This is a genomic window from Aeromonas sp. sif2433, from assembly GCF_019218705.1.
GTDB classification, from domain to species: Bacteria; Pseudomonadota; Gammaproteobacteria; order Enterobacterales; family Aeromonadaceae; genus Aeromonas; species Aeromonas encheleia.
This window is the reverse complement of the sequence record NZ_JAHUXD010000012.1, coordinates 56,537-111,480: the sequence shown is the minus strand read 5'-3', so window position 1 is coordinate 111,480 and position 54,944 is coordinate 56,537. Positions and strand designations below refer to the sequence as shown.

56 protein-coding genes (2 of these 56 running past the window's edge) are annotated in these 54,944 nt (G+C 61.4%); 20 read left to right on the top strand and 36 right to left on the bottom strand.

Going from position 1 to position 54,944, the window contains the following annotated elements:
* The 8 genes in view from rpsC to rpsJ are tightly spaced (at most 22 nt apart) and all read right to left on the bottom strand, a layout consistent with a single transcriptional unit that may run on beyond the window.
* Window positions 1–75: the start of a 30S ribosomal protein S3 gene (gene rpsC / locus KW825_RS17435; protein WP_033130008.1), read on the bottom strand. 639 nt of this gene lie to the left of the window's left edge; the window shows 75 of its 714 coding nt (coding positions 1–75); its start codon is at window positions 73–75; the stop codon falls past the left edge of the window.
* 3 nt (window positions 76–78) lie between these two features.
* Complete coding sequence (gene rplV, locus KW825_RS17430; RefSeq protein ID WP_005890899.1) at window positions 79–423, bottom strand: 50S ribosomal protein L22; 345 nt, start codon at window positions 421–423, stop codon at window positions 79–81.
* 10 nt (window positions 424–433) lie between these two features.
* Window positions 434–712 (bottom strand): 30S ribosomal protein S19, encoded by a 279-nt coding sequence (gene rpsS / locus KW825_RS17425; RefSeq protein ID WP_005307960.1) that lies wholly within the window; start codon window positions 710–712, stop codon window positions 434–436.
* A gap of 22 nt (window positions 713–734) precedes the next feature.
* Window positions 735–1,556, bottom strand: coding sequence for a 50S ribosomal protein L2 (gene rplB, locus KW825_RS17420; RefSeq protein ID WP_042652873.1), 822 nt, complete (start codon window positions 1,554–1,556; stop codon window positions 735–737).
* Window positions 1,557–1,571: 15 nt separating this feature from the next.
* Window positions 1,572–1,874: a 50S ribosomal protein L23 gene (rplW, locus tag KW825_RS17415; protein WP_005319747.1), complete on the bottom strand. Its 303-nt coding sequence runs from the start codon at window positions 1,872–1,874 to the stop codon at window positions 1,572–1,574.
* Window positions 1,871–2,476 carry a 50S ribosomal protein L4 gene (gene rplD / locus KW825_RS17410; protein WP_025325386.1) on the bottom strand — a complete coding sequence of 202 codons (606 nt, stop codon included), beginning with the start codon at window positions 2,474–2,476 and terminating at the stop codon, window positions 1,871–1,873. Before rplD ends, rplW begins: the two co-directional genes overlap by 4 nt.
* 17 nt (window positions 2,477–2,493) lie before the next feature.
* On the bottom strand, window positions 2,494–3,126 hold the full coding sequence (rplC, locus tag KW825_RS17405; protein ID WP_005319753.1) for a 50S ribosomal protein L3: 633 nt from the start codon (window positions 3,124–3,126) through the stop codon (window positions 2,494–2,496).
* A 22-nt stretch (window positions 3,127–3,148) separates the two neighbouring features.
* Complete coding sequence (gene rpsJ, locus KW825_RS17400; RefSeq protein ID WP_005307944.1) at window positions 3,149–3,460, bottom strand: 30S ribosomal protein S10; 312 nt, start codon at window positions 3,458–3,460, stop codon at window positions 3,149–3,151.
* A gap of 355 nt (window positions 3,461–3,815) precedes the next feature.
* Between rpsJ and KW825_RS17395 the strand changes: the two genes are divergently transcribed.
* A complete protein-coding gene (locus KW825_RS17395; protein WP_042652874.1) occupies window positions 3,816–4,730 on the top strand; it encodes a DMT family transporter in 915 nt (304 codons plus the stop codon).
* Between the two features lie 37 nt (window positions 4,731–4,767).
* On the opposite strand, the gene envZ is transcribed toward KW825_RS17395, so the two are convergent.
* Together envZ and ompR are read right to left on the bottom strand one after the other, a co-directional pair.
* Window positions 4,768–6,078, bottom strand: coding sequence for a two-component system sensor histidine kinase EnvZ (gene envZ / locus KW825_RS17390; protein WP_042652875.1), 1,311 nt, complete (start codon window positions 6,076–6,078; stop codon window positions 4,768–4,770).
* On the bottom strand, window positions 6,075–6,794 hold the full coding sequence (ompR, locus tag KW825_RS17385; RefSeq protein ID WP_042652876.1) for a two-component system response regulator OmpR: 720 nt from the start codon (window positions 6,792–6,794) through the stop codon (window positions 6,075–6,077). The genes envZ and ompR overlap by 4 nt, the downstream gene beginning before the upstream one ends.
* A 226-nt stretch (window positions 6,795–7,020) precedes the next feature.
* Here ompR and greB point away from each other — a divergent pair, with 226 nt between their 5' ends.
* On the top strand, window positions 7,021–7,494 hold the full coding sequence (gene greB, locus KW825_RS17380) for a transcription elongation factor GreB (protein ID WP_218329920.1): 474 nt from the start codon (window positions 7,021–7,023) through the stop codon (window positions 7,492–7,494).
* A 215-nt stretch (window positions 7,495–7,709) separates the two neighbouring features.
* Entirely contained in the window at window positions 7,710–10,031 is a 2,322-nt protein-coding gene (locus KW825_RS17375; protein ID WP_218329919.1) for a Tex family protein, read from the top strand.
* A 106-nt stretch (window positions 10,032–10,137) separates the two neighbouring features.
* Here the strand turns inward: KW825_RS17375 and KW825_RS17370 are convergent, their stop codons facing one another.
* From KW825_RS17370 to bioH, 3 genes are all read right to left on the bottom strand, one after another.
* Window positions 10,138–10,728, bottom strand: coding sequence for a hypothetical protein (locus tag KW825_RS17370; protein ID WP_218329918.1), 591 nt, complete (start codon window positions 10,726–10,728; stop codon window positions 10,138–10,140).
* Between the two features lies 1 nt (window position 10,729).
* Window positions 10,730–10,963: a flagellar biosynthesis protein FlgE gene (locus tag KW825_RS17365; protein WP_218329917.1), complete on the bottom strand. Its 234-nt coding sequence runs from the start codon at window positions 10,961–10,963 to the stop codon at window positions 10,730–10,732.
* Between the two features lie 71 nt (window positions 10,964–11,034).
* A complete protein-coding gene (bioH, locus tag KW825_RS17360; RefSeq protein ID WP_218329916.1) occupies window positions 11,035–11,799 on the bottom strand; it encodes a pimeloyl-ACP methyl ester esterase BioH in 765 nt (254 codons plus the stop codon).
* Window positions 11,800–11,837: 38 nt separating this feature from the next.
* On the opposite strand from bioH, the gene KW825_RS17355 reads away from it, so the two are divergent.
* Entirely contained in the window at window positions 11,838–12,554 is a 717-nt protein-coding gene (locus KW825_RS17355; RefSeq protein ID WP_218329915.1) for a ComF family protein, read from the top strand.
* Between the two features lie 193 nt (window positions 12,555–12,747).
* Window positions 12,748–13,326: a Fe-S biogenesis protein NfuA gene (nfuA, locus tag KW825_RS17350; RefSeq protein ID WP_042652881.1), complete on the top strand. Its 579-nt coding sequence runs from the start codon at window positions 12,748–12,750 to the stop codon at window positions 13,324–13,326.
* A 76-nt stretch (window positions 13,327–13,402) separates the two neighbouring features.
* Here nfuA and gpsA read toward each other — a convergent pair whose 3' ends face one another.
* The 3 genes from gpsA to KW825_RS17335 are packed head-to-tail and all read right to left on the bottom strand — an operon-like array spanning window position 13,403 to window position 15,359.
* A complete protein-coding gene (gene gpsA, locus KW825_RS17345; RefSeq protein ID WP_218292529.1) occupies window positions 13,403–14,407 on the bottom strand; it encodes an NAD(P)H-dependent glycerol-3-phosphate dehydrogenase in 1,005 nt (334 codons plus the stop codon).
* A 2-nt stretch (window positions 14,408–14,409) separates the two neighbouring features.
* Window positions 14,410–14,880: a protein-export chaperone SecB gene (secB, locus tag KW825_RS17340; RefSeq protein WP_005890810.1), complete on the bottom strand. Its 471-nt coding sequence runs from the start codon at window positions 14,878–14,880 to the stop codon at window positions 14,410–14,412.
* Between the two features lie 47 nt (window positions 14,881–14,927).
* On the bottom strand, window positions 14,928–15,359 hold the full coding sequence (locus KW825_RS17335) for a rhodanese-like domain-containing protein (RefSeq protein ID WP_042652883.1): 432 nt from the start codon (window positions 15,357–15,359) through the stop codon (window positions 14,928–14,930).
* Between the two features lie 347 nt (window positions 15,360–15,706).
* Here KW825_RS17335 and gpmM point away from each other — a divergent pair, with 347 nt between their 5' ends.
* Both gpmM and KW825_RS17325 read left to right on the top strand, forming a co-directional pair.
* Window positions 15,707–17,236: a 2,3-bisphosphoglycerate-independent phosphoglycerate mutase gene (gpmM, locus tag KW825_RS17330; RefSeq protein ID WP_218329914.1), complete on the top strand. Its 1,530-nt coding sequence runs from the start codon at window positions 15,707–15,709 to the stop codon at window positions 17,234–17,236.
* A gap of 9 nt (window positions 17,237–17,245) precedes the next feature.
* Window positions 17,246–18,649 carry a peptidoglycan DD-metalloendopeptidase family protein gene (locus KW825_RS17325; protein WP_218329913.1) on the top strand — a complete coding sequence of 468 codons (1,404 nt, stop codon included), beginning with the start codon at window positions 17,246–17,248 and terminating at the stop codon, window positions 18,647–18,649.
* Window positions 18,650–18,790: 141 nt separating this feature from the next.
* Here KW825_RS17325 and KW825_RS17320 read toward each other — a convergent pair whose 3' ends face one another.
* Window positions 18,791–19,441, bottom strand: coding sequence for a Qnr family pentapeptide repeat protein (locus KW825_RS17320; protein WP_218329912.1), 651 nt, complete (start codon window positions 19,439–19,441; stop codon window positions 18,791–18,793).
* Between the two features lie 89 nt (window positions 19,442–19,530).
* Here KW825_RS17320 and KW825_RS17315 point away from each other — a divergent pair, with 89 nt between their 5' ends.
* A complete protein-coding gene (locus KW825_RS17315; protein ID WP_218292537.1) occupies window positions 19,531–20,538 on the top strand; it encodes a substrate-binding domain-containing protein in 1,008 nt (335 codons plus the stop codon).
* 105 nt (window positions 20,539–20,643) lie between these two features.
* Here the strand turns inward: KW825_RS17315 and KW825_RS17310 are convergent, their stop codons facing one another.
* The 3 genes from KW825_RS17310 to KW825_RS17300 are packed head-to-tail and all read right to left on the bottom strand — an operon-like array spanning window position 20,644 to window position 23,597.
* On the bottom strand, window positions 20,644–21,285 hold the full coding sequence (locus KW825_RS17310; protein ID WP_218292525.1) for a bifunctional 4-hydroxy-2-oxoglutarate aldolase/2-dehydro-3-deoxy-phosphogluconate aldolase: 642 nt from the start codon (window positions 21,283–21,285) through the stop codon (window positions 20,644–20,646).
* A 9-nt stretch (window positions 21,286–21,294) separates the two neighbouring features.
* Window positions 21,295–23,091, bottom strand: coding sequence for a phosphogluconate dehydratase (gene edd / locus KW825_RS17305; RefSeq protein WP_218292524.1), 1,797 nt, complete (start codon window positions 23,089–23,091; stop codon window positions 21,295–21,297).
* Window positions 23,088–23,597, bottom strand: a complete 510-nt coding sequence (locus tag KW825_RS17300) for a gluconokinase (RefSeq protein ID WP_042652889.1) — start codon at window positions 23,595–23,597, stop codon at window positions 23,088–23,090. Before KW825_RS17300 ends, edd begins: the two co-directional genes overlap by 4 nt.
* A gap of 155 nt (window positions 23,598–23,752) precedes the next feature.
* Between KW825_RS17300 and KW825_RS17295 the strand changes: the two genes are divergently transcribed.
* The 4 genes from KW825_RS17295 (at window position 23,753) to KW825_RS17280 (ending at window position 31,113) form a co-directional block, all read left to right on the top strand.
* Window positions 23,753–25,126, top strand: a complete 1,374-nt coding sequence (locus KW825_RS17295) for a GntP family permease (RefSeq protein ID WP_042652890.1) — start codon at window positions 23,753–23,755, stop codon at window positions 25,124–25,126.
* A 159-nt stretch (window positions 25,127–25,285) separates the two neighbouring features.
* Complete coding sequence (pssA, locus tag KW825_RS17290; RefSeq protein WP_218329911.1) at window positions 25,286–26,635, top strand: CDP-diacylglycerol--serine O-phosphatidyltransferase; 1,350 nt, start codon at window positions 25,286–25,288, stop codon at window positions 26,633–26,635.
* 167 nt (window positions 26,636–26,802) lie between these two features.
* Window positions 26,803–28,872 (top strand): ATP-dependent DNA helicase RecG, encoded by a 2,070-nt coding sequence (gene recG, locus KW825_RS17285; protein ID WP_218329910.1) that lies wholly within the window; start codon window positions 26,803–26,805, stop codon window positions 28,870–28,872.
* A 162-nt stretch (window positions 28,873–29,034) separates the two neighbouring features.
* Entirely contained in the window at window positions 29,035–31,113 is a 2,079-nt protein-coding gene (locus tag KW825_RS17280; protein WP_218329909.1) for an AsmA-like C-terminal region-containing protein, read from the top strand.
* A 38-nt stretch (window positions 31,114–31,151) separates the two neighbouring features.
* Here KW825_RS17280 and KW825_RS17275 read toward each other — a convergent pair whose 3' ends face one another.
* Window positions 31,152–32,057, bottom strand: coding sequence for a bifunctional GNAT family N-acetyltransferase/hotdog fold thioesterase (locus KW825_RS17275; RefSeq protein ID WP_042652894.1), 906 nt, complete (start codon window positions 32,055–32,057; stop codon window positions 31,152–31,154).
* Between the two features lie 51 nt (window positions 32,058–32,108).
* Here KW825_RS17275 and KW825_RS17270 point away from each other — a divergent pair, with 51 nt between their 5' ends.
* A complete protein-coding gene (locus tag KW825_RS17270; RefSeq protein WP_218329922.1) occupies window positions 32,109–32,777 on the top strand; it encodes a spermidine synthase in 669 nt (222 codons plus the stop codon).
* On the opposite strand, the gene dtd is transcribed toward KW825_RS17270, so the two are convergent.
* The 3 genes from dtd to typA all read right to left on the bottom strand — a co-directional run bounded on the left by dtd (window position 32,774) and on the right by typA (window position 36,122).
* Window positions 32,774–33,211, bottom strand: a complete 438-nt coding sequence (gene dtd / locus KW825_RS17265; RefSeq protein ID WP_218329908.1) for a D-aminoacyl-tRNA deacylase — start codon at window positions 33,209–33,211, stop codon at window positions 32,774–32,776. The two genes, KW825_RS17270 and dtd, sit on opposite strands and share 4 nt — an antisense overlap.
* Window positions 33,212–33,286: 75 nt before the next feature.
* A complete protein-coding gene (locus KW825_RS17260) occupies window positions 33,287–34,159 on the bottom strand; it encodes a virulence factor BrkB family protein (RefSeq protein ID WP_042652896.1) in 873 nt (290 codons plus the stop codon).
* Window positions 34,160–34,310: 151 nt separating this feature from the next.
* Window positions 34,311–36,122 (bottom strand): translational GTPase TypA, encoded by a 1,812-nt coding sequence (gene typA / locus KW825_RS17255; protein WP_042652897.1) that lies wholly within the window; start codon window positions 36,120–36,122, stop codon window positions 34,311–34,313.
* Between the two features lie 351 nt (window positions 36,123–36,473).
* Here typA and glnA point away from each other — a divergent pair, with 351 nt between their 5' ends.
* The 5 genes from glnA to add all read left to right on the top strand — a co-directional run bounded on the left by glnA (window position 36,474) and on the right by add (window position 42,376).
* On the top strand, window positions 36,474–37,883 hold the full coding sequence (glnA, locus tag KW825_RS17250) for a glutamate--ammonia ligase (protein ID WP_042652898.1): 1,410 nt from the start codon (window positions 36,474–36,476) through the stop codon (window positions 37,881–37,883).
* 204 nt (window positions 37,884–38,087) lie between these two features.
* On the top strand, window positions 38,088–38,663 hold the full coding sequence (locus KW825_RS17245) for a DUF4124 domain-containing protein (RefSeq protein ID WP_218329907.1): 576 nt from the start codon (window positions 38,088–38,090) through the stop codon (window positions 38,661–38,663).
* A gap of 86 nt (window positions 38,664–38,749) precedes the next feature.
* Window positions 38,750–39,805 (top strand): nitrogen regulation protein NR(II), encoded by a 1,056-nt coding sequence (glnL, locus tag KW825_RS17240; protein ID WP_218292519.1) that lies wholly within the window; start codon window positions 38,750–38,752, stop codon window positions 39,803–39,805.
* 9 nt (window positions 39,806–39,814) lie between these two features.
* Entirely contained in the window at window positions 39,815–41,233 is a 1,419-nt protein-coding gene (gene glnG, locus KW825_RS17235) for a nitrogen regulation protein NR(I) (protein WP_042652901.1), read from the top strand.
* 141 nt (window positions 41,234–41,374) lie between these two features.
* The gene (gene add / locus KW825_RS17230) at window positions 41,375–42,376 is read left to right on the top strand and encodes an adenosine deaminase (protein ID WP_218292518.1); all 1,002 of its coding nucleotides are present in this window, start codon (window positions 41,375–41,377) and stop codon (window positions 42,374–42,376) included.
* Window positions 42,377–42,448: 72 nt separating this feature from the next.
* On the opposite strand, the gene hemN is transcribed toward add, so the two are convergent.
* The 4 genes from hemN to KW825_RS17210 all read right to left on the bottom strand — a co-directional run bounded on the left by hemN (window position 42,449) and on the right by KW825_RS17210 (window position 46,295).
* Window positions 42,449–43,822, bottom strand: coding sequence for an oxygen-independent coproporphyrinogen III oxidase (gene hemN, locus KW825_RS17225; RefSeq protein WP_042652903.1), 1,374 nt, complete (start codon window positions 43,820–43,822; stop codon window positions 42,449–42,451).
* Window positions 43,823–43,847: 25 nt separating this feature from the next.
* Window positions 43,848–44,288, bottom strand: coding sequence for a DUF2489 domain-containing protein (locus KW825_RS17220; RefSeq protein ID WP_218329921.1), 441 nt, complete (start codon window positions 44,286–44,288; stop codon window positions 43,848–43,850).
* An 11-nt stretch (window positions 44,289–44,299) separates the two neighbouring features.
* Window positions 44,300–44,878: a Der GTPase-activating protein YihI gene (gene yihI, locus KW825_RS17215; RefSeq protein WP_218329906.1), complete on the bottom strand. Its 579-nt coding sequence runs from the start codon at window positions 44,876–44,878 to the stop codon at window positions 44,300–44,302.
* 799 nt (window positions 44,879–45,677) lie between these two features.
* The gene (locus KW825_RS17210) at window positions 45,678–46,295 is read right to left on the bottom strand and encodes a cytochrome c (protein WP_218329905.1); all 618 of its coding nucleotides are present in this window, start codon (window positions 46,293–46,295) and stop codon (window positions 45,678–45,680) included.
* A gap of 142 nt (window positions 46,296–46,437) precedes the next feature.
* Here KW825_RS17210 and yihA point away from each other — a divergent pair, with 142 nt between their 5' ends.
* On the top strand, window positions 46,438–47,094 hold the full coding sequence (yihA, locus tag KW825_RS17205) for a ribosome biogenesis GTP-binding protein YihA/YsxC (RefSeq protein ID WP_042652907.1): 657 nt from the start codon (window positions 46,438–46,440) through the stop codon (window positions 47,092–47,094).
* A 1,015-nt stretch (window positions 47,095–48,109) separates the two neighbouring features.
* Here yihA and aroE read toward each other — a convergent pair.
* From aroE to KW825_RS17165, 8 genes are all read right to left on the bottom strand, one after another.
* Entirely contained in the window at window positions 48,110–48,931 is an 822-nt protein-coding gene (gene aroE / locus KW825_RS17200; RefSeq protein WP_218329904.1) for a shikimate dehydrogenase, read from the bottom strand.
* Window positions 48,932–49,032: 101 nt separating this feature from the next.
* A complete protein-coding gene (hemF, locus tag KW825_RS17195) occupies window positions 49,033–49,941 on the bottom strand; it encodes an oxygen-dependent coproporphyrinogen oxidase (protein WP_218329903.1) in 909 nt (302 codons plus the stop codon).
* Between the two features lie 111 nt (window positions 49,942–50,052).
* Window positions 50,053–50,613, bottom strand: a complete 561-nt coding sequence (locus tag KW825_RS17190; RefSeq protein ID WP_218329902.1) for a Sua5/YciO/YrdC/YwlC family protein — start codon at window positions 50,611–50,613, stop codon at window positions 50,053–50,055.
* Window positions 50,614–50,752: 139 nt separating this feature from the next.
* Window positions 50,753–51,259, bottom strand: coding sequence for a 5-(carboxyamino)imidazole ribonucleotide mutase (gene purE / locus KW825_RS17185; protein WP_042652911.1), 507 nt, complete (start codon window positions 51,257–51,259; stop codon window positions 50,753–50,755).
* A 74-nt stretch (window positions 51,260–51,333) separates the two neighbouring features.
* Window positions 51,334–51,891 (bottom strand): type I DNA topoisomerase, encoded by a 558-nt coding sequence (locus KW825_RS17180; RefSeq protein ID WP_042652912.1) that lies wholly within the window; start codon window positions 51,889–51,891, stop codon window positions 51,334–51,336.
* A 55-nt stretch (window positions 51,892–51,946) separates the two neighbouring features.
* Window positions 51,947–52,420 (bottom strand): DUF494 family protein, encoded by a 474-nt coding sequence (locus tag KW825_RS17175; protein WP_042652913.1) that lies wholly within the window; start codon window positions 52,418–52,420, stop codon window positions 51,947–51,949.
* Window positions 52,413–53,528 carry a DNA-processing protein DprA gene (gene dprA / locus KW825_RS17170; protein ID WP_218329901.1) on the bottom strand — a complete coding sequence of 372 codons (1,116 nt, stop codon included), beginning with the start codon at window positions 53,526–53,528 and terminating at the stop codon, window positions 52,413–52,415. The genes KW825_RS17175 and dprA overlap by 8 nt, the downstream gene beginning before the upstream one ends.
* 1 nt (window position 53,529) lies before the next feature.
* Complete coding sequence (locus KW825_RS17165; protein WP_218329900.1) at window positions 53,530–54,618, bottom strand: LysM peptidoglycan-binding domain-containing protein; 1,089 nt, start codon at window positions 54,616–54,618, stop codon at window positions 53,530–53,532.
* Window positions 54,619–54,726: 108 nt separating this feature from the next.
* On the opposite strand from KW825_RS17165, the gene def reads away from it, so the two are divergent.
* Window positions 54,727–54,944 carry the beginning of a peptide deformylase gene (def, locus tag KW825_RS17160; protein WP_218292507.1) on the top strand. It continues 295 nt past the right edge of the window, so 218 of the gene's 513 nt are visible here — the first part of the coding sequence; it begins with the start codon at window positions 54,727–54,729; its stop codon lies beyond the right edge, outside the window.

Here is a 54,944-nt window from a genome sequence, read left to right as displayed (position 1 = left end):
GTTCGCGAACCAGGTAGAATTCCAAGGCTTGGTAATACCCAGGCGAATGCCATTAGGATGTACTTTCTGACCCATTGCTTATCTCCCAGCCTTAGCGTCGGATACCACTACAGTGATGTGAGCGGTACGCTTGAGGATACGATCCGCGCGACCTTTGGCACGAGGACGGATGCGCTTCATGGAGGGACCTTCGTCGACCATGATAGTAGCAACACGCAGGGCGTCGATGTCGGCGCCTTCGTTGTGCTCAGCGTTTGCAATGGCAGATTCCAGCACTTTCTTCACCAGAACAGCAGCCTTTTTCGGGCTGAAGGTCAGGAGAGTCAGAGCCTTGTCTACGGACAGACCACGTACTTGATCGGCTACCAGACGAGCTTTCTGGGCAGAAGTACGGGCATAACGGTGTTTAGCGATAGCTTCCATCATTTATCCCTTAGCGCTTCTTAGCCTTCTTATCAGCAGCATGGCCGCGATAAGTACGAGTCGGTGCGAATTCACCCAGTTTGTGACCGATCATTTCTTCGGTAACGAAAACCGGAACGTGCTGACGACCATTATGGACAGCGATGGTCAAACCGATCATATTCGGGATGATCATTGAACGACGGGACCAGGTCTTAACCGGCTTTTTATCCCCGCTTTCCACCGCTTTCTCTACCTTCTTCAGCAAGTGCAGGTCAATAAAAGGACCCTTCTTGAGAGAACGTGGCATGGTGATTCCTCTATGTTAACAATTACTTGTTACGACGACGTACGATGTACTTGTCGGTACGCTTGTTCTTACGGGTCTTGAAGCCTTTAGCCTTCTGGCCCCATGGGGACACAGGCTGCATGCCTTTGTTACGACCCTCACCACCACCGTGCGGGTGATCAACCGGGTTCATCGCCATACCGCGAACGGTCGGACGAATACCACGCCAGCGGTTTGCACCGGCTTTACCCAGTTGACGCAGCATGTGCTCGGAGTTACCGACTTCACCGATGGTAGCGCGGCACTCGGCCAGAACTTTACGTACTTCGCCGGAACGCAGACGCAGAGTTACATAGTTACCATCACGCGCCAGGATCTGGATGAAAGTACCAGCGGAACGAGCCAGCTGGGCACCTTTACCAGGTTTCATCTCTACGGCGTGAACGGTAGAACCGACCGGGATGTTGCGCATCGGCAGGGTGTTACCCACCTTGATTGCAGCATCAACACCAGAAGCGATAGCGTCACCAGCTTTCAGGCCTTTCGGCGCCAGGATGTAACGACGCTCACCGTCTGCATACAACACCAGAGCGATGTTAGCGGTACGGTTAGGATCGTATTCCAGGCGTTCTACTTTAGCCGGGATACCGTCTTTGTCGCGCTTGAAGTCGACGATACGGTAGTGTTGCTTGTGACCACCACCGATATGACGGGTAGTGATACGGCCGTTGTTGTTACGACCACCGGACTTGCTTTTGCTGTCCAGCAGAGCGGCGAAGGGCTTACCCTTGTACAGCTCTTGATTGACGATCTTAACGACGTGGCGGCGGCCCGGAGAAGTAGGCTTGCACTTAACGATTGCCATTTTTCAGAACTCCTCTTACTCGGCTGCGCCCATGAAGTCGATGTCCTGACCAGCTTTCAGGGTCACATAAGCCTTTTTCCAATCGGAACGACGGCCTACACGCGCACCTGAGCGCTTGGTTTTACCCTTCATGTTCAGGGTACGGACGGTCTCAACTTCGACCTCGAACAGTTTCGCAACTGCAGCTTTGACTTCCGCCTTGGTGGCATCAACAGCAATCTTGAACACGATAGTGTTCTGCTTTTCTGCGACCATGGTGCTCTTTTCAGAGATATGCGGAGCCTTCAGAACTTTCAACAAACGCTCTTCGCGGATCATGCCAGCATCTCCTCGATTTGCTTAACTGCATCAGCAGTCATCAGAATCTTGTCGAAAGCGATCAGGCTGACCGGGTCGATACCGGCAACGTCACGCACGTCAACTTTGTACAGGTTGCGAGCAGCCAGGAACAGGTTCTCATCGACTTCAGCAGTCACGATCAGAACGTCAGTCAGTTCCATCTCTTTCAGCTTGGCGATCAGTTCTTTGGTCTTCGGCGCTTCGATGCCGAATTTCTCAACAACGATCAGGCGCTCTTGACGTACCAGCTCGGACAGGATGCTACGGATAGCGCCGCGGTACATCTTCTTGTTAACTTTTTGGCTGTGATCTTGCGGCTTAGCAGCAAAAGTCACACCACCGGAACGCCAAATGGGCGAACGGATGGAGCCAGCACGGGCACGACCAGTACCCTTCTGACGCCACGGCTTTTTGCCGCCACCAGACACTTCAGAGCGAGTCAGCTGCGCACGAGTACCCTGACGGGCACCTGCGGCATATGCAACGACGACCTGGTGAACCAGAGCTTCGTTGAATTCGCGCCCGAAGGTAGTCTCGGAAACTTCAAGAGCGCTCTTGGCGTCTTTCATTACCAATTCCATTACTATCTCCTCAGACGTTACGCTTTGACGGCAGGTTTGACGATCACGTTGCCGTTGGTTGCACCCGGTACTGCACCTTTGATGAGCAGCAGGTTACGTTCAGCGTCAACACGAACCAGTTCCAGGTTCTGAGTCGTTACACGCTCAGCACCCATGTGACCAGCCATCTTTTTGCCCTTGAATACACGACCCGGAGTCTGGTTCTGACCGATAGAACCCGGAGCGCGGTGAGACAAGGAGTTACCGTGGGTCATATCCTGGGTGCGGAAGTTGTGGCGCTTTACAGTGCCCGCAAAACCTTTACCCTTGGATGTGCCAGTAACGTCTACCATCTTAACGTCAGCGAGAAGATCTACTTTCAGCTCGCTACCAACAGTGAAAGTTTCACCGTTGTTCAGGCGGAATTCCCACAGACCGCGGCCGGCTTCGACACCAGCTTTGGCGAAGTGGCCAGCTTCCGGCTTGGTTACACGGCTGGCTTTTTTGGCGCCAGTGGTAACTTGAATAGCGTTGTAGCCGTCGGTTTCTACAGATTTGACCTGAGTTACACGGTTAGCTTCAACTTCGATAACAGTCACCGGGATAGAAACGCCATCTTCAGTGAAGATGCGAGTCATACCCACTTTGCGACCTACAAGACCGATTGTCATTGTTATCAACCTCTTTCCGTAATTAACCCAGGCTGATCTGGACGTCTACACCGGCTGCCAGATCCAGACGCATCAGGGCGTCTACGGTCTTGTCAGTCGGCTCAACGATGTCTACCAGACGCTTGTGAGTGCGGATCTCGTACTGATCACGCGCATCTTTGTTGACGTGCGGGGAGATCAGGACGGTGAAGCGCTCTTTGCGAGTCGGCAGCGGGATAGGACCGCGAACCTGCGCGCCAGTGCGCTTTGCAGTTTCAACGATTTCCGCTGTGGATTGATCGATCAGGCGATGATCAAAAGCCTTCAGGCGAATACGGATTCTTTGGTTCTGCATTGACAGAGCTCCAATAGATAAAAGAACATAAATCAACACCGCCCGACCGAGATTACTCCCGCCAGAGGTGCGATTTTTCACGTTTCCTCCCATATCGGGAGGACTGTATGGCTGGCGACTCGTAAACGGGAAGCTCAGCAGCAGACCAATCGTCTGGCTTACCTCATGGGTAAGCGGAGGGGATTATACGGATTTTTTCAATTCGCGCAAGGGAGCGCGGACAGATAGTGCGCAACTTTGTGTGGAGGATGGATCTCGCTGACGATCCCCTGCCCGCCTACCGCAAACCGGTAACGACAATGTTGCAAACAGGCTGATAGACTGCGCCCTTGCCTCTGTCAGCGGAACGACCCCGATGCTCAAAGATCAGAAAAAAGCCTATCAATATGGACTCTGCGCCGTCGCCCTCTGGTCGACGGTGGCCACCGCCTTCAAGATCTCCCTCGCCTACTTCGAGCCGGTGCAGCTGCTGCTCGTGGCGGCCCTGACCTCGACCCTGACTCTCGGCGCTATCGTTGCCAAACAGGGCAAACTGTCGCTGCTGCGGAGCTATATCAAGGAGCGTCCCTTCTACTATCTGGCGCTGGGGGTGTTGAATCCCTTCCTCTATTACCTGCTGCTGTTCAAGGCCTATGATCTGCTGCCCGCCCAGCAGGCGCAGACCCTCAACTACACCTGGGCCATCACCCTCAGTCTGCTGGCCGTCCCCTTCCTCGGCCAGAAGCTGCGCCGCCGCGACGGGGTCGCCATAGTGCTGGGTTACTTCGGCGCCCTGGTGATCGCCACCAAGGGGGATGTGTTCGGCCTGCAGTTCGACAGCCCGCTCGGGGTGACGCTGGCACTGGTGTCGACCCTGATCTGGGCCGGCTACTGGATCCTCAATACCCGCAACCAGGGCGATCCCGTGGTCAGCCTGCTGCTCGGCTTCCTCATCAGCCTGCCGTTTATCGTCGTGGCGACCTGGCTGCTCTCCGACTTTGCCATGACCGCCTGGCAGGGTTGGGCCGGCGCCATCTATGTCGGCCTGTTCGAGATGGGGTTCGGCTTCGTGCTCTGGTTGATGGCCCTGCGCCACGCCACCAACACGGCGCCCATCAGCAACCTCATCTTCATCTCGCCCTTCGCCTCCCTGGTGCTGCTCAACCTGCTGATAGGCGAGACCATACACCCGGCGACCCCCATAGGGCTGGCCCTGATAGTGGCGGCCCTGCTCATTCAGCAGCTGAAATACGGCAAGCGCTACCGCAAGACGAGCGAACCCCAGGCCTGACAATGCAAAAGGGGCGCATCCATCGATGCGCCCCTTCTCAATCCATCCACTCCAGCGGCTGGTGCTTGGGCAACCGGATCTCTACCAGCAGGCCCCCCAGCTCCGAGTCTCCCAGCCGTATGGTGCCGTGGTGCTGGGACACTATCTTGGCGACGATCGCCAGCCCCAACCCGCTGCCACCCCCGGTGCGCGCCACATTGCCCTGGGTAAAGGGCTTGAGGACCCGGGAGTGATCCTGGGCCGGAATGCCGGGGCCGTCGTCCGACAGCCGCAGCCGCACCCAATGACCGTCGTCTTTCAGCTCCACCTGCAGCCGGCTCGCCCCATAGCGCCGCGAGTTGCCCGACAGGTTGTTGAGGATGCGGCGAAGGCTGATGGGGTTGCAGGCCACCCGCACCGCCTGCTCCGGCAAGACCAGCTCCAGCTCCAGCCCCTGATCGGTCTGCATCAGCAGGGCATCGTGGATCAGCTGGGTCAGATCGATCTGCTGGGTGTCCAGCCCCTCGTCCGGGCGTATGTAGTCGATGAACTGATCGATGATGCCGTTGGATTCGTCGATGTCCGCGTTGATGCTCTCCCTGAGGTACTCATCCCCTGATGACATCATCTCGGTCGCCAGCCGGATGCGGGTCAAGGGGGTGCGCAGATCGTGGGAGACCCCGGCCATCATCAGGTTGCGCTCCTCGATCAGCCGCTTGATGGAGCTCGACATGTGGTTGAAGGTGCGGGTCAGCCGGCGCACCTCCCGCGAGCCTCGTTCCCCCAGCGCATCGGGGAAGTTGCCGCGCGCCACCGCCACAGCGCCCGCCTCCAGATCCTCCAGCGGACGCACCAGCTGGCGGGCGAAGCGCCAGGCGGCAAACAGGGTCACCACCAGCAGCACGCTCATGTAGATGATCAGCGGCTCGATGTCATCATCCTCGATCTCGGTCAGCGGGATCCGCACCCATATCTGGCTGGCATGGGGCGGCTGGATCCAGATGATGTAGTGATCCTGGATCTCGACCCGCACCTTGGTCGGCCCCTTCAGCTCGCGGCTGATGTTCTCTTCCAGATAGGCGTAGGGTTTGGAGTCGTTGAGCCCGTGCTGCTCCGCTTCGCTCTGGGTATAGATGTCGCTGCCGGTGGCCACATAGACCAGCGCCTCGGCATCTTCGCTCAGCGCCAGCTGCTTGCTGTCGATGGGGAAGATCAACTTGACCTGATTGGCCAGCAGATGACTGATCTGCTTGACGGTGGGCGACAGCAGGTAGTTATAGAAGGTGACATAGGAGACAAACTGATAGACCACCAACACGGCGGCCAGGAACCAGAGCATGCGGGAGAACATGCTGCTCACTTTCTTCATGCGCCATCACCGTCCGGCACGAACACATAACCCAGACCCCAGACGGTCTGCAGGTAGCGAGGCTGGGCCGGGTCCTGCTCCAGCAGGCGGCGCAGGCGGGACACCTGCACGTCTATGCTGCGCTCGGTCGCGGTGTACTCGCGGCCCCGGGCCAGGTTCATCAGCTTGTCGCGGGAGAGCGGCTCGCGGGGGTGGCTCACCAGCACCTTGAGCACCGCAAACTCGCCGCTGGTCAGGGCGACGGGGTCGCCGTCGCGGCTCAGCTCGCGGGTCGCCAGGTTGAGTTGATGGGCGCCAAAGCTCACCACCTTCTCGGCGGAAGAGGGGGCACCGGGCAGCTCGACGGTGTGGCGCCGCAACACGGCGCGGATCCGGGCCAGCAGCTCGCGAGGGTTGAACGGCTTGGGCAGGTAGTCATCGGCCCCCATCTCGAGCCCGACGATGCGATCCACCTCGTCCCCCTTGGCGGTGAGCATCAACACAGGTATCTGGTTGCCCGCCTCGCGCAGGCGACGGCAGATGGAGAGTCCATCCTCCCCCGGCAGCATCAGATCCAGCACCATCAGGCTGAAGTTCTCACGGGTGAGCAGCCGATCGGCCTGCTCACCGTTGGCGACGCCCCGCACCATGAACCCCTGCTCGGTGAGGTAACGCTCCAGCAGGGAGCGTAATTTCAGGTCGTCGTCGACCACCAGGACCTTGTATTGCTGACTCATCGCTGCCTCTCCTCTCTCTCTTCTGCCTCAATACTAGGGCGCCCCCCGGCAACGACAAAGCATAAATATGTTACCGGTTATTACCCTCATCCCGGGAACCACGGGGGATGGCACTCGCGCTGGACGAGCTTGTGGCACCTTTTTGCTCGACAGCCAGACGGCAATGGCTAAGATCCCGGGCAGCACAATGCAACCCGCCATGCTGGCGCAAGGGATTGATAAGCTCATGAAAACCAAACTCATCACCCGCGAAGGCTACAACAGACTCCGGCAGGAGCACGACACCCTGTGGCGCGAAGAGCGGCCCGAGGTCACCAAGAAGGTGGCCTGGGCGGCGAGCCTGGGGGATCGCAGCGAGAACGCCGACTACCAGTACAACAAGAAGCGGCTGCGGGAGATCGATCGGCGGGTGCGTTACCTGCGCAAGTGCCTGGAGGAGCTGACCATAGTCGATTATGCCCCGTCCCAGGAGGGCAAGGTGTTCTTCGGCGCCTGGGTCGAGGTGGAGAGCGAAGAGGGAGAGACCAAGCGCTTTCGCATCGTCGGCTATGACGAGATCTTCCGTCGCAAGGATTACATCTCTATCGACTCCCCCATGGCCCGCGCCCTGCTCAAGAAGGAGGTGGGGGATGAGGCCATAGTGCGCACCCCCGTCGGTGACGCCTGCTGGTATGTCAACGAGATCAGCTATCCCAAGTAAGCACCCGCCAGGGGCCAACCCCCACAGGGCCCGAGTGCGCCGCCTGGCTCGGGTCATTCCGTTCACGAACGCTATTCGATATAACTGGCCCCGTCCCACCCCGCGGGTCAACTCCTGACCAGCTCGTATGGTCCGGGGTGGCATCCCCCGCGCCGACCCCATATAGTGCTCACATTTGGCGCCTCGACGCCCAGACCCGACCACAGGGACCCCAGATGCACAGCCATGCAATAGAGAGACAGATCGCCACCGAGCTGAATGCTCGCCCGGAACAGGTGCAGGCCGCCGTGCGCCTGCTGGACGAAGGTTCCACCGTGCCCTTCATCGCCCGTTATCGCAAGGAGGTGACCGGCGGCCTGGACGACAGTCAGCTGCGTACCCTGGAGAGCCGCCTCGGCTATCTGCGTGAACTGGAAGATCGCCGCCAGGTGATCATTCGCTCCATCGAGGAGCAGGGCAAGCTGACCCCCGAGCTGGCGCGCGAGCTGAACGGTGCCGACAGCAAGACCCGGCTCGAAGATCTCTATCTCCCCTACAAGCCCAAACGTCGCACCAAGGGGCAGATGGCCATCGAAGCAGGGCTGGAGCCGCTGGCCAATCTGTTGCTCACCGACCCCATGCAGGATCCGGAGCAGGAGGCGGCCCGCTTCCTCAATGCCGAGCAGGGAATAAACGACAGCAAGGCCGCCCTCGACGGCGCCCGCTACATACTGATGGAGCGCTTCGCCGAGCAGGCCGATCTGCTGGAGAAGCTACGGGACTACCTGTGGCAAAACGCCACCCTGCGCGCACGGGTGGTGGCGGGCAAGGAGCAGGAAGGGGCCAAGTTCAAGGACTACTTCGAGCACGATGAGCCGCTGCACAAGGCCCCCTCCCACCGGGTGCTGGCCATGCTGCGTGGTCGTAACGAAGGGGTGCTCAACCTGGCGCTGGTGACCGGCGACGACGAGGGCGCCAGCCCCTGCGAGGGCATTATCACCCATCACCTCAGGCTGAACCTGCAGGGCCGGCCGGCCGACAAGTGGCTGCAGGGGGTAGTGAGCTGGACCTGGAAGATCAAACTCTCGCTGCAGATTGAGACCGAGCTTATCGGCCGCATCCGCGAGAGTGCCGAGGAAGAGGCGATCAAGGTGTTCGCCATGAACCTGCAGGATCTGCTGATGGCGGCGCCGGCTGGCATGCGCTGCACCATGGGGCTGGATCCGGGCATCCGTACCGGGGTCAAGGTGGCCGTGGTCGATGCCACCGGCAAGCTGGTCGATCACGCGACCATCTACCCGTTCGAACCCAAGAAGCAAGTCGATCAGAGCCTCAGGACCCTGAGCGAGCTGTGCCAGAAGCACAAGGTCGAGCTCATCAGCATCGGCAACGGCACCGCCTCGCGGGAGACCGACCGGCTGGTGAGCGATCTGTTCGAGCGCTATCCCGCCGCCAAGGCGCAGAAAATCGTGGTGAGCGAAGCCGGCGCCTCCGTCTACTCCGCCTCCGAGCTCGCTTCCCAGGAGTTCCCGGATCTCGACGTCTCCATCCGCGGTGCCGTCTCCATCGCCCGCCGGCTGCAGGATCCCCTGGCCGAGCTGGTCAAGATCGATCCCAAGAGCATAGGCGTGGGCCAATACCAGCACGATGTGGGTCAGAGCCAGCTGGCGCGCCGGCTGGACGCCGTGGTCGAGGATTGCGTGAACGCGGTGGGGGTGGATGTGAACACCGCCTCGGTCGCCCTGCTCAACCGGGTCTCCGGCCTCTCCCAGACCCTGGCCCAGAACATAGTCGCCTACAGAGACGACAACGGCGCCTTCCACAATCGCCAGCAGTTGCTCAAGGTGAGTCGGCTCGGCCCCAAGGCGTTCGAGCAGTGCGCCGGCTTCCTGCGCATTCGCGGCGGCAGCAACCCGCTGGACGGCTCGGCGGTGCACCCGGAGTCCTATCCTGTGGTGGAGCGGATCCTGGCGCAACTCCAGCAGCAAGTGGAGAGCCTGCTCGGCAACGGCAGCCTGCTGCGCGGCCTGAGGGCCGCCGACTACACAGATGAGCGATTCGGGGTCCCCACGGTCACCGACATCATAGGTGAACTGGACAAGCCGGGCCGTGACCCGCGCCCCGAGTTCAAGACCGCCACCTTCAAGGACGGGGTGGAGAAGATCAGCGACCTGGTGCCCGAGATGGTGCTGGAGGGCGTGGTCACCAACGTCACCAACTTCGGCGCCTTCGTCGACATCGGCGTGCATCAGGACGGGCTGGTGCACATCTCCTCCCTGACCGATCGCTTCATCAAGGATCCCCGCGAGGTGGTCAAGGCGGGCGACATAGTGCGGGTCAAGGTGCTGGAGGTGGATGCCCCGCGCAAGCGGATCAGCCTCACCATGCGCCTCAATGAGAAAGCCGGCGAGAAGAGTGGGCAGCAGGCCCGCAAACCAGCCGAGCCGCGTCAAACGATGGGCGCGCCTAAGGCGAGAAGCGAGCCGAGGCCGGCCAATCCCATCGGGGGGGCCATGGGCAACGCCTTCGCCGCCGCCCTCTCCAAGAACAAGAAATAGCCGACCAGCACGATGAAAAAGCCCCGAAAGGGGCTTTTTCATGGGTCTTCGCCAAGGCTGAGGAGTCACAGGCCATCAAGGTTGCCCTGCACTGACAGTAGGCGACTTAGATATCCAGGCTGAAGCTCTGACGGGGGGTGGGCCTGACCGCCTGCCGATAGTGCTGGGCGATGATCTGATTGCGTCTGTCCATATAGGCACCGAGCGGGCCGGATGCACCGCTGGCAGGCTCGACCTCCATCAGCTCCCTGCGGGCCTGCGCCTGCTTGAGCGTGGCGGTGCGGGCCACGCTCAGATCCTGGGAGGAGGGCTCGGCCGGTGCCAGGGCGGCGGCGCGCACCTGCTCATGCTGGCGCATCTCACGACCCCGCTCCACCCGCTGCTGTTGCTTCTGTTGCTCCTGCTGGCCTGACTCCTGCTGCCTGCGCTTCCCGTCTTCATCGGTGGCGTCGACAAAGCGCTGGGGCGCCGCCGTCGGGCTGGCTGGCGTACTCTCACGGGAGGATTGGGCAGCGGGGTTGGCCTGGGCGGCCCTGGACTGGTCTTTCTGGGAGGCCACGCCGGACTCGGCAGCGGAGGCCTCGCCCTGGCGCGCCTGGGGTACGAGTTCGGTGCGGCGATTGTCAGTCTGTGCCGATTCCGTCTGCGGGTGCAGCTGATTGGGAATCATCGGCGGCAGACCGACGTTGATGTTCATCTCACACCCTGATGTCGATCAGGGTACCCAGCATGTCGCTGGCGGTCTGGATCACCTTGCCGGAGGCGCCGGCCTGCAGCTCGGCCACCTTGAGGGTGACCAGCTCGTCCGGCAGCTCCACCCGATCGCCGACCGGCGTATTGAGGCGGGCGATCTGGCCGGATGCCTGCTCGGCGAGCAGTTCCGCCCGCTGGAATCCCTGTACTCCCGTCGTCATGGCGGAATCGATACGCATCATCTTGCTCCTCTGACTGTTGACTGATTATTCACCACCCAGAGGAATTATTGAAGCCTGCCGCTCGCTTTTCAGCCGATGAACTCCCGCACCATGGCGATGAACTGCGCCGGATGAGAGATGAAGGGGGCATGGGAGGCCTTGTCCAGCACCAGGCTGCGGCTATGGGGATAGCGCTCGTTCAGCAGCGGGATGGCCGCCTTGGGCACCAGCGAATCCAGCCTGCCGTAGATGCGCAGCCAAGGCAGGCTGAGCGTGGTCAACTCATCCCGCAGATCGACGTCGGCCAGCAGGCCGAGGCCGGCCTCCAGCGCGGCAAGCTGGGGCGCTGGGCGCTCCGCCAGCCAGTGGCGCAGCTGGCGGATGTCATCCCTGGCGTGCTCGCTGCCCATGGCCTGGATCGCCAGGAAGCGCTCTATGGTCTGCTTGAAGTCCCCCGCCAGCATCTGGTTGAAGCCGGCCAGCACTTTGGGCGCGATGCCGGGCCACTCATCCCGCGCCATGAAGCAGGGCGAACTGGCAACCGTGATCAGGGATTGCACCCGCTCAGGATGAGTCAGCGCCAACTGGCTCGCCACCAGGCCGCCGAGGGACCAGCCGAGCAGATGGCAACGCTCCGGCAATACGCTGGCCACCTGCTCTGCCAGCCAGGGCAGGGAATAGTCACTCCCGTCGTTCAGAGGACTGTTGCCGAAGCCGGGCAGATCCACCAGATGCACCCGATAATGGTCCGCCAGCTGCTGGGCTATGCCGTGCCAGACAGCACCATTCATGCCCCAACCATGCAACAACACCAGATCCGGCCCCTGGCCAAACCGCTCAACCGATATGCTCATCTAGACTCAAGATCCCTGTTTATCCGCTTGGTGCCTGCATGTTAAAGCGGCTGCTCGCCAAAGCAAGTCCGATCCTCGGCAGTCGGGCCGACTGGCTGGGGCTCTGTCTGCTCTGCCGCCAGCCCTGTGACGACAAGCCCCTGCTGTGCGACTGGTGCCAGCGGGCCCTGCGACAACAGGAGCCTCGCTGCCAACTGTGCGCCGCCCCGCTGCCGGCCGAAGGGATCCTCTGCGGCCGCTGCCAGCGCCGGCCACCACCCTGGCAGCGATTGCAGGTGATCGGCGACTATCTGCCGCCCTACCCCCTGCTCATCCCCCGCCTCAAGTACTCGGGCCAGATCCTGCTGGCGTCCCCCCTGGCACGGCTGCTGGCAGACCATCTGGATCTCGCGCAGCCGCCCGAGGTCATCATTCCGGTGCCGTTGCACTGGTGGCGACACTGGTGGCGCGGCTTCAATCAGGCGCAGGAGATCGCCGACGCCCTCGCCGAGATCAGCGGCATCCCCTGCGACAGCGGGCTGCTGCGCCGAGCCAAGGCCACCCCGCAGCAGACCAGGCTGAGTGCCGGCCAACGCCGGCGCAACCTGCGCGGCGCCTTTCAGATCCGAGCCCACCACTATCGCCACGTGGCGCTGCTCGACGATGTGGTCACCACGGGTGCCACCGCGGGCCAGCTCACCCGCTTGCTCCATGAGAGCGGCGTCCAGCGGGTAGAAGTCTGGGCAATCTGCCGCACCCTGAAGCACCTGAAATGACGCCCCCACTGAGCAGGCTCCACTCGGCTGCTCATTTTTATAACCACGTAATGAAGGAGTAACGGAGTGGGCACTTTGCCGCTCTCTGTCACATCATGAAGCACACCAAGCAACTACTGCCATGCTACCCAAGCCCTGCCAAGAGAGTTATCATGAATACCCTAGTCGTACACTCAGGTTTATGAGGATAGTGATGATCAGCATTTCCGACACCGCCCAGGCGCATTTCCGCAAGCTGCTGGAAAATCAGCCTGATGGCACCAATATCCGGGTGTTTGTGGTCAATCCGGGAACCCAGAACGCCGAGTGCGGCGTCTCTTATTGCCCACCGGATGCGGTGGACCCGGAAGATCAACACCTGCCTTTCAGCGGCTTCGACTGCCTGGTCGATCCCCTGAGCTCCCCTTATCTGGTGGATGCCACCATAGATTTCGTCACCGATCAGATGGGCTCCCAGCTCACCCTCAAGGCGCCGAATGCCAAGATGCGCAAGGTCGCCGACGATGCCCCCCTGGCCGATCGCATCGAATACGTGCTGATGTCAGAGGTGAACCCCATGCTGGCCGGTCACGGTGGCAAGGTGACCTTGATTGACATCACCGACGACAAGCTGGCGATTTTGCAGTTCGGTGGTGGTTGCAACGGCTGCTCACAGGTGGATTACACCCTGAAAGAGGGGATCGAGAAGCAACTGCTGGAGAAATTCCCGGGCGAGCTCAACGGCGTGAAAGATGCCACCGAGCACCAGCGTGGTGATCACTCCTACTATTGATCGGCCCTGCCCGCTCATGAAAAAGGCCCCGCCAGATCCTGGCGGGGCCTTTTGCTATCCGGCGAGCCGAACAGGATCACTCGTCGCGCTTGTCCCGGCTGAGCAGGGCGATGGCGGCCTCTTTCGGGTTCTTGCCCTGATAGAGCACCTGGAAGATCTGCTCGCAGATGGGCATCTCGACGCCGCAGCGGGCCGCCAGCAGATGCACCTCCTTGGTGTTGCGATAGCCTTCCACCACCTGGCCGATCTCGGCCATGGCGGTCTCCACCGTCTTGCCAGCCCCGAGCGCCAGCCCGAAGCGACGGTTGCGGGACTGGTTATCGGTGCAGGTCAGCACCAGATCCCCGAGCCCCGCCATCCCCATGAAGGTCTTGGCATCGGCACCGAGGGCGGCGCCGAGGCGCTGCATCTCCACCAGACCCCGGGTGATGAGCGCTGTCCTGGCGTTGGCGCCAAAACCCAGTCCGTCGGAGAGACCGGCACCGATGGCGATGACGTTCTTGACCGCCCCGCCCAGCTGCAGGCCGATGAAGTCCGGGTTGGTATAGACCCGGAACGAACGGCCACAGTGCAGCAGCAGCGAGAGATCGTCGGCGAAGTCGTCATGGGTCGACGCCACCGAGATGGCGGTCGGCAACCCGGCGGCCAGCTCCCTGGCGAAGGTGGGGCCTGAGATCACCGCCAGCGGGATATCCTCACCCAGCACCTCACGGGCCACGTCCTGCAGCAGGCGGCCACTGTCCGGCTCCAGCCCCTTGGTAGCCCAGGCGATACGGGTATCGGGGCGCAGGAAGGGCTTGACCCGGGCCAGCACCTGACCGAACACATGGCTCGGTACCACCAGCAGCAGCACGGGGGCGGCTTGCACCGCCTGCTGCAAGTCGGCAGTCAGCTGCAGATCGGCGGGGAAAGGGACATCCGGCAGGAAAGCCTTGTTGCAGCGATCTTGTTCCAACACGGCGACATGAGCGGGGTCGTGACCCCACAGCAGGGTCGGATGACCGTTGCGCGCCAGAGAAATGGCAAGGGCGGAGCCGTAAGACCCCGCCCCCAAGACCGAGATAGCGATCTGGTCGGCCATTATCAGGCTTCCGCAGTCGCCTGCTGGGCCTGTGCCTGCGCCATGTGCTGGGCAAACAGGGCATCGAAGTTAACCGGTGCCAGGTTCAGCTGCGGGAAGGAGCCCTTGCTCACCAGGTTAGCCACGGCTTCGCGGGCATAGGGGAACAGGATGTTGGGGCAGAAGGCGGCCAGGCAGTGAGCCAGCTGCGGCTCCGGCAGGTTGCCGATGGAGAAGATACCGGCCTGCTGCACTTCACACAGGAAGGCGGTCTCGGTTTCCAGCTTGCAGGTCACGGTCAGGGTCAGCACGACCTCGTACACGCCGTCGGCCAGCACGCTGGTCTTGGTGTCCATGTCCAGCTTGACGTCCGGCTGCCACTCTTTCTGGAAGATGTGCGGAGTGTTCGGCGCTTCGAAGGAGACATCCTTGGTGTAGACACGCTGGATGTGGAATTCCGGTTGCACTTCCTGGTTGTTGATTTCGTCAGCCATTTCGTTTGATTCCTTTTTAAGAAAATGAGTGGGCGCAGGCCCTTAAATCAGCGTTTTTTGGTTACCGGCAGATTCTCTGCACGCCATTGGGCCATGCCACCGCTGAGCGTATACACCTGCTTGAAACCGGCCTTGCTCAGTAGGCGACCCGCGCCACCAGCGGTCATCCCCGACTCGCACACCACTATGATGGGGGCATCTTTATGCTTTTCAACCGGACCCAGATTATTGGCCTGGATCTGGGTGAGGGGCAGGTGATGAGCGCCGGCCAGGTGGCCCTTGGCAAACTCTTCCTGACTGCGAATGTCCACCACTGTGGCACTTTCACGGTTGATCAGCAGGGTGGCGGTGTGGTTGTTCACCGCCTTCACCGGAGAAAAACGAGCACGCACCGTGGTGTACACCAGGGTGCCTGCCAGGCCGAACCAGGCTGCTGCCAGCAGCGGGTTGCGGGCCGCAAAATCCAAATACTCTTGCATCTTCTACTATCCAGGGACCAAGACAAGGGCCCGAGTATACATGGGGCCCCCGATAAGATCAGCCATCTTGGCGGCAAAGCGAGAGCAAGCTCCCATCAGGGGTTGAGCGCGGGTTGCCCCCATGAAGAGCGGCCATAGATGCGGGTCTGGCGGGCATGCAAAAGCGGTTGTAAAGACGATGACGAGGTTGGCAGACAAGCCGGCAACATGCCGAAAACGGGCCGATAACAGCAAAAAAACCAGGCCACAGAGGGGCTTGGCTATCAGGTGACTATTTCGGCAGATGTAGTAATATTACGCTAGTTTCACTTCCTGCAATTCATTCCTATCCGAGAGGACATAGCCTTATGTCAACAGCTAAGAAACCTTTGGTTCTGGTCATCATGGACGGTTGGGGCTACAGCACCAAGCAAGAGCACAACGCCGTCGCTGCCGCCAAGACCCCCAACCTCGACCGTCTCGCCCATGATTACACCAGCACCCTGATCTCCGGCTCCGGCCTGGATGTGGGTCTGCCGGATGGTCAGATGGGTAACTCCGAAGTGGGCCACGTCAACATAGGTGCCGGTCGCATCGTGTATCAGGAGCTGACCCGCATCTCCAAGGAGATCAAGGACGGCGACTTCTTCCAGAACGTCGAGCTGGCCAAGGCTGTTGACGGCGCCGTGACCAACGGCAAGGCCGTGCACATCATGGGTCTGATGTCACCGGGTGGCGTACACAGCCATGAAGAGCACATCATGGGCATGATCGAGATGGCCGCCAAGCGTGGCGCCGAGCAGATCTACTTCCACGCCTTCCTGGATGGCCGCGACGTGCCGCCGCGCTCCGCCCAGTCCTCCATCGAGCAGTTCGATGCCCTGTTTGCCCGTCTGGGCAAGGGTCGCTTCGCCTCCATGATCGGCCGCTACTTCGCCATGGACCGTGACAACCGTTGGGACCGCGTGCAGCAAGCCTATGACCTGATGACTCAGGGCAAGGGCGAGTTCACCGCCGACAGCGCCAGCGAAGCCCTGGCCGCCGCCTATGCCCGCGACGAGAACGATGAATTCGTCAAGGCCACCCGCATCGGTGCCGCCGCCCCCATGCAAGATGGCGATGCGTTGATCTTCATGAACTTCCGTGCCGACCGTGCCCGCGAGATCACCCGCGCCTTCGTCGACAGCGACTTCACCGGCTTCGCCCGTGCCGTCACCCCGGCGCTGAACTTCGTGATGCTGACCGAATACGCCGCCGACATCAAAACCACCTGCGCCTACCCGCCCACTGCCCTGGTGAACACCCTGGGCGAGTGGCTGGCCAAGCAGGGCAAGACCCAGCTGCGCATCTCCGAGACCGAGAAGTACGCCCACGTCACCTTCTTCTTCAACGGTGGCGAAGAGTCCTGCTTCAGCGGTGAGGATCGCGAGATCGTCGCCAGCCCGAAAGTGGCCACCTATGATCTGCAGCCGGAGATGAGCTCCGAAGAGCTGACCGACAAGCTGGTCGGCGCCATCAAGAGCGGCAAGTACGACGTCATCATCTGCAACTACCCGAACGGCGACATGGTCGGTCACACCGGCGTGTTCGATGCCGCGGTCAAGGCCTGTGAGGCCGTCGATCACTGCATAGGTCGTGTCACCGAGGCCCTGGCCGAGGTGGGTGGCGAATGCCTGATCACCGCCGACCACGGCAACGCCGAGAAGATGCTGGACGAAGAGACCGGTCAGGCGCACACCGCCCACACCAATCTGCCGGTTCCCCTCATCTACTTCGGTCGCAAGGCCGAGGTGCTGGAAGGTGGCAAACTGTCCGATCTGGCCCCGACCATGTTGACCCTGATGGGTCTGCCTGTGCCGCCGGAAATGACTGGCAAGCCCCTGATGATTCTGAAATAATCCTGCCCCATGCGGGGATGCGAAGTTATTTCAACCAAAACCAGTCGCGTCGGCCTGTTGGCCGGCGCGCTGTTTTTTTGCCTGATCGGCGCTGCCGGCACGGCCCAGGCTGCCAACCAGCAGCTCGGCACCATGCAGTCCCAGATCAAGGAACAGCAGAAGACCATCAAGCTCAGCAAGCAGGAGCTGGCCAAACTCAATACCCAGCTCAAGGCCGATGAGCAGGCTATCTCGGCCGCCGCCGCCAAGCTCGATCAGACCAAACGGCAGCTGAAGCAGAACCAGCAAAAGCTGGTGAACCTGCAGCAGGACAAGCTGGATCTGGAGCAACAGGCCAAACATCAGAAACAGTTGCTGGCCAAGCAGGCGGAAAGCGCCTTCCAGGCGGGCAACCACGACTACCTCAAACTGCTGCTCAATCAGCAGGATCCGGCCAAACTGAGCCGCGCCCTCGACTATTTCGACTATCTCAACAAGGCCCGCATCGAGGCCATCGACGCCCTGCGCGCGACCCGCGCCAAGCTGGCCAAGAACCAGCAGGCGACCCAGGAGACCGAAAGCAAACTGCAAGCCCTGCTGAGCGAACAGCAAGCGTCCCACCAGAGCCTGCTGGCCAGCCAGCAGAGCCGCGCCAAGGTGCGTAACCAGCTGCAGCTGTCGGTGCAGGATGACGAACAGAAGCTGACCAAGCTGGTCAAGGCGGAAAAGGCCCTGAAGGCCCGGCTGGAAGAGCTGCGCCGCCAGCGGGAAGAGCAGGAACGCCGTGAGCGGGCCGAGCGGGAGCGGCTGGCCAAGATCAAGGCCGAGCAGGAGCGCCAGCGCCGTCTGGAGGCACAACGCCTGGCCGCCGAACAGAAGCGGCTTGCGGAACAACAGCGGATCGCGGCGCAGCAGCAGAAGGCCGGCGAGCAGCAACGGCTCGCCGCCGAGCAGCAGAGAGTGACCGCACAACAAAACAAGGTGACTCAACAGCAAGCCGCCGCGCGCAGCAGCGCCAAGGCAAGCTCAGGCGGCTACGGTGGCCTCAGCACCAATGGCAGCCTGCGCTGGCCGGTACAGGGCCCGATCCTCATCTCCTACGGCTCGGCTCGTACCGCCGAGCTCAAGTGGAAAGGCACCCTGATCGGCGCCAGCGAAGGCACCCAGGTCAAGGCGGTGGCGCCAGGACAGGTGGTCTACGCCGACTGGCTTGACGGCTTCGGCATGCTGCTGGTGATAGACCATGGTAAAGGCTATATGAGCCTCTATGGCCACAACCAGTCACTGCTGCGCCAGGTTGGCCAGAGCGTGGAGCAGGGCGAACCCGTGGCGCTGGTCGGCGACAGCGGCGGCCAGGACAGACCCGGCCTCTACTTCGAGATCCGCTATCAGGGTGAGGCCATCAACCCGACCAAGTGGTTGGCCAAGCGCTAACTGGTATTCAAGAGCACATGCCATCGAGCGCCTCATAAAAAAAGCCTGCATCCGCAGGCTTTTTTCATTCTGGCCCTGGCCCATCTCGCTGGCCGATGACGAAAACTTACGAAGTTTCCCGCACCATCCTGGTTGGCGCCATCAGGGGAAGACGACCATGCCGATCTGCTCCAGCAGCCCCTGCTGCTGATCCTCGCTTATCTGCACACCGTCCAGCTTGACCAGACGCAGATCCAGCCCGGGCAGGTCGCACTGGCGCAGATCGCAGCCCTGCAGGTTGAAGCTGGCCCAGTCTATCTGGCCAAACTCGGAGCCGCTGAGATCGGATCCCGCCAGCGAGGCGCCCAGCAGGCTGGCCCCCTGCCAACGGTTGCCGCTCAGCTCGCACCGCTCCAGCAGACAGCCGTCGAAGTTGGCGTAGCTGAAGTTGTTGCCGGTCATATGGGCCTCGCAGAAGTAGCTCTTGACGGTGATCTGGTTGGCGAAGCTGGCACGGGCGAAATTGATGCCCATGGCCTGGCAGTCGCGCAGCTCCAGCCCGAGGCACTGGCTGCGGCTCAGATCCGCCAGGGTCAGGTCGCAGCGCTGGAAGCTGGCCTCCCGCAGATCGCAGCCCTGCAGCGAACAGCCGAGTTCGCGCTCCCGTTCGTAGAAGCTGCAGTCGACGAAGCGGCTCTCGCTCAGATCCAGCCAGGAGAAGTTGCAGTCGATGAAGCGGCAGTCAGCGAACTGCTCCCCTTCCACTTCCTGCTGCTCGAATCGCTTCCCCTCGAAGCACTTGCCCTTGATCATCCGAAATTTCTCCTAATGATGGCGTCATATGCTGACTTTATTGCGTGAAAAAGGTAATGTTACCTGTAACATTGCTGCCGGAACCCAAGATGAACGACACCCGCAAACGCCGCCCCACCCTGCAAGACATCGCCGATCAGACCGGGGTCACCAAGATGACCGTCAGCCGCTACCTGCGCGATCCACACACAGTGGCCGAGGGCACCCGGGGACGGATCGCCGCCGTGGTGGAAGAGCTGGGCTACATCCCCAACCGGGCACCGGACATTCTCTCCAACGCCACCAGCAAGGCGATCGGCATCCTGCTCCCCTCCCTCTCCAACCAGGTCTTCTCCGCCCTGGTGCACGGCATCGAGACGGTGACCCGCCCCGCCGGTTACCAGACCCTGCTCGCCCACTATGGTTACAATCCGGAACAGGAAGAGGAGCAGGTGGCCTCCCTGCTCTCATACCACGTGGACGGCCTGATCCTGTCCGACAGCCTGCACACCGAGCGCACCCGCAAGATGATCGCCACCGCCGGCATCCCTGTGGTGGAGACCATGGATCTGCCGCAGAACCCCATCGACATGGTGGTCGGCATGGATCACCGGGCCGCGGCCCGGGCCATGGTAACAGAGATGCTGCGCCGGGGGCGCCGCAAGGTGGTCTACCTGGGGGCACGGCTCGATGTGCGCACCCAGCTGCGGATGGAGGGCTACTACCAGGCGATGGCCGATTTCGGCCTCGATGGCCAGCACCTGCTGACCGAACAATCCTCCAGCTTCACCCTGGGCGGCCAGCTGCTGGAGCAGGCGCTGGCGCGCTACCCCGATCTGGACGGCCTGTTCTGCACCAACGACGATGTGGCGGTCGGTGCCCTGCTGCAGTGCCAGGCCAGGTGGATACCCGTGCCCCAGCAGATCGCCATCGCCGGCTGCAACGCCCTCGACATCGGCCACGCCATGACCCCCAAGCTGGCCAGCATAGTCACCCCGCGCGAGGAGATAGGCCGTGAGGCGGCAACCATGCTGCTGGCCCGCCTGGGCGGCCAGCCCAGACCCGACAGCCGCATGGACTTGGGCTTCTCCCTCTATGTAGGGGAGAGTCTGGGCTGACCGCCTCTTCTCTCCCATCCCCAGACCCCTCTCCCACTGGCCGAGGGGCGAAAACAAACAGGCCACCCTGAGGTGGCCTGTCTGGTTGTTCTAAACGATATGTGACTAACGTTTAACCAATTCAACCGCTTCGCGGGAGAGGCGAGTCACCTCTTCCCAGTTGCCGTTCTTGACCGCATCGGCCGGCAGCATCCAGGAGCCGCCGACGGTGGCGACGCATTTCAGCGCCAGGTAATCGGCGACGTTGTTCGGGCCTATGCCGCCGGTGGGGCAGAAGCGGACCTGCGGCAGCGGCGCGGCGATGGCCGCGAGCGCCTTGGTGCCGCCGTTGGCCTCGGCCGGGAAGAACTTCAGGTGGCTGTAACCCGCCTCCAGCGCCTGCATCACCTCGGAGGCCGTGGCCACTCCGGGGATCAGCGGCGCCGTGCTCTTGGCGGCGTGGGCCAACAGCGCCGGGGTCATCCCCGGCGAGATGACGAAGCGGGCACCAGCGGCCACGGCAGCATCGAACTGCGCGCAGTTGAGCACAGTCCCCGCCCCCACCATGGCCTCCGGCATCGCCTTGGCGATGAGGGCGATGGCATCCAGTGCCACCGGGGTGCGCAGGGTGATTTCGAACACCGAGATACCACCCGCCAGCAGCGCCTGTGCCATCGGCAGGGCCTGCTCCAGGTCGTTGATGACCATCACGGGCACCAGCGGGGAGGCGGCAAACACCTCGGCAGGGGTCAGTTTCCAGTTTTGCATAGCTCTTCCTCAGTCAAAGATGGTGGCGCCACACTCGGCGCTCGATACCGCGCGACGCATCACGCTAAACAGTTCACGGCCCCAGCCTTCTTGCTCCAGGCTGAGATCCGGCTCGACCGGGGTACGGCCGCTCAGATCGGTCAGGCAATCCAGGCGGCCCGATTCGGCATCCACCCGCAGCAGGTCACCGTCTCGCAGCAGGCCTATGGCGCCGCCGTGCAGGGCCTCAGGGGTGACATGGATGGCGGCCGGGATCTTGCCGGAGGCACCGGACAGGCGGCCATCGGTGACCAGCGCCACCTTGTGACCCGCCTTCTGCAGGTTGCCGAGCACCGGCATCAGCTTGTGCAGCTCCGGCATGCCGTTGGCGGCGGGGCCATTGTGGCGCACCACTATCACCGCATCCAGATTGAGCTCGCCGGCCTGGTAGGCCGCCTCCACCGCATGCTGGGAGGAGAAGACCTTGGCCGGTGCCTCGATCACGCGATATTCCGGGGCCACCGCCGAGACCTTGACCACGGCGCGGCCCAGATTGCCGGACAGCAGCTTGGTGCCGCCAGTGGCCTGGAATACAGAGCCTGTGGGAGAGAGCACGCTCGCATCGCCACTCTCGCCGACCGGCTGCCACACCAGCTTGCCATCCACCAGCAGGGGGCGGCTGAGGTAATCCTGCATCTCGCCGAAGGTCGGGGTGGCATCCATGTGGATCAGCCCCTCCTGTGCCAGCCGGCGCATCAGGCCGGGCACGGCACCGGCCTGCTCGAAGGCGTTCACGTCGGCCGGGCCATTCGGGTACATGCGCACCAACAGCGGCACCACGTCGGAGAGATCGCTCAAGTCGTCCCAGGTCAGGTGCAGGCCGGCGGCGCGGGCCAGCGCCACCATGTGGATGCTGTGGTTGGTGCTGCCGCCGGAGGCGAGCAGGGCCACCAGGCCGTTGACCAGGGAGCGCTCGTCCAGCACCTCGCTCAAGGGGCGATAGGCCGGTGAGCCGGGGATCATGGCGCTGATGCGGCGCGCCGCCTCGGCAGTCAGGGCGTGGCGCAGCTCGCTGTGAGGGTGCACGAAGGCGGAGCCCGGCAGCATCAGACCCATGGCCTCGAACACCAGCTGGTTGGTGTTGGCGGTGCCATAGAAGGTGCAGGTGCCGGGCGCATGGTAGGCGCCGCACTCCATCTCCAGCAGCGCCTCGCGGCCCACCTGACCGGCGGCATACTGCTGGCGCACCTTCACCTTGTCATCGTTGCTGATGCCGCTGGCCATGGGGCCGGCCGGCACGAAGGCGGTGGGCAGGTGGGCATGGGAGAGCGCCCCCATGATCTGGCCCGGCGCTATCTTGTCGCAGATGCCGAGCAGCAGGGTGGCGTCGAAGGTGTTGTGAGAGAGGGACAGCGCCGTGGCCTGGGCGATGAGATCCCGGGAGAAGAGCGACATGTCCATCCCGGGCTGGCCCTGGGTGACGCCGTCACACATGGCGGGCACCCCGCCGGCGACCTGGGCACTGTGGCCCAGCTCGGCCAGGGTCGCCTTGATCTGGTCCGGGTAGCCCTGATAGGGCTGATGGGCACTCAGCATGTCGTTGTAGGCGGTGACTATGCCGACGTTGGCGCGGGTCAGATCGAGGATGCGACCCTTCTCGTCCGTGCTGCAGGCGGCCACGGCGTGAGCCAGGTTGCCACAGGCCAGGGCGGCGCGGGTCTTGCCCTGCTCCGCCTGACGCTGAATGCGGGCCAGGAAGGCCTGGCGACGGGTGGCACTGCGCGCACGAATGCGGGCGGTGACCTCGAGGATGATGGGATGAGTCATATTGCTTGCTCCAGTGCGGTGACGGCGCGGTCGACAACCTGTTCGAAGCCGCCGTCGATATCGATACAACATACCCCAGCTTCGCCATCCGGGCGCTCCAGCGCATCGAATTGGCTCTGCAGCATGCTCTCGCGCATGAAATGACCGTGACGGGCCTTCATCCGCGCCAGGATCAGCTCGTAGTCCCCATCCAGGAACAGGAACCTGACCGATTCGTTGCCCTCGCGGATCTGATCGCGATAGTGGCGCTTGAGGGCGGAGCAGACGATCACCCCCACCTCGTTCTTCTGTTCCAGGCTGTAGGCCGCATCGCGGATCCGCTCCAGCCAGGGGGCGCGATCCTCATCGTTGAGTGGGGCGCCGCCCGCCATCTTCTGAATGTTGGCACGAGGGTGCAGATCGTCGCCGTCGATAAACTTGGCGCCGATGACCTGAGCCACCCGAGCCCCGACCGACGATTTGCCGCTGCCGGAGACGCCCATCACGATAATACTCTTACCAGCCATTGTTTGACCTCTATCCCATTTCTCAAAAAACGTACCGTAGATGACTTCTAACTTACCACGTTACCGGTAACATGTTACCGGTAACGTTATGACATGTGAAGTGGTGCACAGATTTGTGCAAGACGATAACTGGAACTTTTGAGGATAGAAAAATTATGGAAGGTGTGGCTAATACCCCCGATGTCGCCTACCTGCTTTCGGTAGCAGGCGGTGCAATTATCATGTTGTTGCTGTTGATAATGCGCTTCAAGATCCACGCCTTCGTCGCCCTGACGCTGGTCAGCCTGGTCACGGCCCTCGCCACCGGCGTGGCCTACGATCAGGTCGTAACGACCATGCTGGGCGGCTTCGGTAGCACCCTGGCCGGGGTGGCCCTGCTGGTCGGTCTCGGCGCCATGATAGGCCGGATCCTGGAGATGACGGGCGGCGCCAAGGTGCTGGCCGATACCCTGATCAGCCGCTTCGGTGCCCATCGCGCTCCTCTTGCGCTCGGTGTGGCTTCCCTGCTGTTTGGCTTCCCCATCTTCTTCGATGCGGGCCTCATCGTCATGCTGCCCATCATCTTCAGCGTGGCCAAGCAGTTTGGTGGCTCTGTGCTCAAATATGCACTGCCATCTGCGGGCGCCTTCGCGGTGATGCACGCCTTCATGCCCCCTCACCCCGGCCCCGTTGCCGCCAGTGAGCTGCTCGGCGCCAACATCGGCCTGCTGACCATAGTCGGCCTGCTCGTCGCCATCCCGACCTGGTATCTGGGTGCCTATCTGTATGGCCTGTGGGCCGGCAAGAAGTTCGACCTGCCGCTGCCGCCAAGCTTTACCGACCCGGCGGCCATCCCGGCCGGCCAGCTGCCAAGCTTCGGCCAGGTGATCTCCATCCTGCTGCTGCCGCTGGCACTCATCTTCATGGATACCGGCCTCAACACCCTGGGTGCCATGGGCATGGTCGACAAAGGGGCTGATTGGGTCAATATCCTGCGCATGGTCGGCAAGACCCCGATCGCACTGCTGATCACCCTGCTCTACGCGGTCTGGGTCTTTAGCAAGCAACAGGGCAAGATACAGCTGGAGAAATTCTGTAACGATGCGCTGGCCCCCGTCTGCGCCGTCATCCTGGTGACGGGTGCCGGTGGCATGTTTGGCGGCGTACTGCGTGCCAGCGGCATCGGTGCCGCCCTGGCGGACGTGCTCTCTGACACCGGCATGCCGGTGATCCTGGCCGCCTTCCTGGTCTCGACCGCCCTGCGGGTAGCCCAGGGTTCTGCGACCGTGGCCCTCACCACCACGGCGGCCCTGATGGCGCCCATGGTTGCCGCCACCCCTGGCCTGAGCGAACTGGACCTGACCTTCATCGTCATCGCCATCGCCGGTGGTGCGACCGTGCTCTCCCACTTCAACGACTCCGGCTTCTGGCTGGTCGGCCGCTTCCTCAACATGGATGTGAAGACCACCCTCAAGACCTGGACCGTGATGGAGACCCTGCTCGGCACCATCGCCTTCCTCATCGTGGCCATGGCCAGCGTGGTGTTTTAACCTCGCCAGACAGACGGGTCGGGACCTCTCCCGACCCGTTTTCAATGGACGGCTCCCAGAGCCGTCGATTCTTTGTTGGGTATTCACCGCCTAGATTGCTAGAATCGCCTATTCATTGCCCCGAGTGGAACGCTTAACCCCGTGATTTCAGGTTTCTCTATGCATTCATCGGCACATTATCGACAGTTGCTGACTCGTCTGCCCCAGATCGCGGTCCCCGCGGATCGGTTCCAGGTGCTCGGCAGCGCCAAAGAGTTCAAAAGCAGGATCCTCTCGCTCATCGCCAGCGCGACCCAGCGCATCTATCTCGTCGCCCTCTATCTGCAGGATGACGAGGCGGGACGGGAGATACTAAGCGCGCTCTACGCCGCCAAGCAACGCAACCCCGCCCTCGACATCAAGCTCTTCGTCGACTTCCACCGCGCCCAGCGCGGCCTGATCGGCAAGGGCAAGCAGGGGGGCAACCACCTGATGTATCAGGAGATGGCCGCACGCCACGAACACCAGATCGCCATCTACGGCGTGCCGGTGAAGGGGCGTGAGCTGCTCGGCGTGTTGCACCTCAAGGGCTTCATCTTCGACGATACCCTGCTCTACTCGGGTGCCAGCCTCAACGACATCTACCTGCACCAGCAGGAGCGCTACCGCTTCGATCGCTACCACCAGATCACCAGCCCTGAGCTGACCCGCAGCATGGTCAACTATGTGGACGATGTGTTCCTGCGCAGCGAAGCGGTGCAGCGACTGGATCGGGCCGAGATCCCCAGCGCCAAGCTGCTGAAGGGGCCGATCCGGCGCTTCAAGCACAGCCTGCGCACCAGCCAGTATCGCTTCAAGAGCACGCTGGTGGGGGCCGAGGACGTCGCCATCACCCCCATGGCGGGACTGGGCAAGCGTGGCAACCAGCTCAACCGGATGATCCGCAACCTGGTGCGCGCCACCGAGCGGGAGATCTTCATCTGCACCCCCTATTTCAACCCCCCCAAGGAGTTGAACAAGGACGTAGAGGCGCTGCTCAAGCGCGGCTGCAAGGTGACCATAGTGGTCGGTGACAAGACAGCCAACGACTTCTTCATCCCACCGGAGGAGAAATTCTCCACCATAGGCGGGCTGCCTTACCTGTACGAGACCAACCTGCGCCGGTTTGCCGAGCGCAACCAGCGTCATATCGACTCCGGCCGTCTCAACCTGATGCTCTGGTGCTGCGAGAAGAACTCCTATCACCTCAAGGGCATCTTCGTGGACGAGGAGTGGGCACTGCTCACCGGCAACAACCTCAATCCCCGCGCCTGGGCGCTGGATCTGGAGAATGGCCTGCTGGTGCACGATCAGCACCGCCACCTGCGCGAGCGCTTTGCCGAGGAGCGGGCCAACATCCTGGCGCACGCCCGTCGCATCAGCCACTTCGATCAGATAGAGCAGATCAAGGATTACCCCGAGCAGGTGCGCAAGCTGCTGGCCCGGATCCACAGGGTCAGGGCTCATATCCTGCTCAAGCGGATCATCTAGACCGCCATCCGGCTTCCGGATCAGCCCCCATCCAAAGGCCTCCCGTTTTCGGCAGGCCTTTTTCAGATGCGGCAACCCAACCCGGCTCACAGCAACACGGCTTGCATCGAGCCATCAACAACCCCTATCATCTGGACATATTTACAGTATTTTCGGGCATCTAATTGATGAAATTGGATAAAATCTCCCTCGATAGCCTCAAGGGCGTCGGCAGCAAGATGCTGGAGAAGCTCGAGCGGCTGGGGCTGGCGACGGTACAGGATCTGCTGTTCCACCTGCCCCTGCGCTACGAGGATCGCACCCAGGTGTGGCCCATCGGCGATCTGCCGCCCGGGCTGCACGGCGCCGTCGAGGGCGAAATCCAGGACACCCAGCTGGTGATGGGCCGCCGCCGCATGCTGGTGTGCCGCATCAGCGATGGCACCGGCAGCCTGACCCTGCGCTTCTTCAACTTCACCGCCGCCCAGAAGAACAGCCTGGCCCCCGGTCGCCTGCTGCGCTGCTTTGGCGAGGTGCGCCCCGGCAAATACGGGCTGGAGATGGCCCACCCCGAGTACAAGCTGCTCGGCGAGGAGCAGGCCGGCCAGACCGAAGAGGCACTTACCCCCGTCTACCCGACCACGGAGGGGCTGCGCCAGCTCAGCCTGCGCAGCCTCACCGATCAGGCGCTGGCCCAGCTCGAGCTGTACGGGGTGGAGGAGCTGCTGCCCGCCGGCCTCTACCCGCACCAGATAGAACTCGCCGCCGCCCTTCGCCTGCTGCATAGACCTCCTCCCTCGGTGGCGCTGGCGCTGCTGGAGAGCGGCCAGCATCCGGCCCAGCAGCGGCTGGTGCTGGAAGAGCTGCTGGCCCACAACCTGTCGGTGCTGAAAGTCCGCGCTCAGGCCCAGACCCAGCTGGCCCGTTCCCTCAAGCCGGCCCCCACCCTGGTCAAGCAGCTGCTCGGCGCCCTGCCGTTTAAGCCGACCGGGGCCCAGAACCGGGTGGTGGCGGAGATCAGTCAGGATCTGCAACGCAGCTACCCCATGATGCGGCTGGTGCAGGGGGACGTGGGCTCCGGCAAGACGCTGATCGCGGCGCTGGCGGCGCTACAGGCCATAGGCAACGGCTGCCAGGTGGGGCTGATGGCGCCGACCGAGCTGCTGGCCGAGCAACATGCCATCAACTTCGCCCACTGGCTGGAACCGCTCGGCATCAAGGTCGGCTGGCTGGCTGGCAAGCAGAAGGGCAAGGCCAGGGAAACCCAGCTCGCCGCCATCGCCGATGGCAGCGTCAAGATGGTGGTGGGCACCCACGCCATCTTCCAGGAACAGGTGGTGTTCCAGCGCCTGGCGTTGGTGATCATCGATGAGCAACACAGATTCGGGGTGCACCAGCGCCTCGCCCTGCGCGAGAAAGGGGAGCGGGAGGGGGTACATCCCCATCAGCTGATCATGACCGCCACCCCCATCCCCCGCACCCTGGCGATGACCGCCTACGCCGATCTCGACACCTCTGTCATCGACGAGCTGCCGCCGGGTCGCACCCCCATCACCACGGTCGCCCTGCCGGACAGCCGCCGGGGCGACGTGATCGAGCGGGTCAAGCTGGCCTGCGAGGAAGGCAAGCAGGCCTACTGGGTCTGCACCCTGATCGAGGAGTCCGAGGTGCTGGAGTGCCAGGCCGCCGAGGACACCGCCGCCGAGCTGCAGAACCTGCTGCCCGGCCTGCATATCGGGCTGGTGCACGGCCGCATGCGGCCGGTAGAGAAGCAACGGGTGATGGAGGAGTTCAAGGCCGGTATCTTGCAGCTGCTGGTCGCCACCACCGTCATCGAGGTGGGGGTAGATGTGCCCAACGCCAGCCTGATGATCATCGAGAACCCGGAGCGGCTCGGGCTGGCCCAGCTGCACCAGCTGCGCGGCCGGGTCGGTCGCGGCTCTGTGGCCTCCCACTGCGTGCTGCTCTATCACGCCCCCCTCTCCAAGACGGCCCAGAGCCGGCTCGGGGTGCTGCGGGAGACCAGCGATGGCTTCCAGATCGCCCAGCGCGATCTGGAGCTGCGCGGCCCGGGCGAGTTGCTCGGCACCCGCCAGACCGGCTTGGCCGATCTCAAGATCGCCGATCTGGTGCGGGACCAATCGCTCATCCCCCAGGTGCAGAAGCTGGCGCGCTACCTGATGGACAGACACCCTAGCCACGTCGATCCGCTGATCCGCCGCTGGCTGGGACTACGGGATCACTATTCCAACGCCTGACACCCCATTGAGAACAGGAGGAGGAAGCCGATGAATTGCTGGCTTCCTCATGGGCAAACAGATTATCCATATCAGGTTGCCCCGCTGATCCGCCGCAGGCCGGGGCTGCGGGATCACTATTCCAACGCCTGACAACCCATTGAAAACAGGAGGAAGATGTCGATGAATTCCTGGCTACGCGCCCTGCTCTATGTATTCGCCTTCCTGCTGCTGTTCGTCTGGGTGGGTCTCGGCCTGTTCGACGCCGAACGGGCCAGGGGCCCCATCGCCAACTGGCTCAGCCAGCAGACCGGGGTGCAAGTCACCATAGGCCGGCTGGTATTCAACCCGCTCCATCCCTACACCCTGCTGGCGGAGCAGGTGCAGTACGGTGACGCGGTCAAGCTGGACAAGATCTACCTGGAGATAGACAGCATCGACTGGCTGAACCGGGATGTGCGCATCGCCCACCTGGATCTCATCCGCCCCCTCATCAGGCTGCCGCTCCCCAACCAGTTGCCGACCCTGCCGGTGCACTCCCTCACCATAGGGGACAGCAACATCGACAACCTCAGCCTGCAGAGCGACGGGCTCATCCTGCGCGGCCTGAGCGCCACCCTGAGCGACTGGGAGCTGATCGATCCCAGGCACCAGCCCCAGGCCAACCTGAGCCTCAGCATCAACCAGCTCGACAGCCCCAGCCTGACCCTGGCTCGCCTCAACCTGAAGGGGCGACTGGAAGGCCAGGTGCTGAGCACGGACAAGCTGACCACCAACCTGTTCGACGGCCTGCTGGAGACCGGCATGGTGCTGGACTGGCCCGCACGCAGCTTGCAGCTGCGCGGCCTCAAGGCCCGTGGCATGCGGGTCGAGCTGGACAGCCTCGGCCAGACTGAGTTCCCCCTGCGCCGGATCAGCCTGGATCGGGGCCAGTTCGACGAGACCAGCGTCAACGCCAACGCCCAGGAGCTCGCCCTCAACAACTTCAGCGGCCAGCTCACCGCCTTCGAGTGGCAGGCGGGCAGCCGACCGACCGGTTACCTCACCGGCTCTCTGGCCGATCTCGGTCGTGGCCTGTTCCAGCTGGAAGAGATCAAGGGGCGGCTCGCCTTCTCGCCAGAGCAGCTCGATGCGGAGCTGCAGGGCAAGGCTTTTGATGGGGAGTTCAACCTGGAGCTGGCGCTGGATCCCGATCTTCAGAAGCTAACCCTGAAGGAGATGACCCTGAGCGGCATGGACATCAGCCTGCCGGATGGGTGGTGGCAGGATTGGCAAGGCTGGCGCCCACAGCAGATCGATGTGCGCAAGCTGGCCTTCGATCGGCTCAAGGTGCTCTCCTTCGACGACAGCCTGCCCCTGTCGCTGACCGGCTGGCAGCTCTACCTGACCGATCTCAGCCTGCGCGGCGATCAGCCGGGCCCCCTGCTCGGCCGGGCCAGGGTGGAGAGCAAGTGGTTCGAGCTGGTGTGGGACGGTCTCTCCGCCCGCAACGGCGAGCTCGATGGCGAGCTGACGCCGAGCTCCTGGCAGCTCAGCAAGCTGTCCAGCACCTTGCCCGACGAGGGGGCCATCGAGCTGAGCGGCCAGTGGGGCAAGGAGCCTGGCCAGAACAGCCGCCTGCGACTGCAGGGCAAGCAGCTGGATCTGGAACAGTGGGGCAGGCTGCTGCGGGCCCCCGTCTCGCTGGCGGGCAAGGTGGATCTCGATGTCGATCTGCAGGCAGATATGAGCAAGAAGCCGGGCAAGGAGCCAAACGACTGGCGCAGCACCCTGCAGGGCAGCCTGAGCCTGGACGCCAGGGATCCCTTCTGGGACAAGGTGAAGATAGATCCGCTGCTGGACGAGTGGTTCAAGGGCACCACCCCGCCGACCCTGACGGCGGACGGCCTGTGGCAGGCGATGCAGCAGGGGGATACCCCCTTCTATCGCGTCAAGCTAAACGCCAAGGCCGAAAACGGCCTGGTCCAGATCGAACAGGCGAGCGCCTCCACCATCACCCACCTGCTGGCCCTGCAGGGGGGGGTCGATCTGGCCAACGGCCAGTGGCAGCTCGATCTCGGCGCCCTGAACGGGCAACGCTGCGCCGAGCTGCTGGCCCGCTGGCGCGGCCCGCTCGACGCCCCGACCCTGAGCTGGAGCTTCCCGGCCGAGGCCTCCTGCGGCTGGGAGGCCGGCGTACGCTACCCGGCCCAGGGCCGCAGCAGCCCGCTCTGGCGCCCACAGCCCAAACCGGCGACCCCAGACACCAACAAGGCCTCATGATGAGGCCTTGTCATTGAACCGACAGACGGTCGAGCCCCCTAGCCGCCCCGCTTGATGGGCAGCACCACATACTGGCCGACGAACTCCACCGCCAGCTTGCGGCCGCTGAACAGCTGCACCCGCAGGCTGAACTTGGCCGACTCCCCGCTCTTGAGCGGTGCCAGCACGGCAGGCATCCCCTCCCGGGCGACCCTGGCCTCCGGCTCCTCGCTCACCGGCCGGTAGTATTTGATATTGCCCTCGGCCAGCACGGTATCGCCCCCCAGCCCGGCCTCCTTGAGCTGCAACCAGATGAGCCCCCAGCCCGCCAGCACACACTGGCTGTAGATGCTGCCGGCAAACATGGTGTCGTGGACGTTGAGGTTGGCCGCCAGCTTGGCCTTGAGATGAAAGGTCTGGCCGTCGTAATGGGTGATGTGCACCCCCATCTTCTCGCTGATGGGGATGCCCCGCGACCAGCGGGTGGTGAGATCCTGACACCACTCCGGGCGATACTGGATGGTCTGCAGCGGGCTCAGGGACTTGATCATCTGGCGGTGGGTGATGCGGCCGAAGGAGACAGGTCCTTCCCCCACCTCGAGGAAACCGCAGCGGCGGTAGAACTCCACCGCCTCCTGGCGGGCGTTCATCACCAGCCGCTTCACCTTCTCGTCGCGGGCGAGCTGCTCGAGATCCTCCACCATGCGGGCCCCCAGCCCCTGACCCCGAAACTCGGGTTTCAGCGCCATGAAGCGGATCTGGGCCTCGTCACCACCGACGAACAGCCGGCCGACGGCGATGGGGGTACCGTCTTCGGCCAGCATCAGCCGATGAATGGCGACGGTATCGTATTCGTCCCGCTCGGAACCTATTGGCAGATTGAACGGCTTGCGCAGCAGCTCCCAGCGCAGTTGGTAGTAGCTTTCCAGCTCGGCTGCCGTTTGGGGGGTGACCACCCGGTACATAGATACATCCTTGAGTTACACTGGTCGAAAACCATCTTGCCGTGCAAATTCATGGACTTCAATCCGCAAGCGTACCAAGCCGAACACTTATTGCACCTCAGCACCAAGGCCGAGCGCCGGCTCTGCATCCTGGAAAACGCCGAACACCGCTGGCTGGAGATGGACGGCGTGGTGCAATCGGCCATGTGCCTCAGTGAGCCGGACCGGCTCTGCCTGCCCCATCAACAACACATAGCCGCGCGGCTGCCAAGCCAGGCGAGCCGGATCCTGGAGCTGGGGCTGGGAGGGGGTGATCTCACCCGCCATCTGGGGGCACGCTGGCCCGAGGCTAGCCATGACTGCGTGGATCTGGATGCCGAGGTGCTGACCCTCTTCCAGGCCTTCTTTCAGGCGCCAGGGGGACCCTCTGCCCGGCCGCCGCGTCTGCATCACGCCGATGCGCTCCGTTTCCTGTTAGACAGCAGGGAGCACTACGATCTGGTGCTGCTGGATCTGTTCAGCCAGGACGGCAACCCCCGACTGCTGTTCCAGGCCCCGCTCTATCAGGCGCTGGCCCAGTGCCTGCGCGGCACCCTCATCATCAACCTGCTGCCACGCACCCGGCTGGAGCTGGAGCAGGCACTGCGGCTGGCCGAGGAGTGGGTCGGCCCCACCCAGGCCTATCCGGTCCCCGGCTACCTCAACGTGATCCTGCACGCCACTCGTCAGGGCGCCGCCTAGACCTGCAGCCAGAAGGTCACGGGGCCGTCGTTGAGCAGCCGCACCTGCATGTCGGCGGCGAAGCGACCGGTCTCGGTCGGCAGGCCGCCATTTCTCGCCTGAGCGACGAAATAGTCATAGAGCCGCTCGGCATCGCTCGGGTGAGCGCCGCCGGAGAAGCCCGGCCTCATCCCCTTCTTGGTATCCGCCGCCAGGGTAAACTGGGACACCACCAGCAGGCTGCCGCCGGCCTGGGTCAGGCTGAGGTTCATCTTGCCGTCCGCATCGGAGAAGATGCGATAGCCGCTCACCTTGTGCAGCAGCTTGTCGGCCTTGGCCTCGTCATCCCCCTGCTCCACCCCGAGCAGCACCAGCAGACCGGCGTCGATGGCGCCGGTCACCTCTCCCTCGACGGTCACGCTGGCCTCGGAGACCCGCTGAATCAATGCGATCACTCATCACTCCTTTGTCTTGTCAGAAAGAAACGACCGCCAAGAGGCGGCCGTTGATGTTAGCAACAAGGTGTGGGCTCAGCCCAGCTCCTCTGCACCCGGTTTCTCATATTCGCCGAGACAGGCGGTGGTCTCGGCCCCCAGCAACACCACCAACCAGCTCAGGTAGACCCAGACAAACAGGATAGGAATGGTCGCCAGCGCGCCATAGATGGCCTGATAGGAGGGGAAGTTGGTGATGTAGATGGTGAAGCCGCGCTTGGCCAGCTCGAACAGGCTCGCCGCCACCAGGGCGCCGATGAAGGCGTGGGTCAGCCGCACCTTGCAGTTGGGCACCACGGTATAGATCAGCAGGAAGCCGAACACGGAGAACAGGAACGGCAGACCCCGCAGCAGCCAGTAACCCACCCCGAACAGCGCCTCGCCCTGGAAGAACCGCAGCGAGATGATGTAGGAGGAGACGGCGATGCTGGCGCCGATGAGCACGGGCCCCAGGGTCAGGATCATCCAGTACATGGCGAAGGCCTGGGCCAGCGGCCGGCTCTGGGTCGAGCGCCAGATGTAGTTGAGGTTCTTGTCGATGGCCGAGATCAGCATCAGGGCGACCACGATCAGGGCGCCGATACCGACCGCCGTGGTGTTGGTGGCATTGGCCACAAAGCCGTCGATGTACTCCTTGAGCGCCTCCCCGGCGGTCGGCACGAAGTTGTGATAGACGAACTGCTCCATCGCCTGCTTCAGGGTCTGGAACACCGGGAAGGCCGACATCATGCCGAACACCACGGCGACCATGGGCACCAGGGAGAGCAGGGTTACATAGGCCAGGTAGCCGGCGGTGACGGTCAATCTGTCCTGCTGGAAACGACCCCAGACAAACTGGGCGAAGTGGGCGCCATCGTGGCGCAAGAAGGAGAGGGCGTGCCCGAGGCGGCTAGCGATTGTGTTCTGCATCGTGGTTCTCAGAGGCTTCATCATGCAGATATTGTGTCAGATGGCGTGGCCATTTGACCACCCGTGGCCGGATGGAGTTGGCCTATACCCCGCCAAACGGCCATAAAAAAAGAGGCCCGAAGGCCTCTCTCTGTCTGTCGATGCACAGATATCAAGCACGACCGGCGCGCTTGCGATCCATCTCGGTCAGCAGTTTCTTACGAATACGGACAGCCTTTGGAGTCACTTCAACCAACTCATCGTTGTCGATGAACTCGAGAGCCTGTTCCAGGGTCATGCGGATCGGCGGGGTCAACACCTGAGCTTCATCGGTACCGGAGGCACGCATGTTGGTCAGCTGCTTGCCCTTCAGGCAGTTTACAGTCAGATCGTTGGAGCGGGAGTGGATCCCGATCACCTGGCCTTCGTACACCTCGGTAGCGTGACCGATAAACAGACGACCGCGGTCTTGCAGACCGAACAGGGCGAAAGTCAGGGCCTTACCGGTGGCGTTGGAGATCAGCACGCCATTCTGACGCTCGCCGATGCTGCCACCCTTGTGCGGACCGTAATGGTCGAAGCTGTGATACAGCAGACCAGTACCGGAAGTCATGGTCAGGAACTCGGTCTGGAAACCGATCAAGCCACGGCTCGGGATCATGAAGTCAAGACGGACGCGGCCCTTGCCATCCGGAGTCATGTTGGTCATCTCACCCTTACGCAGGCCGAGTTGCTCCATGACTGAACCCTGGTTCGCCTCTTCCACATCGACAGTGACTGTCTCATACGGTTCGTGAAGCACGCCATCGATGGTGCGCAGGATAACTTCTGGACGGGATACCGCCAGTTCGTAGCCTTCGCGACGCATGTTTTCGATCAGGATGGACAGGTGCAGTTCACCACGACCGGATACACGGAACTTGTCCTGGTCATCAGTGTCTTCCACACGCAACGCCACGTTGTGAACCAGCTCCTGGTCCAGACGCTCACGGATGTTGCGCGAGGTAACGAACTTGCCTTCTTTACCGGCAAACGGTGAGGTGTTGACCTGGAAGGTCATGTTCACGGTCGGCTCATCAACGGACAGAGCCGGCAAGGCTTCAACTGCGTTGTTATCACAGATGGTGTCGGAGATTTTCAACTCGCCCAGACCGGTGATGGCGATGATGTCGCCCGCTTGCGCGCTTGCCACTTCAGTACGAGCCAGGCCCAAGTAACCCAGTACCTGACCAACCTTGCCAGTGCGAGTCTTGCCATCAGCACCGACAACGGTGACCTGCTGGTTGCTCTTGACGCGACCACGGCTGATGCGGCCGATACCGATAACACCCACATAGGAGTTGTAATCGATCTGGGAGATCTGCATCTGGAAGCCGCCATCAGGATCGGCATTCGGTGCTTTCACGTTATCAACGATGGCCTGGAACAGCGGCTCCATGCTGTCGGACTCAACGTTCTGATCCATGGAAGCCCAGCCGTTCAGAGCAGAGGCGTAGACAACTTTGAAATCCAGCTGGTCATCGGTGGCACCCAGGTTGTCAAACAGGTCAAAAACCTGATCCATAACCCAATCAGGACGGGCGCCCGGACGGTCAACCTTGTTGATAACCACGATCGGCTTCAGACCCTTAGCGAAGGCTTTCTGGGTTACAAAGCGGGTTTGTGGCATCGGGCCGTCGACGGCGTCAACCAACAGCAGCACGGAGTCAACCATAGACAGAACCCGCTCAACTTCACCACCGAAGTCGGCGTGACCCGGGGTATCGACGATGTTGATACGGTAGTCATTCCAGCGGATCGCAGTGTTCTTGGCGAGAATGGTAATACCACGTTCCTTTTCCAGGTCGTTGGAATCCATCAGACGCTCTTGACCATCAGTGGTACGGTCCAGGGTTCCAGACTGCTGCAGCAGCTTATCAACCAGGGTAGTTTTGCCGTGGTCTACGTGCGCAATAATCGCAATATTGCGTAAATTCTCTAACATTCTCGCCTCAATCACCGGGTAAAATTGGGCGCTAATTGTACTCTCGCCTTTGTGATCTGCCTAGCATAATTGCAGTGCATTCGCGCACAACAGGGGATCAGGATCATAGACCCCATGCTGAAAGCCTGCTTAGATGGGGGCTGATCGTGCTGGCGCACCACGATGGTGCACCAAAACGATCCAAGGTTGCACCACTTTGAAGCGCGACCCTGCACGAGAGCGGGTATCCCGACAGCCTGAAACGGTGCAAATGCCCTGAAATCAAGCTGTCACAAACTTGGCACGATACTGGCTTATGTGAATGTGACGACGCATTCACCCAAAGAGTTTTAACACCGGAGGTTACTTAGCATGTCAGCCCAGAACGTTTTGGCCCTGATCCAGGAACACGAAGTCAAGTTTGTTGACCTGCGCTTTACCGACACCAAGGGTAAAGAGCAGCACGTATCCATCCCTTCCCACCAGGTCAACGAAGAGTTCTTCGAAGACGGCAAGATGTTCGATGGCTCCTCCATCGGCGGCTGGAAGGGCATCAACGAGTCTGACATGGTGCTGATGCCGGATGCGGCCTCCGCCAAGCTGGATCCGTTCACCGAAGAGACCACGCTGAACATCGTCTGTGACGTGCTGGAACCGGCCACCATGCAAGGTTATGACCGCGACCCGCGCTCCATCTCCAAGCGTGCGGAAGATTTCCTGAAAGCCAGCGGCATCGCTGACACCGTGCTGTTCGGGCCGGAGCCGGAATTCTTCATGTTCGACAACATCACCTTCTCCAACACCATGGGCCACAGCTTCGTCAAGATCGAATCCGAAGAGGCTGCCTGGAACTCGGGTACCGAGTACGAGCACGGCAACAAGGGTCACCGTCCCTTCGTCAAGGGTGGTTACTTCCCGGTTGCGCCGGTCGACTCCTCCCAGGACATCCGCGCCGCCATGTGTCTGGTATTGGAAGAGATGGGTCAGGTTGTCGAGGCGCACCACCACGAGGTGGCTACCGCCGGTCAAAACGAGATCGCCACTCGCTTCAACACCCTCACCCTGAAGGCCGATGAAGTGCAGGTTCTGAAGTACGTGATCCACAACGTGGCCCACGCCTACAACAAGACCGTCACCTTCATGCCGAAACCCATGTTCGGTGACAACGGCTCCGGCATGCACTGCCACCAGTCCCTGGCCAAGAACGGCGTCAACCTGTTCGCCGGCGACCTGTACGGCGGTCTGTCCGAGATGGCGCTGCACTACATCGGCGGTATCATCAAGCACGCCAAGGCCATCAACGCCTTCGCCAACCCGACCACCAACTCCTACAAGCGTCTGGTTCCGGGTTATGAAGCACCGGTCATGCTGGCTTACTCCGCCCGTAACCGTTCCGCCTCCATCCGTATCCCTGTGGTGCCGAGCCCGAAAGCCCGCCGCATCGAGGTGCGCTTCCCGGATCCGGCTGCCAACCCGTACCTGGCCTTCGCCGCCCAGCTGATGGCCGGTCTGGACGGTATCATCAACAAGATCCATCCGGGCGATGCCATGGACAAGAACTTGTATGACCTGCCGCCAGAAGAAGCCGCAGAAGTGCCGACAGTTGCCGGCTCTCTGGACGAAGCCCTGGCCGCACTGGACACCGACCGCGAGTTCCTGACCCGTGGTGGCGTGTTCAGCGATGACTTCATCAACTCCTACCTGGAGCTGAAGCAGCACGATGTGGATCGCGTACGCATGACTCCGCACCCGCTGGAGTTCGAGCTGTACTACTCCGTCTAAGCCGACGTGCTTGTTTTATCGTGAAAAAAACCCGCCAGATGGCGGGTTTTTTGTCTGATCGGTCGAGTCACAGCGCCATGGATCCGGCCATCAGCCCGGCACCCATGTCATCCCATCGGCTTATCTTATCCCCATGGGTCCGACAATCGGTCCGAGCGTTTTTTCTCTGATAGGATTAAGCAGGACACCGTCAAGGAGAGATGGATGAAAAATGTACACCCGATATGGATGCTGGGCCTGTTGCTGCTGATGCCCTGCGCCGCGCAGGCCGCCACAGTCTATTCCTGGGTCGATGCCAATGGCGTGACCCACTACACCGATGCCCCTCCCCCCGGCAAACGGGCCAAGGAGCTGGATCTGCGGGTCTCCCCCCTCATCGGCACGGCCCCCCATTCGGTTCAGGTCGACAACTTCAATAGCCTGACCGGTGTCGATGCCAAGAAGGCGCAGGAAACCAGCCCACTGGCGATCACGCTGCTCTCCCCCGAACCGGGCAGCACCCTGCGTGACAACACCGGCAACGTGGTGTTTCAGGCCGAGGTCAGCCCCCATGCCCCGGTACAATACGATGTCCGCCTCACCCTGAACGGCAAGGCGGCCCCCCTCGTTCATAACAGCCTGGCCATCCGGGTCGAAAACCTCGATCGCGGTGCCCACGAGGCACGGCTCGAGCTGCTCGCCAAAGACGGTACGATCCTTGCTAAATCTAAACCAGCCACCTTTTACCTGCACAGAACGACGGTAGATCCAGCTCCCAAACCCACCCCCAAGGCCGATTAGGGGTGATGTGATGCACCGATGCGGGTAAACTCAATGCACCATATCGGTGCATCATTAGTGTGCAGCACCGTTTTAGGGAGAAACCTGTGCCAACCCGCTCGGATCATGCCAAGACCCTCTTGGACAACCTGTTGACTGCCGTCATCCTGATGGATGAACGGCTTTGCATTCAATTCGTCAACCCGGCGGCCGAACAACTGCTCTCCCTCAGCGAGCGGCGACTGATCGGGATCGAACTGCCCCACCTGCTGGAGCACATCTCCCTCGATCTGCAACGGTTCAAGCAGTGCCTCATTTCGGGGCAGGGCTTCACCGACAGCGAAGTCACCCTGGTGGTGGAAGGGGAACCCAGGCTGGTCGAGATCAGCGTGAGCCCCATGGCCGACCACGAGCAGCGGCTGATGGTGGTGGAACTGCGCAAGATCGATCAGCAGAAGAAGATCAGCCAGGAGCTGCAGCAACATGCCCAGCAACAGGCGGCCAAGGAGTTGGTGCGCGGCCTGGCCCACGAGATCAAGAACCCGCTGGGTGGCCTGCGCGGCGCGGCCCAGCTGCTGCAAAAGGAGCTGCCGGATCCGGCCCTGCGCGAATACACCGGCATCATCATAGAGCAGGCCGATCGGCTGCGGGTGCTGGTCGATCGCCTGCTCGGCCCCCAGCGCCCCGGCCGGCACCAGATGCACAATGTGCACTCTGTGCTGGAGCAGGTGCGCCGCCTGGTGGATCTGGAACTGCCGCCCCAGATCCGCATCGAGCGGGACTACGACCCCAGCATCCCGGAGTTCGAGATGGAGCCGGATCAGATGCAGCAGGCCTTCCTCAACATGGTGCGCAATGCCGCCGAGGCGCTGGGGGAGCAGGCCGGCTTCATCCGCATCAAGACCCGTACCGCCTTTCAGGTCACCATCCACGGCCAGCGCTACCGGCTGGCGGCCGAGATCAAGATCATCGACAACGGCCCCGGCATCCCGGATGCCATCCGCGACACCCTGTTCTACCCCATGATCACCGGCAAGGAGGGCGGCACCGGCCTCGGCCTCTCCATCGCCCAGAACCTGATCGATCAACACAAGGGGCGCATCGACTGCATCAGTTGGCCAGGTCACACCGAATTCACCATCTATCTACCGCTTCGCAAATAAGGGAACCTCATGACAGCAAAAGTGTGGATCGTCGATGACGACAGCTCCATCCGGTGGGTTCTGGAGCGCACCCTTGGCAGCGAAGGCTTCGAATGCGAGAGCTTTGCCGATGGCGAAGCCCTGCTGAGCTCGCTTGAGATGCGCTCGCCGGACGTGATCCTGTCCGATATCCGCATGCCGGGCATCGACGGGCTCAGCCTTCTGGAGCAGATCCACCGCCGCCAGGCCGATCTGCCCATCATCATCATGACCGCCCACTCTGACCTCGACAGCGCAGTCAACGCCTACCAGCGCGGGGCCTTCGAATACCTGCCCAAGCCGTTCGACATCGAGGAGGCGGTGACCCTGGTGCGACGCGCCGAGAACCATCTGAAGGAACAGCGCACCAAGCGCAAGGCACGCCAGCAGGAGCCCGGCAACAGCCCCGAGATCATCGGTGAGGCGCCGGCCATGCAGGAGGTGTTCCGCGCCATCGGCCGGCTCTCCCGCTCCAGCATCTCGGTGCTGATCAACGGCCAGAGCGGCACCGGCAAGGAGCTGGTCGCCCACGCCCTGCACAAGCACAGCCCGCGCGCCCACAAGAACTTCATCGCCCTCAACATGGCGGCGATCCCGAAAGATCTCATCGAATCCGAATTGTTCGGCCACGAGAAGGGGGCCTTCACCGGCGCCAACAACATCCGCCACGGCCGCTTCGAGCAGGCCGACGGCGGCACCCTGTTCCTCGACGAGATCGGCGACATGCCGCTGGACGTACAGACCCGGCTGTTGCGAGTGCTGGCCGACGGCCAATTCTATCGGGTCGGCGGCCATCAACCGGTACAGGTGGACGTGCGGATCATAGCGGCGACGCACCAGAACCTGGAGAAGCGGGTCGCCGATGGCGAGTTTCGGGAGGATCTGTTCCACCGCCTCAACGTCATCCGCATCCATATCCCGGCCCTCAAGGAGCGGCGCGAGGACATCCCCCAGCTGGCCCACCACTTCCTGCTGCGGGCCGCCAAGGAGCTCAACGTGGAGGCCAAGAGCCTGCACCCGGATACCCAGGCCTATGTCAGCCGCCTGCCCTGGCCGGGCAACGTGCGTCAGTTGGAGAACGTCTGCCGCTGGCTGACGGTGATGGCCTCGGGTCAGGAGGTGCTGGTGAGCGATCTGCCGCCCGAGCTGCTGACCCCCATCACCAGCACGGCGGAGCCGGGCCAACCCGCCTCGTCCGGTGGCTGGCAGCAGCAACTGCAGGATTGGGTGGCCGCTAAGCTGGCGCTGGGGGAAACCGACATCCTGGCCGACGCACTGCCCCAGTTCGAGCGCATCATGCTGGAGACGGCGCTGGAGCACACCCGCGGCCACAAGCAGGAGGCCGCCCGCCTGCTCGGTTGGGGTCGCAACACCCTGACTCGCAAGCTGAAGGAGCTCGACATTCCCTGATGCCCGAGGAAAAACGATTCCCATCACGCCTTGACGAATCGCCGACCGATAAGACCCCGTTTGCTTGCAAACGGGGTATCTTTTTTAGGAGCCCTGCCTAGAATGGCAGGCTTTCCAACCCGACTCGCAGAAGGCGCCACCATGATTGACAGATCCCTCCCCCTGACCGACCTGCACCGCCATCTGGATGGCAACATCCGCCCGCAGACCATTCTCGAGCTGGGTCGCCTGCACAACATCCGGTTGCCCGCAGACGAGCTGGAGGCGCTGCGCCCCCACGTGCAGATCGTCGAGAACGAGCCGAGCCTGGTCGCCTTCCTGAAGAAGCTGGACTGGGGCGTGGCCGTGCTGGCCGACTACGATGCCTGTCGCCGGGTCGCCTATGAAAACGTGGAAGATCTGCTGCGCGCCGGCATCGACTATGCCGAACTGCGCTTCAGCCCCGCCTACATGGCGATGGCCCACAAGCTGCATCCGCAGGGGGTGGTGGAGGCCATCATCGACGGCGTCGCCGCCGGCAGCCGCGACTTCGGCATCAAGACCAATCTCATCGGCATCATGAGCCGCACCTTCGGCACCGCACAGTGTCACGCCGAGCTGGAGGCCTGTTTGGCCCAGCGTGACCACCTGGTCGCCATCGATCTGGCCGGTGACGAGCTGGGCTTCCCCGGCGAGCTGTTCATCGATCACTTCCGCAAGGTGCGCGACGCGGGCATGAGAGTCACTGTGCACGCCGGTGAGGCGGCAGGGCCCGAGAGCATGTGGCAGGCCATCCGTGAACTCGGCGCCGAGCGCATCGGTCACGGCGTCAAGGCCATCCAGGATCCGCGCCTGATGGCCTATCTGGCGGAGCATCGCATCGGCATCGAGTCCTGCCTCACCTCGAACCTGCAGACCACTACGGTGGCGAGCCTCGCCGATCACCCAGTCCGCCAGTTCCTGGCCGCCGGCGTGCTAGCCTGCCTCAACACCGACGATCCGGCGGTGGAAGGCATTGATCTGCCCCACGAATACGAGGTGGCCGCCCCGGCCGCCGGCATGACGGCGAGCGAGATCCGCACTGCCCAGCAAAATGGCCTCACCCTGGCCTTCCTCAGCGATGGCGAGAAGGCCGAACTGAGCGCCCGCGCCGCCCAGCGCTGAGACTCATGCCTTAGCGCCCAATAAAAAAACCGCCGAGAGGCGGTTTTTTTATGTTCCGGGCATACAACAGGATCAGATCACCCGGGAGAACTGCTGCTGGCGCGCCTTGTTGCGCAGGTAGACATCGAAGCACATGCAGATGTTGCGGATCAGCAGCTGACCGGTAGAGACCACCTCCAGACCCTCTTCGGTTCTGCGCACCAGACCGTCGTCGACGAAGGTCTGCAACAGCTTGAGGTCTTCCGCGAAGTACTCCTTGAAGACCAGGCCATGGGCCTGCTCGACGGCAGCGAAGTTCAGGGAGAAGTCGCAGATGAGGCGCTTGATCACCTCGCGGCGGATCAGGTCGTCCCGATTGAGGGAGCAGCCCTTCCACTGGGCATGACCCAGTTCTTCCACCTGGGCGTAATAGGCCTTGAGCTCTTTCTGGTTCTGGGAGTAGGCATCGCCGATCATGCTGATGGAGGAGACCCCCAACCCCAGCAGATCACAATCCCCCTGGGTGGTGTAACCCTGGAAGTTGCGGTGCAGCTTGCCCTCGCGCTGCGCCACCGCCAGCTCGTCATCGGGCTTGGCGAAGTGATCCATGCCGATGAACTGGTAGCCCTGGCCGGTGAGGAAGGCGATGGTGTCCTGCAGCATCGCCAGTTTCTCCCGAGGCGCGGGCATGTCCTCTTCCTTCAGCTTGTGCTGGGCGGCGAACCGGCTCGGCAGATGAGCGTAGTTGAAGATGGAGAGACGGGCCGGATCCGTTTTGAGCACTTCCTCCAGGGTGTGGTGGAAGCTGTCGCGGTTCTGGTGCGGCAGGCCATAGATGAGATCCAGGTTGGTGGAGCGGAATCCCAGCTCGCGGGCACGCTCCAGCATGGCCCTAATGAAGTCGTTGTCCTGCTCGCGGTTGACCGCGACCTGGACCGCCTTGTTGAAATCCTGCACGCCGAGGCTGATGCGGTTGAAGCCCAGCTCCCGCAGCACATTCAGCATGTCGATCGCTATCTCGCGCGGATCCACCTCTATGCTGATCTCGCCCTCGTCCGCGAACCGGAAGTGTTCGCGCAACATGGCCATCAGGCGACGAGTCTGGGCTTCATCCAGATAGGTGGGTGTGCCGCCGCCCCAGTGCAGCTGGGTTACCAGCCGGTGCTTGAACAGCGGAGCCTGGGCCTTGATTTCCTGCTCGAGGAAATCGAGGTACTGATCGGCCTTGTGCTGGTGACGGGTGATCACCTTGTTGCAGCCGCAGTAGTAACAAAGCTTGTGACAGAAAGGGATGTGCACGTAGAGCGACAGATTGCGCGCCGGATACTGCTCGGCGGCGTGAACGAAGTCCGGATAACCGAAGCGCTCGTTGAACTCCAGCGCGGTGGGATAGGAGGTGTAACGCGGACCGCTGTAGTTGTATTTTTCGATCAGGGCCTGGTCCCACACAATCTGTTCTGCTTGCACGCTTGCTTCCTCTTTCTTCTTGTTATCACCGAGTCAACTGAAAGTCCTTCAGTCGCGCCACATCCTTGAGGATCTGCGCCTCCAGCTCGGCCTCGTAGCCACTGCGCTCGAGATCCATCCTCATCACTTCGTTGCGCTTGAGCGCCCGCCGCGCCTCGTGAGTCGGCATCTCCTTCACCTTCTCATAGAGGTCGTACAGGCCGGGAAACTCGCTGGCAAAGGCGCGCCCGCCTTGGATCTGCAAGGCATCCAGCAGATTGGTCAGCCGGATGGCCCCCTCGGAATAGTCACACTGACCATCCCGCACCGCATGGGCGATGACCCTGACGCTGTCGAGGATACGTTCATTGCGGGCCGCGATGGCACGCAGCTGCATGTCGCGCTGGCGCTTGAGGCGGGCCAGCAGGGTACCGGCGTAGACTGCCAGCCCCAGCAAGATCAGGCCACCCAACAGGGCGGCCAGCATCCATCCACTCATCACTTTTTCTTCGGCTCTGGCTTGGGTTCAGGCTGATAGTCGACCTTGCTGAAGCGATCCCACAGCTCCTCTTCGGAGGCAGGCTGGCTCGGCTCGTCATACTCTTCGTCAAAGGAGCCATCGTCGTCTTCGTCTTCATCGGTGTCGATGATGCCGAGTTCATCCATCAGCTCCTGATAACGATCCACGCGCTGGTCGACCCAGGCCTGCTCGGCCGCGTCCAGGGTCTCGCCGGTATCCAACCGATCCAGCAGGTCGTTCAGGCGATCATCGTTCTCGATGGCGGCAAGTTCCTGCTCCGGCGTCATCAGCAGCGCCTTCTCTTTCAGCGGCTTGGATGAAACCGGTTTGGTTTTCTTCTCTTCCACGATCAGCGCGACCGGTTTGCGAGAACCGATGCGTGGATCCTTGGCCTGCTTGCCACTACCGCTCTTGTTGGACTGCTCTGCCTGCTGGCGGGAGCCTGCCTTCAAGCCCTTGCGCTTGGCAGCGCGTTTGCGCTCACGGCCTTCTATGGCACTGGCATCTGATTCTTTGCGCTTGCCGGTAGGCTTGCGGGTGGGTTGTTTGGCCGACATGAATGACTCCGAGAAATATCTGGATTGAAGCCCGCGCCCGGGAGGATCTCGTCCGGGGAGGATGCTGAGGCGGGGAACAGTAAATCTGGAACAAGAGTGGGATCCCGCACCAATTCGGCCATATTTGGCCGCTGAACACCGCAGGATCGGCATCCTCTGGGCATGTTGCTGGTATTTTGACACAGAATGGCTGGGCGGGTTAATGACTCAACAGAAAAAAGGCAGCCGAAGCTGCCTTGATATGCTTATGCGAGTCCCATTCCCTGGCTGCGAATCGCCTTTTCCCTTGGCGTACCTCTGCGCATCATATCTTGGGGTCTTCCTGACCCTTGTTGGTCAATCCTGAATGTGCGTGTGCTTGCCTGACCCGTCCCGATGACGTCCTGCCATCCATCCGGGGTGGTTGCCTCCCGCAGCCCCGCTCGTCCCGAGCGGTCACCATCCTGGTCTTTCAATCCGTGGCTCATCACTTGCGCTGAGCCGACTCCCTGTCTCGCCTTCCCGAACCTGAATCCGCTCGCTGGGCCACTCCATGTACCCACTGTAGCAACTTGGCAAAAAGGCTCAATCCACCCAGAATGTTTTCAAACGAACAAAAATCTTCAATTTTAATTCAACATATTGAAAATTATAGTTTCTATAATGAAAGCCATGACTAGTTTCAGCCCGGACCAGGCTTGGAAATAGGAGATCTCTTACAACAATGCAGGCCATTTAGAGTAAATGGTTTTAAAGGTCAAAAATAAACGGGAAACCAATGGTTCCCCGTTCTTTTCAATAAGATAAACCGCAGGTGCTATCAGTGCAGACCGGCCACGTATTTGGACAGCGCCTCGATATCCTGATCCGTCAGCTTCTTGGCCACGTCCCGCATCATGCCGTTCGGATCGTTCTCACGGGCCGCCGCACGGAAAGCGGTAAGCTGGGCCTTGATGTAGGCGGGATGCTGGCCTGACAGGCTGGGATACTTGGCCTGCTCGACACCGGAGCCACGCGGTCCGTGGCAAGCAGTGCAAGCCGCCAGACCACGACTCATGTCTCCTCCCATGTAGAGCGCCTTGCCTGTCGCGACAACATCATCCGGCACCGCGACCGGGGTGACCTTCTGAGTGGCATAGTAGGCGGCCAGGTCGTCCATGTCCTGATCGGACAGGGGCAACGCCATGGGTCCCATGATGGGTGCAACCCGGCCAGTTTGGCCAGAAGCAGCAGCCTTCAGTTCAACTAATTGTTTTTTGATATATGATGCGTGCTGACCAGCAATCTTGGGATACATATCGACTGGGCTGTTACCGTCCGGTCCATGACAAGCCGCACACACGGCAGCCTTGGTTTGTCCCGCAGCGGCATCGCCCTTGGCTTGTGCCATCCCCGTTACGCCAACCATCAGAGCAAGAGTAATGACTAGGTTCTTCATGGCGTTCCAACTTCTCGTTATTAGGCTTCCAGATCCCATGCCGCTGAAGGCATGTTAAAATAAACGCGTTTAAGCGACGCTATTTTACACGATTTCACATAAAAGTAACTCTATAACCCTCTATCTCTATGGGGAATTTACGTTGGATACACAAACTCTGAATTTCAATAAGGTGCATTTTGTGACCAGCGCACCCGACATCCGCCACCTGCCAAATGATGGGGGTGTCGAGATTGCGTTTGCCGGCCGTTCCAACGCCGGTAAGTCATCTGCATTGAATACCTTAACCAAACACAAGAACCTGGCACGGACCAGTAAGACCCCGGGCCGTACCCAGCTGATCAACCTGTTCGAGCTGGAACCGGGCAAGCGTTTGGTCGACCTGCCTGGCTATGGTTATGCCCAGGTACCGCTGGAAATGAAGCTCAAGTGGCAAAAGTCGCTGGCAGAATACCTGCAGCGCCGCGAGTCCTTGAAAGGGCTGGTGATCCTGATGGATATCCGCCACCCGCTCAAAGAAACTGACATGAACATGCTGGAGTGGAGCTCACACCGTGAGCTGCCGGTCATACTGCTGCTGACCAAGGCCGACAAGTTGAGCCCGGGTCCCCGTAACAATCAGGTGATCAAGGTACGCCAGGCCGTGGCCGAACTGGGTCCGCAGATCCAGGTCGAGGCTTTCTCTTCCCTCAACAACATAGGCGTCGAGAAGCTGGCTCAAACCCTGAGCGGCTGGTATCTGTCCAATGCCGAGATCGCTCCGGTAGACATCGACGAAGACCACCAGATCGAGGAGTAAGTTACTCCTCATCTTGCTGCAATGAGCGGAGTTGGCCCTCCGCTGATTGAAAGACTTTCAAGCCACCCCTCGCAGATCCCTCCTCACCCCGACAACGGTCACCCCGATCGACCATAAACAACAAGTCATTTAATATCAGATAGATAATCAGTTTGACCGCCTAGAGAATTAACTTTCAATCGCCTTGATAGCGTTTTCATTATTTCAGCGAAAGAGATCATGCCGAAGGCACTTCAAGAACGAAAATGAAAATTTATTACAACAATGAGAGGGAAAGGGACAAAAATGAGGCCAGTCCCGCACTCTGCGGTCTGGCCTGAAGCAATGAGTTCAAAAAATTGGGAAAAAGCTAATTCTCGAGAACAAAGACGATTGGTTTTCCTCAAGAAACATCTCATTCTAGCAAAAAATCGATCAAATTAAAGCTTTTGCTCTAAATGAGGCGCATAAAAAAACACCCCGACGATAACTCATCGGGGCTGCTATTCAGCCACATTCAATTACGTGAAATAAAAGGTCTGAAAGATAGAACATCTTACCTCTGTACCCTACATCGAGAACTGTACAGCAAAGCAGCAAAAAGTGAAAGTAATTTATGTAATTTAGTTTCATAAAAAACGTATAAGAGAATTCACTTTATTTTTCATATAGATAAAAAAATCCCCAGTACGAATACCGGGGAGTTATAAAGGTGACTAGCTAGCACTTCCTCAACTATCTAGTTAGTCAGCGCCATTTCACTCAAGTTCCGCTGTATTGAAAAAAAACTTGAAGATCTTGCCTGGAGATTGAAATAAAAATCATAACTCATTGTTATTAATCACCTTTTAACTCAACCACTGCATGCTATAAGACCCTGAACATATCGTCTGCCTGGCGTCTGCCCGACTGATAGATGGGCTCGCCAGCTTTTCCAACCGATGGCGCCATCGGAAAAGCGCCCAACTGCTGGGCCGGAAAATCCACATGCCGCTCATCGAACCCCAGCCTCATCCCTCGAGACACCGAGCCTGACTCACAGTATCCCCAGGTTACGCTTCAGCTCTCTCAATACCTGCTTGGTCCCCGGCCGGATGCCGCGCCACACGGTGAACGCCTCGGCCGCCTGCTCCACCAGCATGCCCAGTCCATCCATGGTGTGCAGGGCGCCATGTTGCTTGGCCCAGTGAATGAAGGCGGTATCCGCCGCACCGTACATCATGTCGTAGATGGCGACGCCGCCGTGGATCATGGCTGGCGGCAAGGGGGGAAGGTCCCCCTGCAGGCTGGCGGAAGTGGAATTGATGATGAGATCGAACGAACCACTTAGCTGCGCATACGTCTGAGCCATCACCGCCCCCAGATCCTGGAATTCGGCGGCCAGCTGCTCGGCCTTGGCGTGGGTACGGTTGGCAATCACCAGCTCACTCGGTTGCTCGGCCAGCAGGGGCGCCAGCGCCCCTCGGGCGGCACCACCCGCCCCGAGCAGCAAGATCCGGCTACCGGCCAGATTCACCCCATGGGCCTTGAGATCCGCCACCAGGCCGGCACCATCGGTATTGTCCCCGAGCAGCACCCCGTCATCGGTCAGCTTGATGGTGTTGACCGCCCCGGCCCGCTGGGCCCGTGGGCTCAGTCGAGCGACCAGGGAGAATGCCTGCTCCTTGAAGGGCACTGTCACGTTGCAACCCTTGCCCCCCTCGGCGAAGAAGGTCTGCAGGCTGGCCGCAAAGTCATCGACTGCGGGCTCGGCCAGGCCATATTCCAGCGCCTGCTGGGTCTGCCTGGCAAACAGGGTGTGGATGAAGGGAGACTTGCTGTGGCGCACCGGGTGGCCAAAAACCAGATAACGATCCATCAAATATATCCATCGGAAGGCGGTCTCCCGATTTAACGGGTTTTCCCCCCGGGGGACAAGCCGAATCTCGGCCACGAAAAAGGGCCCTTGGGCCCTTCTTGTCACAACCAGTTTCTGGGGGTGAGGTAGTCGCTGTAGAGCAATGCCTCCTGACTACCGGGCTCGGGTTGCCAATCGTACTCCCAGCGCGCCAGCGGCGGCATCGACATCAGGATCGACTCGGTGCGGCCACCGGTCTGCAGCCCGAACAGGGTACCCCGGTCGTAGACCAGGTTGAACTCCACGTAACGGCCGCGCCGATAGAGCTGGAACTCCCGCTCCCGTTCCCCATAGGGCAGCGCCTTGCGCCGCGCGATGATCGGCAGATAGGCATCGAGGTAGCCTCTGCCCACCGACCGCATAAAGGCGAAACAGTCGGCAAACGGCCAGCGATTCAGATCGTCGAAGAAGAGACCGCCGACGCCACGGGTCTCATTGCGGTGCTTGAGGAAGAAGTAACGATCGCACCACCCCTTGAACTCGGGGTAGATCTCCTCGCCAAAGGGCTGGCAGAGATCGTGCGACACCTGATGCCAGTGCAGCACATCCTCGGCAAAGGGGTAAAACGGTGTCAGATCGAAGCCACCGCCGAACCACCAGATGGGCTCTTCACCCTCTTTCTCGGCGATGAAGAAGCGGACGTTGGCATGGCTGGTCGGCACATAGGGATTGTGGGGGTGGATCACCAGCGAGACGCCCATGGCCTCGAATCTGCGCCCCGCCAGCTCCGGCCTATGGGCGGTCGCCGAGGCCGGCATGGCATCACCATAAACGTGGGAGAAGTTGACGCCTCCCTGTTCGATCACGGCGCCATGGCGCAACACTCGGGTACGACCACCGCCGCCCCCCTCGCGGCACCAGGCATCTTCCACGAAGTGCCCGGCACCATCGGCCTGCTCCAGGCCACGGCAGATCTCGTCCTGCAACTGCAACAGGAAGGCCTTGACCTGGGCCACGTCCGGTTTGCTCATCTTGTCTCCAGTCAGGCAGGATCTTGAACGCCCTGTCCATTTTATTGTGATGTCACACCCAGGGCTCAAGGCCCATGTGCATTGCGGTAAAAAAGGGTCAGCCCGCCCCACTCAGGAGGGGCGAATGATGGCGCCGGTTCTGGCGTCCTTGATCTCGGAAGGATTGGCCTGGCCCCCGACCTCGCCGGGCAGGACATAGGCCAGCTGGCTGGCCAGCGCCTCACCGATCTCGGCTAGCCGACGGGCAGGCTCCTCGCCGGTCAGGTTGGCACTGGTGGAGACCAGTGGCTTGCCGAAGGCACGGCACAGGGCCTGCACCTGAGGATGGGCCGTCACCCGCACAGCCAGGGTGTCGAACTGACCGGTCAGCCAGGTCGGCGTCGCGGCTCGAGCGGGCATGATCCAGGTGAAGGGGCCGGGCCAGCTGGCCTGCACTCGGGCAAGCTGATCGGCACTGAGCTGACCCAAATCGATGTAATCCTGCAACTGCGCCAGATCGGCGGCAATCAGGATCAGCCCCTTCTCCACCGGACGCTGCTTGATGGCCAGCAGACGCTGCACGGCAAGCTCTGAATCGGGATCACAACCCAGGCCGAACACGGCCTCGGTCGCGTAGGCGATCACCCCGTCATCGCGGAGGGCGGCAATCGCTTGTTCAAATTCGTTTGGCATAGAAAAAATGCGGTAGCCGAGCTACCGCCTCATCACTGATTGACATTGAGCCTGCTAGAGCGGCAACCGCTTGTTCAGATTCATTTTCCCTGGAACGCAGAAAAAATACGACCCGTCAGGCTGGCTGCCGCCTCATCGCTTACTTGAGCAGTTGAGCCTGCAGGGCAGCATCCTTGGCCATCACCTCTTCGGCATTCTTCTGGCGCTCGGCGCGTACCTTGACTGCCAGTGCGTCATCGGCCACGGCCAGCATCTGGGCAGCCAGATAACCGGCGTTCTTGGCGCCGGCCTTGCCGATCGCCACGGTCGCCACCGGCACGCCACCCGGCATCTGCACGGTGGAGAGCAATGCATCCAGCCCCTTGAGCGGGCCACCATCGATGGGCACCCCGATCACGGGACGGGTGGTGATGCCGGCCACGGCACCAGCCAGGTGGGCGGCCAGCCCGGCGGCGCAGATGAAGACCTTGCAACCACGGGTTTCGGCATCGGTGACATACTGATGGGTCGCGGCCGGGGTACGGTGCGCGGAGGTGACCTTCACTTCCACTGTGATATCAAACGACTTGAGGACTTCAAGGGTGGATTGCATCACGGGAAAATCTGAATCAGAGCCCATCAATACGGCAACAAAGGGTTTATTCATGGTGGGAATTTCCTTACTCCAAGTGGGGGGTTGAAGTTCGCCGAAAACGTTTCAATTTGGTTACGGCGGCGGGATTATACCTGCTCACTCTGATGGCCGCATTTCTTTTGCGGGCAGATCCACCTCAGATTTCCCCTCACTTTCTTCTCCACCATGATGCCCCAGCCACATTCGGGACAAGGCATGGGGATCGGCTTGTCGTTAACCACATATTTACAATGGGGATAGCCATCACAGGAGTAAAACTGCTTGCCGTAGCGGGAGGTGCGGCTCACCAGATGACCCTTGCCACACTCGGGACAGAGGATCTGGGTGTCGTCGCTTTCCTGCAAGGATTCGATGTGCTGACAGGCCGGATACTGGGTGCAACCGACGAACAGGCCGTAACGCCCCTTCTTGATCGCCAGCGGCTGGCCGCAATCCGGGCAGGCGGATCCTTCCAGCACCTTCTCGATGTCGCGGCCGGATGGCGTCAGGGAACGGATGTAGTCGCAGGCGGGATAGGCGGAGCAGCCCAGAAAGAGGCCATGCTTGCCTTGGCGGATCACCAGCTCGGCACCACACTGCGGGCAAGGCTCTCGCTCGAACGCGTTCTCGTGGGCAGAAAAGAGGTGATGATCGATTTTTGACATGGGCCGCGCCTTGAAATCCAGATGGCCTGAATTCTACCAGCGCGGCACCGGACTGTCAGTGAATGACACCGTCTGACTCGTCAAACACCAGCTCTTCCATCTGCTGGTAGGCATTTTCACTGCCCGGTACGTTGAACAGCACCATCATGACGACCCACTTCAGGTCATCCAGCTCGATATCCGGCTTATCCAGCTCGAGCAGGCGCTCGATGCAGATCTCGCGGGTTTCGGCATTCAGCACCTGGGCCTGCTCCAGAAACAGCAGGAAGCCACGGCATTCGGTGCTGAGGCGGGCCAGCTCTTGCGGGGCATAGATCCGCATCGAGCCTTGCGCGCTGGCGGAGACATACACCTCCCGTTCGCTGTCATGCAGATTGGCCAGCCTTTCCAGCCAGTTGAGCGCCTTCTCGATCTCGTCCTGATTGAAACCGGCTCGGCTCAGTTCGTCGGTGAGTTCATCCTGCTCGACCATCACATCAGCATCGCTGTGGATGTAGGTCTCGAAAAGGTACATCAATACATCAAACATGATTCGCCCTCCTCGTTCTGACGTATCCACCGGCTACCGCCATCACTGCACCGGCCAGCTCCAGCTCTACCAACCTGCCCAACACCAGTTCGACAGGAAGCCGGGACCGCTCGGCAACGGTATCCACGCTCGTGGCTTCATAATCTACGTTATCCAACAAATCGGCATAAGGCAATTCGCTATTATGCGAAGGCTCTGGTGAATAACTCGCCGGTCTCGCCAACGGCACCAAGGCGGGCAGTTCCTCCATGACATCGGCCGTAGTCAAGACCAGTTTGGCCCCCTGCTGGATCAGCCTGTTGCAGCCCAATGCCTGCACATTCTGCGGGGCGCCGGGTACGGCGAACACCTCGCGCCCCTGCTCCAACGCGTAACGGGCCGTGATGAGGGAGCCACTCTGTTCGGCCGCCTCCACCACCAGGGTACCGAGGGAGAGCCCGCTGATGATGCGATTGCGACGGGGGAAGTGCTCGGCGAGTGGCCCTTTGTCCGGCGCCAGCTCGGAGATCAGCAGGCCGCCGCGTTCCAGGATTTGCATGGCCAACCCCTGATGACGCTTCGGATAGAGGCAATCGAGACCAGAGCCCAACACCGCCAGCGTCACGCCCCCGGCCGTCAACGCCTGCTGATGACAGACGCCATCGATGCCAAGCGCCAGCCCCGAGGTGATCGCCAGGCCGCATTCCACCAGCTCGGCGCACAGCCGAGCCGCGTTGTCCTTGCCGGCATAGGTGGGATGGCGCGTGCCCACCATTGCCAACTGGGGCAGCGCCAGCGCCTCCAGCGCGCCACGGCAATAGAGCAGCAGGGGGGCGGCAGGGATCTCTTTTAACAGGGAGGGATAACTGGGGGTATCTGGACAGATGAGATGCTGACCCGGCCTGCTCGCCCAGAGCAGCCTCTGCTCTACCTCGGGCAGTGGCCACCTGAGTTGGCGGATCTGGGCCTCGCTGAGGCCCATCTCCCGAAGCCTGGCATCGTCGCAGGCAAACAGGGCGACGATATCCCCCTCGAAGTGGGCCAGCAGGCGAGATGCTGTGACCGGACCTATGCCAGTCACCGCATCCAGCGTCAGCCACAGGGCGAGCCGTTCGAGTGGAGGCGACACGTCAGAAGTTGGTGACCTGGTAACCCGAGCTGACCATCTCCTGACTCTGCAGGATGAGGCCATAACTCAGCTTGTCGTAGACCTTGAACAGCATGACCCTGGCGACGGCCTCAGATGGCAGGGCCGACTTGCCCGCCGAGTAGAAGGCCTTGTTATACACTGAGGCATATTCGCGGTATGAGACTTTACCATCCCTGTCCACCATCTCGGCGCCCGGGCGCTGGATCTCGAGCACATCGCCGGGGGCGACCCGATCCCGCAGTCCCTTGTTGATGAGCACCACATCAAACTTGCCGCCGCCGCGCGCCTTGCTCGGCAGTTCGACCACATAGCCGGGGGAGATGGTTGGCGCCGCCTTCGGCATGAATACGGCGGAGAGACTCTCCTGTGGCGGTAGCGGGATGATCTTGTCCCCCTGATACACCTCGCGCCTGTTGTGTGTCAGCGTGACTCTGGTGCTGTCGTTGGCCAGCCGCTCCTCCGCCCGCACAGTGCCGACGAAGACGGCCTCCTGACCGAGCTGCTCCCCGGTCTGCCTGTCCTTGTAGGTCACGCCCGGGTGATAAACCCCGTAGTCCTGGCCCGGGGTCAGCGAACCCCGCACATAGAGGGTATCCCCCTCCAGCATGCCGACGTGCTTCTCGTTATTGCCGAGCACATAGGGCAGGTCCTTGACCTGCTGGCTGTCAGCCATAATGTGGTCGGTCTGCAGGAAGGGACCTATCTCGCTGAGTGGCAGGGTCGGGATCGGGCTGGCCTTGTTCTCGTAGCGGTTCTTGGGAGACAAGTGAATGACCTGCTTGCCGCCCTGGCTGGCCTTGCCGAGGCGAGGCTCGCCATTGACCCAGCTCAGTTGCAGCACGTCACCGGGGTAGATCCAGTGCGGATTGGCAATCTGGGGATTGATGTTCCAGAGGCGTGGCCAGAGCCAGGGCTCGGCCAGGTATTGGCCCGAGATGTCCCAGAGGGTATCCCCTTTCTGGACGACATAGCTGTCTGGATAACCGGGTTTTAGCGTCAGCTGGTCGGCCATGGCACCACCGGCCAAGGCTGTCGCCAGAGAGGCGAGGATGATTTGCTTCAGATGCATAACACTCCCTGTTACTTCTGCACGCAAAGTGTTGCTGTTTTTTGTCGACGTAAATGACTAGAATTACGTCAATATTGACTGCGTTTATATGAAACTAAAGAAAAAACTATGGCCATTCTAGATGTATTGCGTTTCCCCGATGAGCGCCTGCGTACCGTCGCAGCCCCTGTCGAGACCATTACACCCGAGTTACAACAGATTGTAGATGATATGTTCGAAACCATGTACGCGGAGGAAGGCATAGGCCTGGCCGCGACTCAGGTCGACATTCATCAGCGCATCATCGTCATCGACGTCTCTGAAGACCGTGAGGATCAGCTGGTGCT

What these genes read in the sequence shown, in the direction of transcription:
- ompR (WP_042652876.1), bottom strand. Translation starts at nt 6,794, where the DNA reads ATGAGTCAGCAATACAAGGTCCTGGTGGTCGACGACGACCTGAAATTA.
- KW825_RS17320 (WP_218329912.1), bottom strand. Translation starts at nt 19,441, where the DNA reads ATGATCAAGGGCAAGTGCTTCGAGGGGAAGCGATTCGAGCAGCAGGAA.
- add (WP_218292518.1), top strand. Translation starts at nt 41,375, where the DNA reads ATGATTGACAGATCCCTCCCCCTGACCGACCTGCACCGCCATCTGGAT.
- KW825_RS17165 (WP_218329900.1), bottom strand. Translation starts at nt 54,618, where the DNA reads ATGCATCTGAAGCAAATCATCCTCGCCTCTCTGGCGACAGCCTTGGCC.
- rpsJ (WP_005307944.1), bottom strand. Translation starts at nt 3,460, where the DNA reads ATGCAGAACCAAAGAATCCGTATTCGCCTGAAGGCTTTTGATCATCGC.
- KW825_RS17245 (WP_218329907.1), top strand. Translation starts at nt 38,088, where the DNA reads ATGAAAAATGTACACCCGATATGGATGCTGGGCCTGTTGCTGCTGATG.
- pssA (WP_218329911.1), top strand. Translation starts at nt 25,286, where the DNA reads ATGCATTCATCGGCACATTATCGACAGTTGCTGACTCGTCTGCCCCAG.
- nfuA (WP_042652881.1), top strand. Translation starts at nt 12,748, where the DNA reads ATGATCAGCATTTCCGACACCGCCCAGGCGCATTTCCGCAAGCTGCTG.
- KW825_RS17190 (WP_218329902.1), bottom strand. Translation starts at nt 50,613, where the DNA reads ATGCCAAACGAATTTGAACAAGCGATTGCCGCCCTCCGCGATGACGGG.
- gpsA (WP_218292529.1), bottom strand. Translation starts at nt 14,407, where the DNA reads ATGGCCGACCAGATCGCTATCTCGGTCTTGGGGGCGGGGTCTTACGGC.
- greB (WP_218329920.1), top strand. Translation starts at nt 7,021, where the DNA reads ATGAAAACCAAACTCATCACCCGCGAAGGCTACAACAGACTCCGGCAG.
- purE (WP_042652911.1), bottom strand. Translation starts at nt 51,259, where the DNA reads ATGAATAAACCCTTTGTTGCCGTATTGATGGGCTCTGATTCAGATTTT.
- KW825_RS17300 (WP_042652889.1), bottom strand. Translation starts at nt 23,597, where the DNA reads ATGGCTGGTAAGAGTATTATCGTGATGGGCGTCTCCGGCAGCGGCAAA.
- edd (WP_218292524.1), bottom strand. Translation starts at nt 23,091, where the DNA reads ATGACTCATCCCATCATCCTCGAGGTCACCGCCCGCATTCGTGCGCGC.
- secB (WP_005890810.1), bottom strand. Translation starts at nt 14,880, where the DNA reads ATGGCTGACGAAATCAACAACCAGGAAGTGCAACCGGAATTCCACATC.
- recG (WP_218329910.1), top strand. Translation starts at nt 26,803, where the DNA reads ATGAAATTGGATAAAATCTCCCTCGATAGCCTCAAGGGCGTCGGCAGC.
- gpmM (WP_218329914.1), top strand. Translation starts at nt 15,707, where the DNA reads ATGTCAACAGCTAAGAAACCTTTGGTTCTGGTCATCATGGACGGTTGG.
- KW825_RS17365 (WP_218329917.1), bottom strand. Translation starts at nt 10,963, where the DNA reads ATGCGTATCGATTCCGCCATGACGACGGGAGTACAGGGATTCCAGCGG.
- KW825_RS17395 (WP_042652874.1), top strand. Translation starts at nt 3,816, where the DNA reads ATGCTCAAAGATCAGAAAAAAGCCTATCAATATGGACTCTGCGCCGTC.
- rplD (WP_025325386.1), bottom strand. Translation starts at nt 2,476, where the DNA reads ATGGAATTGGTAATGAAAGACGCCAAGAGCGCTCTTGAAGTTTCCGAG.
- rplC (WP_005319753.1), bottom strand. Translation starts at nt 3,126, where the DNA reads ATGACAATCGGTCTTGTAGGTCGCAAAGTGGGTATGACTCGCATCTTC.
- KW825_RS17270 (WP_218329922.1), top strand. Translation starts at nt 32,109, where the DNA reads ATGGACTTCAATCCGCAAGCGTACCAAGCCGAACACTTATTGCACCTC.
- glnA (WP_042652898.1), top strand. Translation starts at nt 36,474, where the DNA reads ATGTCAGCCCAGAACGTTTTGGCCCTGATCCAGGAACACGAAGTCAAG.
- rplV (WP_005890899.1), bottom strand. Translation starts at nt 423, where the DNA reads ATGGAAGCTATCGCTAAACACCGTTATGCCCGTACTTCTGCCCAGAAA.
- KW825_RS17310 (WP_218292525.1), bottom strand. Translation starts at nt 21,285, where the DNA reads ATGCAAAACTGGAAACTGACCCCTGCCGAGGTGTTTGCCGCCTCCCCG.
- hemF (WP_218329903.1), bottom strand. Translation starts at nt 49,941, where the DNA reads ATGAGCAAACCGGACGTGGCCCAGGTCAAGGCCTTCCTGTTGCAGTTG.
- KW825_RS17295 (WP_042652890.1), top strand. Translation starts at nt 23,753, where the DNA reads ATGGAAGGTGTGGCTAATACCCCCGATGTCGCCTACCTGCTTTCGGTA.
- KW825_RS17180 (WP_042652912.1), bottom strand. Translation starts at nt 51,891, where the DNA reads ATGTCAAAAATCGATCATCACCTCTTTTCTGCCCACGAGAACGCGTTC.
- rplB (WP_042652873.1), bottom strand. Translation starts at nt 1,556, where the DNA reads ATGGCAATCGTTAAGTGCAAGCCTACTTCTCCGGGCCGCCGCCACGTC.
- yihI (WP_218329906.1), bottom strand. Translation starts at nt 44,878, where the DNA reads ATGTCGGCCAAACAACCCACCCGCAAGCCTACCGGCAAGCGCAAAGAA.
- typA (WP_042652897.1), bottom strand. Translation starts at nt 36,122, where the DNA reads ATGTTAGAGAATTTACGCAATATTGCGATTATTGCGCACGTAGACCAC.
- aroE (WP_218329904.1), bottom strand. Translation starts at nt 48,931, where the DNA reads ATGGATCGTTATCTGGTTTTTGGCCACCCGGTGCGCCACAGCAAGTCT.
- KW825_RS17220 (WP_218329921.1), bottom strand. Translation starts at nt 44,288, where the DNA reads ATGCTGGCCGCCCTGTTGGGTGGCCTGATCTTGCTGGGGCTGGCAGTC.
- KW825_RS17355 (WP_218329915.1), top strand. Translation starts at nt 11,838, where the DNA reads ATGTTAAAGCGGCTGCTCGCCAAAGCAAGTCCGATCCTCGGCAGTCGG.
- KW825_RS17370 (WP_218329918.1), bottom strand. Translation starts at nt 10,728, where the DNA reads ATGAACATCAACGTCGGTCTGCCGCCGATGATTCCCAATCAGCTGCAC.
- KW825_RS17275 (WP_042652894.1), bottom strand. Translation starts at nt 32,057, where the DNA reads ATGTACCGGGTGGTCACCCCCCAAACGGCAGCCGAGCTGGAAAGCTAC.
- bioH (WP_218329916.1), bottom strand. Translation starts at nt 11,799, where the DNA reads ATGAGCATATCGGTTGAGCGGTTTGGCCAGGGGCCGGATCTGGTGTTG.
- KW825_RS17325 (WP_218329913.1), top strand. Translation starts at nt 17,246, where the DNA reads ATGCGGGGATGCGAAGTTATTTCAACCAAAACCAGTCGCGTCGGCCTG.
- rplW (WP_005319747.1), bottom strand. Translation starts at nt 1,874, where the DNA reads ATGATCCGCGAAGAGCGTTTGTTGAAAGTTCTGAAGGCTCCGCATATC.
- KW825_RS17335 (WP_042652883.1), bottom strand. Translation starts at nt 15,359, where the DNA reads ATGCAAGAGTATTTGGATTTTGCGGCCCGCAACCCGCTGCTGGCAGCA.
- KW825_RS17375 (WP_218329919.1), top strand. Translation starts at nt 7,710, where the DNA reads ATGCACAGCCATGCAATAGAGAGACAGATCGCCACCGAGCTGAATGCT.
- envZ (WP_042652875.1), bottom strand. Translation starts at nt 6,078, where the DNA reads ATGAAGAAAGTGAGCAGCATGTTCTCCCGCATGCTCTGGTTCCTGGCC.
- rpsS (WP_005307960.1), bottom strand. Translation starts at nt 712, where the DNA reads ATGCCACGTTCTCTCAAGAAGGGTCCTTTTATTGACCTGCACTTGCTG.
- KW825_RS17260 (WP_042652896.1), bottom strand. Translation starts at nt 34,159, where the DNA reads ATGCAGAACACAATCGCTAGCCGCCTCGGGCACGCCCTCTCCTTCTTG.
- glnG (WP_042652901.1), top strand. Translation starts at nt 39,815, where the DNA reads ATGACAGCAAAAGTGTGGATCGTCGATGACGACAGCTCCATCCGGTGG.
- KW825_RS17175 (WP_042652913.1), bottom strand. Translation starts at nt 52,420, where the DNA reads ATGTTTGATGTATTGATGTACCTTTTCGAGACCTACATCCACAGCGAT.
- KW825_RS17210 (WP_218329905.1), bottom strand. Translation starts at nt 46,295, where the DNA reads ATGAAGAACCTAGTCATTACTCTTGCTCTGATGGTTGGCGTAACGGGG.
- KW825_RS17315 (WP_218292537.1), top strand. Translation starts at nt 19,531, where the DNA reads ATGAACGACACCCGCAAACGCCGCCCCACCCTGCAAGACATCGCCGAT.
- KW825_RS17280 (WP_218329909.1), top strand. Translation starts at nt 29,035, where the DNA reads ATGAATTCCTGGCTACGCGCCCTGCTCTATGTATTCGCCTTCCTGCTG.